Genomic DNA, 57,671 nt, shown 5'->3' on the forward strand with positions numbered 1-57,671 from the left:
GTGCTGGTAGGTGACCGGCTCCTCGCCGAGCTTGCGCCGGATGTAGGGGTGCACGGCGCCGCCCTGGATCGGGCCGGGGCGGATCAGCGCCACCTCGATGACGAGGTCGTAGAAGCGCCGCGGCTGCAGCCGCGGGAGGGTGCCCATCTGCGCGCGGCTCTCGACCTGGAAGACGCCGATGGAGTCGGCCCGGCAGAGCTGGTCGTAGACGCCCTTCTCCTCGCGCGGGATCGTCGAGAGGTCCCACTTCTCGCCGATGTGCTCGGCGACGAGGTCGAAGGTGTACTGCAGGGCGGCGAGCATCCCCAGCCCGAGGAGGTCGAACTTGACCAGTCCCATCCAGGCGCAGTCGTCCTTGTCCCACTGCAGGACGGTGCGCTTCTCCATCCGGGCGGGCTCGATCGGGCAGACCTCGCCGACCGGCCGGTCGGTGAGCACCATGCCGCCGGAGTGGATGCCCAGGTGCCGGGGCGTGCCGAGCACCCGCTTGGTCAGCGCGACGACGTCGTCCGGGATGTCGTGCTCGGGGCTCTCGGTGATCGAGCCCCAGTGCTCGATCTGCTTCGACCAGCCGTCCTGCTGCCCGGCGCTGTAGCCCAGCGCCTTCGCCATGTCGCGGACGGCGAACTTGGGACGGTAGGTGATGACGTTCGCCACCTGCGCCGCGTTCAGCCGCCCGTACTTCTCGTAGACGTGCTGGATGACCTCCTCGCGCCGCTCGGAGTCGAAGTCGACGTCGATGTCGGGCTCCTCGTCGCGGATGCTGGAGAGGAAGCGCTCGAAGGGCAGCCCGTAGAAGATCGAGTCGACCGCGGTGATGCCGAGGACGTAGCAGACCGCCGAGTTGGCGGCCGAGCCGCGCCCCTGGCAGAGGATCCCGCGGCTCTTCGCGAAGTGCACGATCTCATGGACGATCAGGAAGTAGCCCGGGAAGTCCTTGGCCTCGATCACCGCGAGCTCCTTCTCGAGGCGCTCGTGCACGTCCGAGTCGGCGCCCGGGTACTTCGCCGGCACGGCGAGCTGCACGAGGTGGCGCAGCCAGCTCATCGGCGTGTGCCCCTCCGGCACGTCCTGGCGGGGGAGGCGCGGACGCACCCGCCCGAGCTCGAAGGCGATCTCGTCGGCGACCAGCACGGTGTTCTCGACCGAGCCGGGGTAGCGCGAGAAGCGCTCGGCCATCTCGGCGCCCGAGCGCAGGTGCGCACCGCCCGCGGCGGGCAGCCAGCCGTCCATCTCGTCGAGGCTACGCCGGGCGCGGACCGCGGCGAGCGCCGTCTGCAGCGGGCGGTCCTCGGGCCGGGCGTAGTGCACGTTGCCGGTGGCGACGAGGCGCAGCTGCAGCCGCTCGGCGATCCCGGCGAGCCGGTCGTTGTGCAGGGAGGCGAGCGGGTCGCCGTGATCGAAGAGCTCGACCAGGACGTTGCGGGCGCCGAAGAGGGCGACGAGCTCGCGCACCTCCTCCTCGGCCGCCGCCTCGCCGCTCGCGACCAGGGCCTGGCGCACCGCGCCCTTGCGGCAGCCCGTCAGCACGATCCAGTGGCCGTCGGCGGCCCGGGCGAGCTCCTCGAGGTCGTAGCTCGGCTTGCCCTTCTCGGCCCCGGCGAGCTGCGCGGTGGTGATCGCGCGGGCGAGCCGGTGGTAGCCCTCCTCACGGCGGGCGAGGACGAGCAGGTGCGTCCCCTCGGGGTCGGCGACACCGTTCTGCGGGGCGCGGAGCCCGAGCGAGAGCTCGGCGCCGAAGGCGGTGCGCACCCCGTGGTCCTGGGCGGCCTCGGCCATCCGGACGATCCCGTAGAGCCCGTCGTGATCGGTGAGGGCCAGGGTGTCGATGCCGAGGCGGACGGCCTCCTCGATCAGCTCCTCGGGCTTGCTGGCGCCGTCGAGGAAGCTGAAGTGCGAGTGCGCGTGCAGCTCGGCGTACGGCACCTTCTCGTCCGGCGGCCGGACGTCGGCGCCGGGGGTGTAGGCGGGGCGCTTGTGCGACCAGGCGGGGCTGTCGCCGCCGTCGCCGCGGACGGTCGTGCCGTCGCTCCTGGTCGTGCTGGAGAGGCGTCGCTCGAACTCCGACCAGGGGATCGGGGGGTTGTTCCAGCCCATGGGGGCTCCTTCGGTCGTCGTGCGCGGGAGGATCGGATCGTGCCCGGGAGGGTGCGGCGGTGGTCGCGGGCGGGCTCGGCGGCCGGTCAGTCGTAGCGGGCCTCGGCCGCCCACTCCCCGTCGAGGCAGAGCAGCAGCCAGGCGACCCCGTCGGAGTCGACGACCTGGAAGCGGTCGTAGCGGACGGCCGTGCGCGCGTCCCACCACCGCTCGTCGATCGGCCAGGGGCCGGCCCAGCCCGTCACCGGCTGCAGGCGGGCCTGCGAGGAGCCGGGGGCGAAGTAGGCGGGCACGGAGGTGAGCGAGCCGCGGTCGTCGACCGAGACCTGCTCGCCGCGCGGCCCGCGCACCAGGACGGCCGCCGGCTCGGCGAAGACCGTGGGCGGCAGGGGCGGCGGCAGCGCACCGGGCCACGGCAGTCCGCGCGGGCGGGCGTCGCCCGGCTCGCGGTCCCCCCAGGGGATCAAGTGCTGGCGGTCGCGCAGCGAGCGGCCGCCGCCCACCGACGCCGTGACGACCGCCTCGTGCCCGAGCATGCTCTGCACGCGGCTCAGACCGTGGTGCACCCGCTCCTCCGGAGCCGTGCCCCACAGGCCCTGCTCGTGGTTGCCGATCGCGTCGACCGCCTCGGGCTCGACCGACAGCCGGGCGATCGGAGAGCCCAGACCGGCGTCGATCGACCCGTTGCCCTGGAGCTGCCAGCGGACGCGGTCGACGACGTCGCCGGGGGTGAACCAGCGCGGGTGCAGCCAGCTGCGGGAGGACACCTCGCCGCGGTCGCTGACGACCTCGATCCGGATCGCGGTCGCCACCAGCTGCGCCCGGGTGAGCCCGGCGACGAACTCCTCCGCCGGGACGCGGAAGGCGAAGGCGGCCTGGTCGATCCGGTCCAGCGGCGGCTCGAACTCGAGCACCCGGTCGAGCCGCTCGGGCGGGAGCCGCGGGACGACCGTCTCGGTCTCGGCACCCGAGGCGAGCACGTGCGCGCGCGCTCCGTCCGGGCCGAAGCGGGCCGAGACGTCGTCGCGGGGCAGCTGGGCGAAGGCGCCGAGCGTCCGCACGCCCAGCCGGCGCAGCAGCGCGATCAGGTCCTCGCCCTTGCCGGTCGTCCGGGTGTGCGCGCCGACGGCCTCGGTCTCGAGCGCGTCCAGCGGGAGCGGGGCCAGGAAGGCGGCGCTCTCGCCGGCCGGCACGATCGACACCGCGGTGCCGGAGTGCTTGGCGGCGAGCTCGGAGGCGAAGAGTCCGTCGGCGATCCCGGCGCGCGCCCGGGGCACGCCCAGCTCGGTGAGCCGGCGCAGCACCGCCTCGGCGGCCGACTGCTCGCTGCCGTAGTAGCGGCGCGGCCCGCGGGCGCGGATCGCGCAGAGCCCGGGACGGATCAGCTGCACGCCCGGGGTGATCTCCTCCAGCGCCTGGACCAGCGGCTCGAAGGCGCGGTGATCGAGCACGGGGTCGTAGGGGAGCACGGCCAGCCCGGTGCAGCGCGACTGCGCCTCGCGGATCCGCATCCCGCGGCGGACGCCCTCGGCCCGCGCCTCGGGGGAGCAGGCGAACACCCGGCTCCTCTCGGTGAGCGCGAGGGGCGTCCCGGCCTCGAGCGCGGCGTCGGCCGCGGCGGCGAGCAGCGGCCAGTCCGGGCACCAGACGAGGATCGTGCGGCGCAGCTCGAGAGCGCCTGCGGAGCGGCTCACCTCACACCGCCCGCTCGTGCAGGAGGCGCTCGCTCCGCGACCGCTCGGCCGGACGTGCGTGCTCGCCGAGCACGCCGAAGGGTCGCCCGGTGCCGGGCATGCTCATCCGCACGGTGCGCACCCGCGTCCCCGCGCGGCCGACGACGTCGACGAGGGCCTCGCGGGTGCGCAGGTAGCCGTGCCCGGCGCCGAGCCCCTCCCATCGGCTGCTGCGGATGCTCAGGCGCGCCTCGGCCTGTGGCCACTCGCCGAGGACGACGAGCGCCGCTCCGCGCTGCCGCAGCCGAGCGCCCAGACGGGAGACGTCGGCCGAGGAGACCGAGGCGGGCGGCCGGGTCAGCACGACGGTGAGGACGTCGACCAGGGCGGCGGTGACGGTGAGCCAGTGCTCGGCGGGGGAGGGCACGAGCACGAGCCGCTCGAGGTCGATCCCGAGGCCGGCCGCCGCCTCGGCGCCGAACTCGGGCACCCCGACGACCCCGCACCAGGAGCCCTCGGAGGACGGCCCGGCCAGCAGCCCCATCGCGAGGCTCATCGAGCCCTCGACCGAGTAGGCGGCGCCCTGCTTGAGCGAGCCGCCGGGCAGCACCGAGGCGAAGGCCGGCAGCGTGGCCAGGCTCTTCGTCTCGAGCGTCGTCGCCTGCATGTCGCGGATCCGCGACTGCAGCTCCTTCACCGACGCGAGCTGCCGCAGCAGCGGTTCCGCGGTGTCGGCGACCCCTGCGGAGGGGTGCGGGGAAGGGGGGCTCATCTGCCCATGTTCGAACATGTGTTCGAGTATGTCAATCGCCACCGACATCCGCCGCGCCGGGTGCCGGACCGGGGGAGAGGGCCCCGGATCACCTCCCTGTGGAGGAGCCCGGAGCCCCGGCCCTACCCCTCCGCGGAGCCCGGCACGCGCAGCCCGTGACCGAAGCGGAACAGCGGGTCCTCGGTGTCGAACGGCACGTCCGGCCGCCGTGCCGCCGCCGCGGCCATCGACCGCGGAAGGTCCATCGGCAGTGTTCCACGGGCCTCCGACACTCCGAACACCACGTCGAGCACCGCCGCCCCCGACGCGCCGAAGTCGCCCAGCAGCGCCGCCGTCGAATCGACCAGCGGAGTGAGGACCGCCGGGCGGTCCAGGAAGACGTCGACGACCGTCGGCACCTGCGCCGCCACCGCCCGCACGTGCTCGACGACCTCCGCCGGGAAGTCGAGCGAGCCGGCGTGGAACACGTTCTCGAACGCCGTCGCGCGCTGCTCGAAGGGCGCCTGCAGCCGGATCACCGCGAGCTCCGCCTCCGCCGGCGTGCCGACGACGACGCCGTGCTCCGCGGCCACCGCCGGATCGATCCCCTCGACGTAGAGCCGGATCCCGCGCCGCGCGGGCAGGACGCCGTCGTGGGCGAGCACCGTGATCGCCGCGCGCTGGGCCGCCTCGCCCGCCGCGCGGAACTCCGCCGAGCCGACCACGGCCTCCGCCGCCATCGGATCGACGGCGCGCTCGTTGAACAGGCCGAGCACGAACTTCTCCCGCAGCAGCCGCCGCGCGGACACGTCGAGCCGCTCCTCGGCGATCGTCCCGTCCTCGACGAGGGCGACCAGCGTCTCCGGGATCGACTCGCCGCCGAACTGGTCGACGCCCGCCTCTAGCGCCTTCGCCATCCGCTCGGGCACCGTCAGGTGCTCCACACCCCAGGCGCGCGCCACGTGGTGGTCGCCCATGATGTCCGAGTCCGAGAGCAGCCCCCAGTCGGTGCAGACGATCCCGTCGAAGCCGAACCGCTCGCGCAGCAGCCCCGTGATCACCGAGCGGTTGAAGCCGAAGCCGACCTCCTCGTGCTCGGTCCCGACCGGCATCCCGTAGTACGGCATGATCTGGCTCGTGCCCGCCTCGAACGCCTGCACGAAGGGCCGCAGGTGGTACTCGGCGTTGTCGCCCGGGTAGACCTGCTCGCGGCCGTAGGGGAAGTGCGGGTCCTCACCGTCCTTCTGCGGACCGCCGCCGGGGAAGTGCTTGGTCATCGTCGCGACGGAGCGGGCGCCGAGCTCCGCGCCCTGGAATCCGCGGATGTAGGCGGCCCCGAGCCGGCCGGTGAGCTCGGCGTCCTCGCCGAAGGTGCCCACCTGGCGCGCCCAGCGCGACTCGGTCGCCAGATCGATCTGCGGGTGCAGGGCGACGCGCAGGCCCACGGCCAGGTACTCCTGGCGCGCGATGTCGCCGAAGCGCTCGACCAGGTCCTCGTCGCCGATCGCCGCGAGGCCGAGCGGCTCCGGCCACTGCGAGAACGCCTCCGCCTGCGCCCCCGTGCCGGGGTTGTCGGTGAAGGAGTGGCGCGGATCGGTGGACAGCGTCACGGGGATCCCGAGGCGGCTCGAGGACGCCAGCTCCTGGACCCGGTTGTGCCACTCGGCGAGCTCGCGCGCGGTCGCCGTCCCGCCACCGAGCAGATTGAAGTGCGTCATCCGCTTCTCGAGGACCATCGTCGCGGTGGAGGGCAGCCCGAACGCGCCGTCCTCGGCCAGAGCGCCGCCCTCGCCCATCACGACCATCGTCTGGAAGAAGAGGCCCGCCTTCTCCTCGAGCGTCATCTGACCGAGGAGGATCTCGACCCGCTCGCCCACCGGGCGCAGGGGATCGAGGTAGCGGCGGTCGACCTGCTGGTCGAGCGGCTCGCCGACGGGTGATGACGTCGGTGTCATGGGGGCGTCCTTCGAACGGGGGAGCCCTCGTCGGCTCCGCGAGAAGGATACGCCGAAAACCGACCAGCACTAGGGAAATAGGGCGAGCCCGTCGCGAGAGCGCCCCTACCATGGGAGCCATGTCCGACGCCCTGCCCGAAGCCGCCGCCGAGAACCCCTCCTCCCTCCCGGCGCGGCGGCGGACCCTCGTCGTCAAGATGGGCTCGAGCTCGGTGACCAAGCAGTCCGGACCGGACCCCGTGCTCCTCGCCAGCGCCCTCGAGAGCGCGTTCGGCGCCCGGGCGCTCGGCTGGGACGTCGTCCTCGTCTCCTCCGGTGCCGTCTCCTCCGGCCGGGCGCTCTTCGCCCGCGTGCAGGACGCCCCGATCAGCCCGCGCCTCGCGGCCGCCGTCGGCCAGACCGTGCTGATGGGCTTCTACCGCTCGGTGGCCGAGCTCTCGGGCTCGCTCGTCGCTCAGATCCTGATCGGCGAGTCCGACCTCGCGTCGCCGCGGCAGATGGCGCACGTCGCGGAGGCGATCCGGCACGCCCTCGACGCGGGCGTCGTGCCGATCGTCAACGGCAACGACACCATCGACTCCGCCGGCTCCGACAACGACGGCGTCGCCGGCGGGCTCGCGATGCTCCTCGGGGCGGACCTGCTCCTGCTGCTCACCGACGTCCCCGGCGTCTTCGCCGGCAGCATCGCGGAGGGCGTGCACCTCGACGAGCTCGGGATCACCGAGCTGCGCGGCATCGGCGTGCAGAAGGGCGGGACGGGCCGCGGCGGCATCCGCTCGAAGCTCAAGGCCGCCGAGCTCGCCGCGCACAACGGCGTCTCGACCCGCATCGCCGGCGCCCGCACTCCCGACGTCATCCTCGGCGCCATCGACGGCCCCGGGCCCGGCACCCTCGTCCGCGCCGTGCACGCGCACCCCGCGGTGGAGCAGCGCTGGATCTCGGGCGTCGCGACCTCCCGCGGCCGCATCGAGATCAACCTCGAGGCCGAGCGGAGCATCGCCTCCGGCTCGAGCCTGTTCGCCTCCGGCATCAAGCGCGTCTCCGGCGACTTCGTCGGCGGCGACGTGATCGAGGTCCGCGCCCTCAGCGGCGAGCTGCTGGCGCGCGGAGTGTCGCGGGTGTCCTCGCGTCTGCTCACCCTGGTCCGGGCCCTGCGGGTCGACGAGATCGCGCGGGTGTTCGTCGCCGTCCTCGCGCACGCCGCCGACGCCGATCCCACGGCGATCGCCGCCGAGGGGGAGCGCCCGCAGCTGACACGCGCCCTGGAGTACGCGCGCGCCCTCTCCTTCGAGCACGGCAGGGCGGCGGCGATGGAGATCGTCTCGCTCTTCCCCGCCGAGAGCATCGGCGCGCTGGTCGGCCAGGGCGCGGCGGTCGAGGAGCTCGTCGAGCGCTACACCCGGCTCGTCCGCACCCTGGCGATCGTCGGGAACGAGCAGCTGGTCGTCTTCCGCGACTGACGCCGCCGTCGTCGGTTCGCGCGCATCGATGGACGAATCGCGCCACAGAATGCGAATCCCGCCACGCGGCGACACGATTCGTGCCACGACTGCGCGCATCGTGTCACCGATCGTGCCCGCGGCCGTCTCTCGTGCTCTCCTGTCTGCACAGGAACGGCGCCCCCTCCGCGCCCCGACGGATCGGACCAGCATGACTGCAGCAGCAATCGCCACCGCGACCCTCACGAGCCCCGCAACCCGCCACCCGTTCGACGGACCCATCTCGCGCGAGCACTACCAGTCGGACCGGCTCGCCCGCCGCCTCGAGCTGATCGAGGCGACGATCGCCGAGTGCGAGCGCGACCTCCGCGGCTTCCTCGACCCGCGCACCGGCGCCGTCGTCCCGCCCGCCCGCGGCTCGCTCCGCGACCAGCTCCTCAGCAACCTCGCGATCGAGCACGCGCTCGCCGACCGCCTCCGCGGCGCCCTGGGCCTGCACCTCTGACGCAGCCCGATGCGGCACGATGAGGCCATGGTCACCATCACCGTCGCCGGGATCGCCCAGCACTTCCACCCCGCCGAGCGGGGCACCGTCCGCCTCGAGATCCGCCGCGAATCGCGCTCGCGCTCCCAGGCGCTCGCCGAGGTCACCGCCCTGCACGCCCGGGTGCGCGAGGAGGCCCGCGCCGAGCAGGCCTCGGGTGCGGCGACCTGGTGGTCGGCCGACCAGGTGTCCGTCTCGACCGTGCACCGCTACCTCAAGGACTCCGACGTCTCCGAGCCGTTCCACGTCGCTGCGGCGAGCGTGCGGGTGAAGTACCGCGACTTCGACGCCCTCGGCCGCTGGGTCGCCTCCGTCTCAGAGGTCCCCGGCATCGTCGTCGCCGGAGTCGACTGGGACGTCACCGCCGCCCGCCGCGCGAGCGCCGAGCGCGAGGTGCGGGTCGCCGCGGTCCGGGATGCGCGGGAGCGCGCCGCCGCCTACGCCTCCGCTCTCGGGCTGGACGAGCCGCGCGTGCTCACCCTGTTCGAGCCGGGGCTCCGCCCGCACACCCGGATCGAGGGCGGCTCGGCCGTGATGAGCCGCGCCATGGCCTTCAAGGGCCAGGAGGAGCTCGCGCTGAAGCCGGAGGACATCGAGGTGTCGGCCTCCGTCTCCGCCGACTTCGAGGCGAGCTGAGCCGGACGCTCGTGACCCCGGCCGCTCGACGCCGGGAATAGCGCGGGCGCGTCCGACGCTGGAGCAGGCATGGTCTCGCGCATCGGCTTCCTCTCCTTCGGCCACTACCAGTCCGTCGAGGGGTCGCTGACGCACACCGCCCGCGACGTCCTGCTGCAGACCATCGAGCTCGCGGAGGCCGCCGAGGAGATCGGGATCGACGGCGCCTACGTCCGCGTCCACCACTTCGCGCCGCAGCTGGCCTCGCCGTTCCCGCTGCTCGCCGCGATCGCCGCGCGCACGCGCCGCATCGAGATCGGCACCGGCGTCATCGACATGCGCTACGAGAACCCCCTCTACATGGCGGAGGAGGCGGCGGCGACCGATCTCATCTCCGGCGGCCGACTCGAGCTCGGTGTGAGCCGGGGATCGCCCGAGACGGCGCTCCGCGGCTCGGAGGCGTTCGGCTACGTCCCCGCGGAGGGGACGACCGACGCGGACCTCGCGCGCCGCAAGGTGCAGCTCTTCCGCGAGGCGCTCTCCGGCGCCGCCGTGGCCGAGACCGATCCGGCGCGCACCGGGATGTCGAGCCCGCTCGCGATCGAGCCCCGCTCGCCCGGGCTCGAGGACCGCATCTGGTGGGGTGCCGGCAGCTTCGCGACGGCGCGCTGGGCGGCGGAGCAGGGCATGAACCTGCAGTCCTCCACACTCCTGCTCGAGGAGGAGGGCATCCCCTTCGACGAGCTGCAGGCGCGCCAGATCCGCGAGTACCGCGCGGCCTGGGAGGAGGCCGGCTGGGAGCGCTCGCCGCGCGTCTCCGTCTCGCGCAGCGTCCTCCCGATCACGACCGACCTCGACCGCCTCTACTTCGGCGGCCGCGGCGAGCGCGACCAGGTCGCCTCGCTCGAGGGCGTCCGCGCCCGCTTCGGCCGCAGCTACACCGGCGAGCCCGACCGCCTCGCCGAGGAGCTCGCCGCCGACGTCGCCGTCCAGGAGGCGGACACGCTCCTGCTCACCGTCCCCAACCAGTTGGGCGTCGAGTACAACGCCCGCCTGCTGCAGACCGTCGCCGAGTCGATCGCCCCGGCCCTCGGCTGGTCCCCCGCGGGAGTTGTCGCCGCCTGAGGCGGCATGCCGGTCGAGCAGCCCCACGCCGTGCTGGTCGAGTAGCCCCGCAGGGTCGCACCGATGGGAGGGGATCTCGATACGCCCGCTCTGCGGGCTGCTCGATCGGCAGGGAAGCGGGGACGCTCGCTCCGCCGCGCGCGAGCTTCGATGACGGTCAGCGAGAGGACGCTCGAGGGATCGGCCGTCCCGGTGTCTCGCCGGTGCCCTTCCCGCGGTTCAGGGAGGGCAGCGTCAGCAGATCCGGCGCCGGGGTCTCGGCGCGAAGGATGTCCTCGAGCAGGAGGAGTGCTCGATCGGTCAGCTCGTCCGCCGGGTAGAAGGCCCGGTGCAGCTCCTCCGCCTCCTCGATCGAGTCGATCGCATGAGGGCGAGGAGCCGAGCGATGTCGTCGTCATCGCGTCCAGGGCGGCTCGCTCGGAGCTTCATCGCGAGGAGCGCGCGAGTGGAGGCGATCTCGACGACGACGTCGTCGGCTGAGTGGATCACGGTCCATTCGACCGTCTCGCCGTAGTCGGGGAAGAAGATCGACGCGTCCGGGTTCAGCCAGCGGGTGGGCCAACCGCGCCTCGCGCCGACCGTCTCGGAGGCTGCCAGCACGTCCTCGGCAGGAGTCAGGCGCGCATCGACGTCGTCGGTGAGCCGACGGTCACCGAACCAGAACGCGATCGCCGCACCGCCGACGATCCGGATCCCGGCGGGCTGCCGCGATCGGGCCAGGATCGCGACGACCTCCGAGAGTCCGTCGATGATGTCCTCGCGGCTCAACTGGTCCATCAGGCGCTCACCAGCGTCTCGGCCTCGATGAGGACGTTGCGCCGGGCGAACTCCTGTGACACACGCGCCAGGTCCACCCGCGTCCGGACTCCGCCCGTCGGCGGCTGCCACGGTGCTGCGAGGAAACGCGACGGGTCGTCGATCCACTCGGCGTGGGGGAGGCCTTCCTCGTCGAGTCGGTGCGCGCCGATGGCGGCGAGCGCCGCTCCCCAGCCCGGGTCGGCGAAGGGCGGGGGCTCGGCGAGGGTCAGACCGACCCGGAGCGCGCCGTGCACGTCGGCGAGATTGTCGGCGAGCTGGATGAGCTGGCGGTAGGCGGTCCTGATGTCATCGGCGTCCAGAGCCTCGGAGATGATCGCCCCGATCGTCGCTGCGTCCTTCCGGACGGTCGGCACGAGCACGATCGAGTGCTGCGTGCGAGAGAGCAGCCGCTCGAGCAGATCGACCGACGGCTGCCGCCTGTCGTTCTCGATCCGAGAGAGCGTGGCCTCGGCGACGTCGGAGGATGCGGAGAGCTCGCGCTGGGACAGCCGCGCTCCCCAGCGGGCGGAGCGCAGCAGCCGGGCTGCGGTCATCAGGACCTCCTCGGTTGACGGATCAGTCAACCTTAGCTTGTCTGCTGCAGTCGCCTTCTTGCGGATGTGCTGGTCGAGCAGTCCCGAAGAGGCGGATCGAGAGCGGCCGGCGCCGGGCGTATGGTCTGCAGGCTGCTCGATCGGCGCTGGTGGATCTCGATACGCCCGCTGCGCGGGCTACTCGATCAGCATGAAGAGGGGACCTGCTGCGCGAGCCGCTCCACCAGCATGGGGCGCGGGCTGCTCGATCGGCGGCGGTGGATCTCGATACGCCCGCTGCGCGGGCTACTCGATCGACATGAAGGTCGCCCGCTCTGCTGCGAGCGCGACTCGTGCTGGTCGAGCAGCCTCGCAGGGGCGTATCGAGACCCGGCGTCTAGACGGCGGAGAGGGCGAGCCGCACGTCGTCGAGGCCGTCGGCGGAGACGAGCACGGTGATCGCACCGGCGCCGGTCGGCCGCACGACGGCGAGGGCGCGGCCGTCGAAGGTGGTGCGCGCGACGGCGTCGAAGCGCTCGGTCGTGGCCGGCGCGCCGCTGCCGAAACCCGCGAGCACGCCCGCGCCCTCGACGGCGACCGAGACGACCCGGTCCGCCCCGGTGATCAGCACGCCCGCGGCATCCCGCAGCTCGATCGCCACGTACGCGAGGTCGGTGTCGTCCGCACGAAGCTCCGTCCGATCCGCCGATGCAGTCAGGACCACGGGTCCGGACGCCGACACGAGCGAGCTCCGTCCCGTCTCCCTCCCCGCCCGGTACGCGACCGCCGTCAGCTCGCCCGGCCGGTACACCGTCTCGATCGACGCCAGCATCGGCCGCACGACCCCGACCGCCGCACGCCCGACCTCGACGCCGTCGAGCAGCAGCGCCACCTCGTCCGCCTCCGCCGCCACCTCGACGGTGACGGGGGAGCCCTCGAAGCCGGGCCAGGTCCACGAGTCGACCGAGTCGCTCCAGGCCCACGGCGACTGCATCGTCACCGCTTGCCCGTGCCGCTCCGGCCGGACGACCGCGATCGCCGGCTCCGAGCGCAGCCCGAAGACGATCTCGCGGTAGTAGGAGGCGGGCCGTCGCCGCCCGGTGATGTCGAGGTCGCCGCACCACGCCGTCAGGTACGGGTACTCCCGCTCCAGCGCGCCGTTCGCCGCCGGGTCCTCCGCGTAGGAGGTGGCGCCGATGCCGACCTCGCCGAGGTAGTCCCAGCCGGTCCAGGTGAAGTCGCCGACGACGTTCGGGTTCGCCAGCACCTTCGGCCAGAGCTCGCCGATCTGCGAGGGGAACGTCTCGGACCCCACGATCACGCGCTGCGGGAACAGCTCGGCGTCGCTCGCGTAGCGGCCGTCGGCGTAGTTCAGCCCGAGGACGTCGAGCGCCGCGCTCGACTCCGCGGTGCGGCGGGTGACGGCGTCGGAGGAGCCGATCGCCGCCATCATCCCCGCGCCGGCCTCGCCCATCAGCTCGTTCAGCCCCTGCTCCGACGCCAGGATGCTGTCCAGCTCGTCGAGCACCGCCAGGGTCGGATTCACGCCGTTCGTGACCGGCCGCGTCGGGTCGAGCGCGCGCACGTGCTCGGCGAGATCGCGCGCCAGGACGGCCCCGTGCGGGGTGCCGACCTCGACGATCTCGTTGCCGATCGAGTAGAGGATCACGCTGGGGTGGTTGAAGTCCTTCGCGACCATCGACTCGAGGTCGGCCCGCCACCACTGCGCGAAGTCGAGCGAGTGGTCGTGGTGGGTCTTGCCTCGCACCCACATGTCGAAGGCCTCGTCCATCACCAGCATGCCGAGGCGGTCGCAGGCGTCGAGCATCGACGGCGAGGCGGGGTTGTGCGCCATGCGGATCGCGTTGAAGCCGGCGTCCTTGAGCAGCCGGATGCGGCGCTCCTCCGCCCGGGCGATCGAGGCGGCGCCGAGGACGCCGTTGTCGCTGTGGATGCAGGCGCCGCGCAGCAGCACGGGCTCGCCGTTGATTCGCAGGCCCTTCCGCGGGTCGACGGTGACGGTGCGGATGCCGTGCACGGTGACGACGTCGTCGCCGATCCCGATGCTCGTGCGGGCGGTGTGCAGGGCGGGGGAGTCGACGCTCCAGAGCGCCGGGTCCTGCACGTAGAGCCGCTGGCGCACGAGCGCGGTGCGGCCGGGGGCGACGGTGACGGGCGTCGTCGCGCTCTCGACGACCTCCCCGGACGGATCCGCGAACTCGGTCGACACGGTGAGCGTCGAGGTCGTGAGCCCGCGGTTGACGATGCTGGTCGCGACCTCGACGACGGCCTGGTCCTCCTCCACGCGCACGGTCGTGATCCGCACGCCGTCCGGCTCGATGTGGACCGGCTCGTCGACGTGCAGCAGCACCGGCCGGTGCAGCCCCGCCCCCGCGTACCAGCGCGAGTCCTGCCCCGAGCGCACCTCGATCCGCAGCGTGTTCGCCTCGCCGAAGCGGAGGAACGGGGTCAGCTCGACGAAGAAGCGCGCGAAGCCGTCGGCGCGGTTCCCCGCGAACTCGTCGTTGAGGAAGACCATCGCGTGCCGGTACGCGCCCTGCACCTCGAGGCGCACGACCCGGCCGGCCCACTCCGTCGGCACCTCGAAGGTCTTGACGTAGCTGAAGGCGCCCGACGGGTAGTAGGCGGCGCCGCCCCTCGACACCGCCTCCGGCGAGCGCTCGGCGTCACGCAGCGCGTCGTGCGGCAGCGTCACCGCGATGGAGTCGTCGGCTCCGCCCTGCACGGCGGCGAACGGCCCCCGCGGCGCCCGGACGACCCAGTCGGCGGTGAAGGAGGTGATCGTCATGGCGGGTCCGTTCGCTCGAGGTCATCCGGCGCAACACCGGTGATGGGGAAGCCGTGATCACGGTCTAAGAAACTGTTTCATTAGGTTTCTCACTCGGCGAGAGCCTAGGAGCGACGCGGCCGACCGTCAAGGAGCGCGCTTCGTTCTCGACAAGGGAGCGGCGACTCCGACAGGAGTGCGACGCTCCGCAGCAGACGGCCTAGGCTGCCCGGATGATCGGACGCCGCATGCTCTCTCCGAGGAGCTCTCCCTCTTCTCCCGTCGGAAGCGGCTCGTGACTCCGGACGTCATCGTCCTGAACGGCGGATCGAGCTCGGGCAAGACGACGATCGCCCGGAGTCTTCAGGCGCTCCTGCCCGATCCGTGGTTGAGCATCTCGATCGACACCCTGGTGGACGCGCTGCCGCCCGACCTCGACGGAGGCGGGGAGGGCGTCTCCTACGGAGACGACGGCGTAGTGGAGCTCGGCGACGCCTTCCGTCGACTCGAGTCGGCCTGGATGGCAGGTGTCGTCGCGACGGCTCGCGCCGGCGCACGGATCGTCTTCGACGACGTGTTCCTGCAGGCGTCGGAGTCGCAGGAGAGACTGCGCGGCCACCTCCGCGGACTCGACGTCGTCTGGGTGGGCGTCCGCTGCGCCCCCGAGGTCGCGACCGCGCGGGAGCGAGACCGTGGCGACCGCTCCACAGGGATGGCTGCACACCAGGCGGAGTCCGTCCATCGCGGCGTCACCTACGACCTCGAGGTCGACTCCGGCCAGACCTCGGCTGTGGAGTGCGCGCGTCGGATCGTCGAGCACACCACCGCTCTGCAGCTGCGCGGAACGACCGCGACATCGGGAGAGCTCGACCGCCGCTGAGCGGCGCACTTCCCTTGCGTCTCCGATAGACTTCCTGCCATGACCCTGCAGGAGCTGAAGTCCGTCGCCGATGTCGCGCGAGAGCGCGGCGTGAGTACGGCGCGCATCCGTCAGCTCATCGCCGAAGGGCGCATCCGGGCGGAGAAGGTCGGAGGCGTGCATGTCATCAGGGGTGATCAGGACGTCCCCTCGCCGCGAGTCTCTCGTCCGCTCGGCGACCGGATGGCGTGGGGACTCGTCGCCGCGCTCTCGGGCGCTGTGGACCCGGCCCTGACGAGGTCCGAGCGGAGTCGCATCACCCGGATGATCCAGCGACTCGAGAGCGCGGAGGATCCCGTGGCGGTGACGCGCTCGTGGACCGCGGAGCTTCTGCCGCCGGAGTCCCTGGACCTTCCCACGGAACTCGTCGACCAGCTGCGGGGAGAGCGGGAGCTGCTCCCCGTCGGAGCATCGGACCCCCGAGCGGGCCCGCGCGACGTCAGCCGCCTCGAGCTGCTCGTCTCCACCCGGCTGAAGGCTCAGCTCCGAGAGGAGGTCGCCGCAGCCGGCCCGTCATCGACTTCCGTGATCCTGCATCACGTCCCCGATGAGCGGTGGCCGTTCGTCAGCGAGGGATCGGTGCCGATCGGGCTGAGCATCGCCGCGCTCGCGCGACGGACCGACCGGACGACGGCGCTCGCCGCGCGTCGTCTCCTGAGGCGCGCCCTCCCCTCCCACGCGGCGGTCATGGCCGAGGTCGAGGCGGATCGTCGCGAGCGTGATCGGTCACTGCGTCGCGAGACCACTCGCTCCGTCCAGCTCCACCGCGCCGCGCTGGAGCTCCTCGACCGCTCTCCGGACTTCCGTCCTCGGGCGGAAGCGCGGCTCGAGCAGCTGCGAGGAAAGGTCCGAGGGGATGCGCACCAGTGGCTGGACGAGTGGGCGGAACTGCTCCGCAGTCCGCTCTCCACGCAGATCGAGGCCCTGCTCGCGGAGACGGAGCACGCTCACGACCTGCGCTCGGTCTCGCCGCTCGCCGGACTGATCCCCGACGAGGAGCGATCGGCGCTGCTCGAGGCGAGCGCGTGAACAGGGACGAGCTGGAGCACGGGATCCGCGCCGCGACCGAGATCATCCAGGCGGACGAAGTGATCATCATCGGCTCCCAGTCGGTGCTGGGCACGTGGAGTGAGTCGGAGCTGCCTGCCGAGGCGACGGCGTCGAACGAGCTCGACGTTCTTCCGCTGAACGACACGGACAGCGAGGCGCTGGCGACGAGACTCAGCGGAGTCGCCGGCGAGCTCTCGTCGTTCGACGCTGCGCACGGGTTCCACCTGGACGGCGTCGGCCGGAAGACGGCGGTTCTTCCCCACGGGTGGGAGGACCGTCTCCGGCGAGTGCAGAACGACAACACCCTTGGACGGATCGGGTGGTGCCTCGATCCGCACGACCTGTGCGTGGCGAAGCTCGTCGCGAACCGAGACAAGGACCGGTCCTTCGTCTCCGCGCTCGTCCGACACCGTCTCATCGACCCGGAGCTCCTGCTGGAGAGGCTGGTCGACACCGACCTGGACTACCGGACGAGCGACACCGTCTGGAGCACCGCTCACGGTCTTCTCGACCTCTGACCGCATCCTCGCCGCGACAGCCCGACGAGACGCCGCAGCAACGAGAAGAACCCCCCGATCTCCATGAGATCGAGGGGTTCTGCCGGTGTCCGAGGGGGGACTTGAACCCCCACGCCCTATACGGGCACTAGCACCTCAAGCTAGCGCGTCTGCCATTTCCGCCACCCGGACGGGTGTTTCTTCCGGCCTGCGTTTCCGCGGCCGAAGAAGACATTAGCACGGTTCGAGAGCCCTGGATGACACCGCCCGGGAGGGGTGCCCGGAGGGATGCCGCGAGGGGTGCCGCGAGCCCGCCCGCTAGCGTGGGGGCATGACGTCCTCCGACAGCGCCGCCGCCCCCTCCGAGTCGGATCTCGACGAGACCGCGATCATCGCGCGGGACCTCATCCGCTTCGACACCAGCAACTACGGCGACGGGAAGGCCGAGCCCGAGCGCGAGGCGGCCGAGTACGTCGCCGCCCGGCTGCGCGACCTCGGCCTCGAGCCCGAGCTGATCGACTCCGACCCGGGCCGCACCAGCGTCGTCGCCCGGGTCGCGGGGGAGGACCGCGAGCGCGGCGCCCTCGTCGTGCACGGGCACCTCGACGTCGTCCCCGCGATCGCGGACAACTGGAGCGTCGACCCCTTCGGCGGCGTGATCAAGGACGGCATGCTCTGGGGCCGCGGCGCGGTCGACATGAAGAACATGGACGCGATGATCCTCGCCTCCCTCGGCGACATCCTCGGCAGCGGCCGGAAGCCCTCGCGCGACCTCGTCGTCGCCTTCTTCGCCGACGAGGAGGCCGGCGGCGTGCGCGGCTCCGGCCACCTCGTCAAGACCCGGCCCGAGCTGTTCGACGGCGCGACCGAGGCGATCAGCGAGGTCGGCGGCTACTCGATCGAGCTCGGCGGCAAGCGCGCCTACCTCGTGCAGACCGGCGAGAAGGCGCTGCTCTGGCTCACCCTGCGCGCCCGCGGAACGGCCGGGCACGGCTCGCAGATCAACGGCGAGAACGCCGTCACCCGCCTCGCCCAGGCCATCGCGCGCATCGGCAGCGAGGAGTGGCCCACCCGCCTGACCGACACCACGCGCGAGCTGCTCGGCGAAGTCGCCCGCATCCTCGGCCACGACCCGCAGCGCAGCACCCCGGAGGAGCTCGCGCTCGCCACCGGCACCGCCTCGCGCTTCATCGCCGCGACGCTGCGCACCACGGCGAACCCCTCGATGCTCTCGGCCGGCTACAAGGCCAACGTCATCCCCGACACGGCGGAGGCGACCATCGACGTCCGCGTGCTCCCCGGCGAGGAGGACGCCGTGCTCGAGCGGCTGAAGGTCCTCGCGGGCGAGCACGTCGAGATCCTGGTGCAGCACCGCGACATCGGACTCGAGGTGCCCTTCGCCGGGCCGCTCGTGGAGAGCATGGCGGCCTCGCTCCGCCGCTTCGACCCCGAGGCCGAGGTGCTGCCGTACCTCCTGTCCGGGGGTACCGACAACAAGGCCCTCTCGACGATCGGGATCACCGGCTACGGATTCGCGCCGCTGCAGCTGCCGGGCTCGCTCGACTTCCCGGCGCTGTTCCACGGGGTCGATGAGCGGGTTCCGCTCGACGCACTAGTGTTTGGCAGGAAGGTCCTGACCGATCTCCTCCTGCGATCCTGATGGTCAGATCCACGACCACCACCGACCGCCTGCTGGCCGATGACGCCCCAGCCCTCCTCGAAAGTGACGCATGGGCCTGCTCGAAGCGCTGATCCTGGGACTCGTCCAGGGTCTGACGGAATTCCTCCCCATCTCCTCCAGCGCCCACCTCCGGATCGTGAGCGAGCTGCTCCCCGGACTGGACGGCAAGGACACCGGAGCGGCGTTCACCGCCATCACGCAGCTCGGCACCGAGACCGCGGTCATCATCTACTTCTGGCGCGACATCGTGAAGATCGTGTCGAACTGGTGCCGCTCCCTGGTCGGCAAGGTGCCGCGCACCGACGCGAACGCCCGCATGGGCTGGCTGATCATCGTCGGCAGCCTCCCGATCATCGTGCTCGGCCTGCTCTTCCAGGATCAGATCGAGACCACGCTCCGCTCGCTCTGGGTCGTCGCGACCACCCTCATCGTCTTCGGCATCCTGCTCGGCGTGGCCGACGCGGTGGGCGCGAAGAAGCGCCGCCTGCGCGACCTGAACGTCCGGGACGGCCTGATCTTCGGAGGCGCGCAGGCGCTCGCCCTCGTCCCCGGCGTCTCGCGCTCCGGCGGCACGATCACGGCCGGCCTCTTCATGGGCTACGAGCGCAAGGCCGCCGCGCGCTACTCCTTCCTCCTCGCGATCCCCGCCGTCTTCGGCAGCGGGCTGTACCAGCTGTACAAGAGCATCAGCGACCCGGAGATCCTGCCCAACCAGATCCAGGTCGGCGGGCTCGAGACGCTGGTCGCGACGATCGTCGCCTTCGTGGTCGGCTTCGTCGTGATCGCCTTCTTCATGAGCTACATCTCGCGCCGCAGCTTCCTGCCGTTCGTGATCTACCGCATCGTCCTCGGCGTCGTCCTCATGGTCGCGCTGAGCACGGGCGCCCTCGCCGCGTAGATGCGCACCTGGAGCGCCCCCGCCGTCCCGGCTCTGCCCGGTCGCGGTCCCGTGCCCGCCGTGCACGACACGGCGACCGGCGGACTCGTCGAGCTGGCCGCGGAGGACGGCACGGCCCGTCTCTACGTCTGCGGGATCACCCCCTACGACGCGACGCACCTCGGCCACGCGTCGACCTACCTCGCCTTCGACACGGTGCAGCGGCTCTGGCGCGACGCGGGCTACGCGGTGCTCTACGCGCAGAACGTCACCGACGTCGATGACCCGCTGCTGGAGCGCGCCGCGCGCGACGGAGTGGACTGGCGCGACCTCGCCGAGGAGCAGGTCGAGCTCTTCCGCGGCGACATGGCGGCGCTGCGCATCCTGCCGCCCGACCACTACGACGGCGTCACCGAGACCATCGAGCCCATCGCGGCGGCGGCCGACCGCCTCGAGCGCGCCGGCATCGCCTACCGCGTCGCGGCCCCGGACGCCTCGGCCCAGGACGGCGCGGACCTCTACTACGACATCGCCGCGGGCGAGAGCGACGTCTGGCGCCTGGGCAGCGAGAGCCGCCTCGACGCCGCGACGATGGCCGAGCTCTTCGCGCAGCGCGGCGGGGACCCCGACCGCGCGGGCAAGCGCGACCCGCTCGATCCGCTGCTCTGGCGCGCCGAGCGCGACGGCGAGCCCGCGTGGGACGCCGCCGTCGGCCGCGGCCGCCCGGGCTGGCACATCGAGTGCTCCGTGATCGCGCTCGACCGCCTCGGCGCCGAGTTCACGCTGCAGGGCGGCGGGAGCGACCTCGTCTTCCCGCACCACGAGTTCAGCGCGGCGCACGCGGCGTCGCTGTCGGGGCGTCCGCTCGCCGGTGCGTACGCGCACGCGGGCATGGTCGCGTACCAGGGCGAGAAGATGAGCAAGTCGCTCGGCAACCTCGTCCTGGTCTCGCGGCTGCGGGCGCAGGGAGTCGACCCGCGCGCGATCCGCCTGGCGCTGCTGGCGCACCACTACCGCTCCGACTGGGAGTGGCTGCCCGAGGACCTGCCCGCCGCCGAGGCGCGCCTCGCGCGGTGGGAGGCGTCGCTCGCCCGCAGCGGGACGGCGTCGGCCGTCGACGTGCTCGCGCGCTTGCGCGGCGTGCTCGCGGTGGACGCCGACACCCCGGGCGCCCTCGCGGTGCTCGACGAGGCGGCGGCGACCGGGGTCGACGACCCTGCTCTGCTGCGCGACGCGGTCGACGCACTGCTCGGCGTCCGCCTGGGCTGAGCCCGCGCCCGGCGTCCGGGCGACGGCGGATCTCGATACGGCCGCTGCGCGGCCTACTCGATCAGCATGCAGGGCGGCTGCCTGCGCTTTCGGCGCGGGTGGAACCATGCTGGTCGAGTAGCCCGCAGGGCGTATCGAGACCCGGTGTGCAGAGGCGGGTGGATCTCGATACGCCCACTGCGTGGGCTACTCGATCAGCATGCAGGGGGCGTCGCCCGGCGGCGCTACGGGCGCCAGGGCTCCTCGCCGGAGCGGCCGTCGCCGCGGCGGCGGAGGTAGCGCTCGAACTCCTGGGCGATGGCCTCGCCGCTGGCCTCGGGGGAGTCGACGGTGTCGCGCGCCTGCTCGAGCTGGGCGATGTAGGCCGCCATCTCCTCGTCGTCGAGCGCGAGGGCGTCGATGCCGCGCTCCCACTCGCCGGCCTCCTCGACGAGGTCGCCGCGGGGGATCGCCAGACCGACGACCTCCTCGAGCTTCTCGAGCAGCGCCAGCATCGCCTTGGGCGACGGCGCGTTGTGCACGTAGTGCGGGACCGAGGCCCACAGCGACACCGCCGGGATCCCGACCTTCTGCGCCGCCTCGCCGATGACGCTGAGGATGCCGACCGGCCCCTCGTAGGTGGAGCGCTCGAGCTCGAACTGCGCGCGCATCTCGGCGTTCTCGCTCGAGGCGAAGAGCGAGATGGGGCGGGTGTGCGGCACGTCGGCGAGCATCGCGCCGAGGAAGACCACGGCCGAGATGTCGATCGCGAGCATGGCGTCGACGACCTCCGCCGCGAAGCTCTTCCAGCTGCGCGAGGGCTCGGTGCCGATCATCACGTAGAGGGCGCTCTCCGCATCAACGGAGGTGTCGGCCGGGCCGAAGATCTGGGTACCGGGCCAGGAGAGGCTGCGTCGGCCGTCCTCGCCGATGGAGAGCATCGGGCGGGTGTACTGGAAGTCGTAGTACTGCTCCGCGTCGACGGAGAAGAGAGGCACGAACTCGCCGGCGTCCTTCACGAGGCGCACCGCTCCGCTGGCCGCGTCGCCCGCGTCGTTCCAGCCCTCGAAGGCCACGACCAGGACGTTCCCCTTGATCACGTTCATAGGCGAGGTCTCCGTGTTCGGCTCGATGTCCGGGGAGCGCTGCGTGCGCCGGACCCGTTCGTCAAGGATAGGACCCGGCCCCGGCCCCGCCGTCCGGGCCCCCGTCTTTCCGCTGTCCGCGTACGGTCGGCCGGACGAGGCCTGCCGGTACCATGGTCGCTCGTGACTTCCGACACCTCCCCGCCCGAGTCCCGGCCGCAGCCCCCGCTCCCGGACGGCGCTCCGGCGGCGGTCCTCTGGGACATGGACGGCACCCTCGTCGACACGGAGCCGTACTGGATGGCGTCCGAGCACGCCCTCGTCGCGTCGTTCGGCGGCGTCTGGACGCACGAGGACGCGATGAGCCTGGTCGGCTCCGGCCTCCCCGCCTCCGCGCGCATCCTGCAGGGCAAGGGCGTCGACCTGCCCGTCGACGCGATCATCGACCGGATGACCGACGAGGTGATCGCGCAGCTCGCCGAGAGCATCCCGTGGCGCCCGGGCGCGCTCGAGCTGCTCTCCGCCGTCCGCGAGGCCGGAGTGCCGCAGGCGCTCGTCACGATGTCGATCGGCCGGATGGCGCACGCCGTCGTCGACCGCCTCCCGTTCCCTGCCTTCACCACCGTCGTCAGCGGCGACATGGTCGAGCAGAGCAAGCCGCACCCGGAGGCGTACCTCCTCGCGGCGCGCACCCTCGGCGTCGAGGTGCGCGCGTGCGTCGCCATCGAGGACTCGCACGCGGGCCTCGCCTCCGCCGTCGCCTCGGGCGCGGCCGCGATCGGCGTGCCGCACCAGCTCGAGCTCGACCCCGCCGCCCCCTACGCCCTCTGGCCCACCCTCGCGGGCCGTACCGTCGCGGACCTCGCGCTGGTGTCCTCCGAGCACCGCAGCCGCGCGCTCACGACCGAGACGGAGGCCCGCCGATGACCGGTGAGGCACTGCAGCATTCCGGACCCTTCCGCGCGGGCGACCGCGTCCAGCTCACCGGGCCGAAGGGGCGGATGAACACCATCACGCTCGTCCCTGGCAAGGTCTTCCACACCCACCGCGGCGGGATCGAGCACGACACCGTGATCGGCCTGCCCGACGGCTCGGTCGTCGTGAACACGGTCGGCGTCGAGCACCTCGCCCTGCGCCCGCTGCTCGCCGACTTCGTCATGTCGATGCCCCGCGGAGCGGCGATCGTCTACCCGAAGGACGCGGCGCAGATCCTTGCCCTCGCGGACGTCTTCCCCGGCGCCCGCGTCGTCGAGGCCGGCGTCGGCTCCGGGGCGCTCTCGCTCTGGCTGCTGCGCGCCATCGGGCCGACCGGCCGGCTCTCCTCCTTCGAGCGCCGCGACGAGTTCGCCGACGTCGCCCGCGCGAACATCGAGACCTTCCTCGGCTACACCCCCGAGAACTGGACCGTCACCGTGGGCGACCTGGTGGAGGAGCTGCCCGGAGCCGTCGCCCCGGGTGAGGCCGACCGCGTCGTCCTCGACATGCTCGCGCCCTGGGAGTGCCTCGACGTCGCCGCCGACGCGCTGACGCCCGGCGGGGTCCTGCTCTGCTACGTCGCGACCGTCACGCAGCTCTCGCGGGTCGCGGAGGCGATCCGCGCCTCGGGGCTCTTCACCAACCCGGCCTCGAACGAGACCATGGTGCGCGGCTGGCACGTCGAGGGCCTCGCCGTCCGCCCGGACCACCGGATGATCGGCCACACCGGCTTCCTCATCACCGCGCGCCGTCTCGCGCCGGGCGCCGTGCTGCCCGAGCTCAAGCGCCGCCCGTCGAAGACCGACTTCAGCGACGAGGACGTCGAGGCCTGGACCCCCGGTGCGCTGGGGGAGCGGGCCGTCAGCCCGAAGAGCCTGCGCAAGCGCGTGCGGGAGTCCGCCACCAGCGCCGAGCTCTCGCGGGCCCGCGGCTTCGGCGAGGCGGACGGCGACGCCGGAGCGTCGCAGGACTCCGGCGACGACGAGGGCATCGTCTAAGCTGAACCCGGTTTTCCGGCCTCCCGGCCGAGCCGCCGTCCCGATCGTCTCGCACTCGGGCCCCACCACTCCCACTTCGTGAAACGAGGACCCGTGCGCAGGACCACCGCGCTCATCGCCGGCATCGGCATCGTCGCAGCCCTGAGCGGATGCTCCGCGTCCTCGCCGACGGCCGACTGCGACACCCCCTACTCGTCCGGCGCCTCGTCGTCGGCCGTGAAGGCGACCGGCGACTTCGGCGAGCAGCCCGACGTCACGGTGCCCACGCCGCTGAACGCCGACGGCACCCAGGTCAGCACGCTGATCGAGGGCTTGGGCGACCCGCTCGAGAAGGGCCAGCTCGTCACGATCGACTACACGCTGGTCAACGGCGCCGACGGCACGGTCCTCGAGGCCTCGCCGTACGACGGAGCGAGCACCGCCACCTTCACGGTCGGCGGCGCCGGTCTGGTCGGCCTCAACCAGGGCCTGCTCTGCACCCAGGTGGGCTCGCGCGTCGCGATCGCGATCGCTCCCGAGGACGGCTTCGGCGACTCGTCGGCCCAGCTCGGCATCTCGGCCGACGACACCCTCGTGCTCGTCGCCGACATCGAGAAGGCCGCGCTCGCCCGTGCGAACGGCGAGGCGCAGCCCGTCCCCAACGGCTTCCCGGCCGTGACGCTCGACCCCGACGGGATCCCCGGTCTCGCCAAGCCCGCGGGCGACGCGCCGACCACGCTCGAGATCGCCCAGCTCAAGAAGGGCGACGGCGCGGTCGTGGAGGACGGCGACCAGGTCGTCGTCCACTACACCGGCTGGCTCTGGGAGAGCGGCGAGATCTTCGACTCCAGCTGGCAGAAGGGCGCTCCGGCGACCTTCCTCGCGACGGAGGGCCAGGGCGGCGTCATCCCCGGCTTCGCCAAGGCCCTGATCGGCCAGCCGGTCGGCTCGCAGGTCATCGCGATCATCCCGCCCGACGCGGGCTACGGCGACACCCCGCCGCAGAACAGCCCGATCACGGCCGACTCCACGCTGGTCTTCGTCGCGGACGTCCTCGCGGTCGACTGACCGGCTCGGGTGCGCGTGGTGCGGGCGCCTCTTGTTGATCGAGTAGCCCGCTGCGCGGGCGTATCGAGATCCGCCGTCCGTCGATGGTGGGTCTCGATACGCCCCTGCGGGGCTACTCGACCAGCATGAGGGGCGAGGCGCCCGCAGGGTGTTCGTCCCATCGCATGCTGATCGAGTAGCCCGCTGCGCGGGCGTATCGAGATCCGCCGGCCGGCGACGGTGGGTCTCGATTCGGCTCGGTGGGGAGGGATGCGGCCCGGCCCTAGACTGGAGGGCGTGCCCGCCGACGCTTCGACCTCGAGCCGCATCCCGGCCGAGGAGCGTCTGTTCAACCTGGTGCTGGCCCTCGTCGCCGCCGAGAACGGGCTGACCAAGGCCGACGTGCTCTCCACCGTGCAGGGCTACCGGCAGCGCTCCGACCGCGGCGACCGAGCCTCGCTCGAGCGGCAGTTCGAGCGCGACAAGGACGATCTGCGCGAGCTCGGCATCCCGATCGAGACCGTCGACGCCCCCGGGGATCCCGGCAACACGCAGACCGTCCGCTACCGGATCGCGAAGCGCAGCTACGACCTGCCCGCGGACCTCTCCTTCGATCAGGAGGAGATGGCGCTGCTGCGGCTGGCCGGCGCCGTGTGGCGCGAGGGCACGCTCTCCGCCGAGTCGAGGCGGGCGCTGATCAAGCTGCGCTCGCTCGGCGTCGACTCGGTCGACCCGGTGATCGGCATCAGCCCCTCCATCCGGGTGCGCGAGGCCTCCTTCGAGCCGCTGAACGCGGCGCTCGACCGCGGACAGGTCGTCCGCTTCCCCTATCTCAAGCCCGGCGGCGCCGAGCCACGGATCCGCACCGTGCGCCCGCGCGCCCTCGTCAACCACCAGGGCCGCTGGCACCTGCACGGCTGGGACGAGACCGCCGAGGGCACCCGCACCTTCCTCCTCTCGCGCATCGTCGGGCCGGTGACGACCACCGGCCGCACCGCCCCCACCGAGCCGGGCGACCACGCCGCCACGGCCCTCGCCCAGCTCGACGAGGTCCTCGCCCGCAGCACCGCCCTCCTGCACGTCGCGGGCGACTCCGACGCGGCGCTCCGCCTCGGCGTGCGCGCCGAGGCAGCGGGGGAGGGCGCGAACGTGCTGCGCCTGCACTTCACCGACGCCGACGTCCTCGCGGACGAGCTCGCGGGCTACGGTCCCGAGGTCGTCGTCCTCGAGCCGGAGGAGCTGCGGCGGAAGGTCGTCGACCGTCTGCGCCGCACCCTCGCCGACCACGAGGAGGCCGCGCATGGCTAGGCCCCGCTCCCTCCAGGCCCGCGACCGCCTCGCCGTGCTGCTCTCCCTCGTCCCCTACCTCCTGGACCGCGGGCGCGTCAGCGTCGCCGAGGTCGCCGCGCACTTCGAGATCCCCGAGGAGGAGGTCCGCCGCGCCGTGCGCCTGATCGCCGTCTCCGGCATCCCCGGCGAGACCTCGCAGTACCAGTCCAACGACCTCTTCGACATCAGCTGGGACGACTTCGAGGAGAACGACCGCATCGTCCTCACCCAGCAGGTCGCCATCGACGACTCCCCGCGCTTCTCGGCGCGCGAGGCCGCGGCGCTGATCGCCGGGATGCAGTACCTCGCCGCCCTGCCCGAGAACCAGGGCAACGACCGCATCGCCTCGCTGATGGGCAAGCTCGCCCGCGGCGCCTCCTCCGCCCCGACCGCCGTCGCGGTGGCCCGGGGCGTCGGCGCCGACGCGTCGCTGGCCACGATCCGCACCTCGCTCGAGGCGGGGACGCAGCTCGCCTTCGACTACCGCAGCGCCCGCGGCGAGACGGAGTCGAGGCTCGTCGATCCGTTCCTGCTCGAGTCCGTCGACCGCGACTGGTACCTGCGCGGCTGGGACCACCTGCGCGAGGGAGTCCGCACCTTCCGGGTCGACCGGATGCGCTCCCTGACCGACACCGGCGCGCCGATCGTGCGCCGGCGCAACGAGGTCACGCTGCCCGACCGACTGTTCGAGGCCTCGGCGTCGGACCTCCTCGTCGACCTCCGGGTCGCCCCCGGCTCGGTCGCCCTGCTCGGCGATTACGCCGCCGACGCCGAGTTCCCGTCGGTTCCCGCCGGGAACGAGGGCGCGGGAGTCCTCGTCCGCATCCGCGTCGCGCACCTGGCCGGTCTCACGCGGCTGGTCGCCTCGCTGCCGGGCCTCGTGACCGTGGTCGCCCCCGAGGCGGCGCGGACCGCGGTCGTCGAGTGGACGCGCGCCGCCCTGGCGGCCAACGGAGAGGAGACGCCGTGACCTGGTGGTCCTGGATCCTGATCTGGCTGGGCCTCGCGATCGCCGCGCTGGCGGTGCTCGTGCTGTTCGCCCTCTCCTACTGGCGGAAGGGCCGGCTGCTGCTGCGCCAGCTGGAGGAGGTCACCGCGAAGCTCGACGCCCTGCAGGTGCCCGAGCCGGTCGAGACCCCGGCCCGGCCGCCGTCCTCGCTCTTCGCCGACCGGGACGAGGTCCGCCGGGGCCACGAGTCCCGACGCGACGCCCGCCGGGAGAGGACCGAGGATCGCCGGTCCGCCCGGGTCGAACGGGGTAGGCTCCTGGTACACCGCAACCGACAAGTGAAGTGAGACTGCAATGTTCGCTGGACTCCAGGGGTGGCACCTCGTCATCATCCTCGCCGTCATCCTCCTCCTCTTCGGTGCGCCCAAGCTCCCGCAGCTGGCCCGCAGCGTCGGGCAGTCGATGCGCATCTTCAAGAGCGAGGTCAAGACCATGAAGGACGAGGACGGGAACGAGCGCAAGGACGCGACGGACTCGACCACGACCTCCGGCTCGACCGCCACGGGCACCGCCTCGGGCACGACCACCGGCACCGGCACGACGCTGCCGCCCGAGTCCCCGCTCAAGTAATGACCTCCGTGGCAGCGAAGAAGCCACGGACGAAGCGAGCGGGCAAGAACCCCGAGGGACGCATGTCCCTCGGCTCTCACCTGATCGAGCTTCGCAACCGGCTCTTCATCGCGGCGATCGCGATCGCGGTCTGCTGCGTCGCCGGGTGGTTCCTCTCCGACTGGGTGCTCGAGGCTCTCAAGGCCCCGATCGCGGAGGTCGCGGAGGACCAGAACAAGACGGCGGTCCTCAACTTCGAGACCATCACCGGCGCGTTCGACCTGAAGCTCCAGATCGCGATGACCATCGGCGTCGTGATCGCCAGCCCCGTCTGGCTGTTCCAGATCTGGGCGTTCCTCGTTCCCGGCCTCACGGGCAAGGAGGTCCGCTACGGACTCGGCTTCATCCTGACGGCGATCCCGCTCTTCTTCGCGGGCTGCGCCTCGGGCTGGTTCGTCTTCCCGCACATCGTCGAGCTGCTGACGAGCTTCACCGGCTCGGACGCGGCGAGCGTGCTCAGTGCGAAGACGTACTACGACTTCGTGCTCAAGCTCGTGCTGGTCGTCGGCATCGCCTTCGTGCTGCCGGTCTTCCTGGTGCTGCTGAACTTCGTCGGCATCCTGCCCGGCTCCGTGATGATCAAGTCGTGGCGCATCGCGATCATGGTGATCGTGCTGTTCACGGCCATTGCGACCCCGGCGGCGGACCCGATCTCGATGTTCCTGCTGGCCATCCCGATCACGATCCTGTTCTTCGCCGCGTGCGGGATCGCGCTCCTCCACGACAGGCGCGTCGCCAAGCGCCAGATCGTCTTCGACGGCAGTCCCTCCGACCTGCCGGCGTGAGCGAGGCCACTCCCGCGGAGCGCTTCGCCGCGTTCCGCACACGACAGGGCCACGCGAGGGTCGAGGCGTTCCGCTCGACCCTCGCGTTCGACCTGGACCCCTTCCAGTACGAGGCGTGCAGCGCGCTCGACGACGGCCGCAGCGTCCTCGTCGCCGCGCCCACCGGCGCGGGCAAGACCGCCGTCGCCGAGTTCGCCATCCACCTGGCGATGCAGGACCCGAACGCCAAGGTCTTCTACACGACGCCGATGAAGGCGCTGAGCAATCAGAAGTTCCAGGAGTTCGTCGAGGACTACGGAGCGTCCGAGGTCGGCCTGCTGACCGGCGACTCGAACGTCAACGCGCGCGCCCGGGTCGTCGTCATGACGACCGAGGTGCTGCGGAACATGCTCTACGCGGACTCCGATCTGCTCCGCGACCTCGCCTACGTCGTGATGGACGAGGTGCACTACCTGGCCGACCGCTTCCGCGGCGCCGTCTGGGAGGAGGTCATCATCCACCTCCCGCAGTCGGTGCGGCTGGTGTCCCTGAGCGCCACCGTGTCCAACGCGGAGGAGTTCGGCGACTGGCTGCAGACCGTCCGCGGCGAGACCGAGGTCATCGTCTCGGAGGAGCGCCCGGTGCCGCTCGACCAGCACGTCCTCGTGGGCGGCAAGCTGGTCGACCTCTTCGACTCGTCCGGGCGCGCGGCGACCAACCGGGTGAACCCGGAGCTCGCCCGCCTCGCGCAGGGCGGCACGCGCGTCGAGCGCGGCGGCCGCGGCTCCGGTCGCGGACGCGGCGGTGGCGGCGGGCGCTTCCACGAGATGCGGACCGAGGACCTCGTGCCGCGCTCGGAGGTCGTCGAGATCCTGCGCGGCAAGAACCTGCTGCCCGCCATCTTCTTCGTCTTCAGCCGCAACGGCTGCGATCAGGCCGTCCGGCAGGTGCTGCGCTCGGGGGTCTCGCTCACCGAGCGGCACGAGCGCGACGAGATCCGCGCGATCGTCGAGGAGCGCTGCCGCACCATCCGCGACGAGGACCTCGCGGTGCTCGGCTACTGGGAGTGGCTCGACGGCCTGCAGCGCGGAGTCGCCGCGCACCACGCCGGGATGCTGCCCGCGTTCAAGGAGGTCGTCGAGGAGCTCTTCCTCCGCCGCCTGGTGCGCGTGGTCTTCGCCACCGAGACGCTCGCGCTGGGTATCAACATGCCGGCGCGCACGGTCGTGCTGGAGAAGCTCGAGAAGTTCAACGGCGAGTCCCGCGTGCCGATCACGCCGGGCGAGTACACCCAGCTCACCGGCCGCGCCGGGCGCCGCGGGATCGACGTCGAGGGCCACTCGGTCATCCAGTGGCGCGGCGGGATGAACCCGCAGGCCGTCGCCTCGCTCGCCTCGCGCCGCACCTACCCGCTGAACTCGAGCTTCCGCCCCAGCTACAACATGGCGGCGAACCTGATCGACCAGTTCGGCCGGGGGCGCACCCGCGAGATCCTGGAGTCGTCGTTCGCGCAGTTCCAGGCCGACCGCTCCGTCGTCGATCTGGCGCGCCGGGTCCGGCAGCAGGAGACGTCGCTCGAGGGCTACGTCACCGCGATGCAGTGCCACCTCGGCGACTTCGGGCAGTACGCCGCGATCCGCCGCGAGATCGGCGAGCTGGAGCGCCGGGGCGCCGTCCGCGGCGAGTCCGCGTCGCACAGCGAGCGGGAGAAGCGGCAGGCGCAGCTGACCGAGCTCCGCCGGCGGATGAAGGCGCACCCGTGCCATGCCTGCTCCGATCGCGAGCAGCACGCCCGCTGGGCCGAGCGCTGGTGGAAGCTCCGCAAGGAGACCGACGAGATCGAGCGCCAGATCCGTTCGCGGACCGGCGCTGTCGCCCGCGTCTTCGACCGCATCACCGACGTGCTGATGGAGCTCGGCTACTTCCGGCGCGACGAGTCCGGCGAGCTGTCGCTCACCCCCAACGGACGCACGCTCAAGCGGATCTACGGCGAGCGCGACCTCCTCGTCGCCGAGTGCCTGCGCAAGCAGGCGTGGACGGAGCTGGACCCGGCCGGGCTGGCCGCGATGGCGTGCTGCCTGATCTACGAGCCCCGGCGCGAGGAGTGGACGCTCGGTGAGAAGTTCCTGCCGCGCGGCCACTTCCCCGAGGCGCTCGAGAAGACGCAGCTGCTCTGGGCGAAGCTCGACGACGTCGAGCGCGACCACCGGCTGCCGGGCAGCAACCCGATCTCGACGAGTCTCGCGCTGCCGATGAACATGTGGGCGCGCGGCATGCCGCTCGACGCCGTGCTGCGCGAATCCGACATGGCGGCCGGCGACTTCGTCCGCTGGGCCAAGCAGACCATCGACCTGCTCGACCAGCTCTCGCTCGTCGCGGAGGGCAAGGTCGGGCGCGCGGCCCGCTCCGCGCTCGAGCTCGTCCGACACGGCATCGTCGCGTACTCGACGGTCGCATGAGGCCGGAGATCTCGGCGCCCACCGGGCGCACGGCTCCACTGTGGCTGGCGATCCCGCTCGCGGCCCTCGGCGGGGCGGTGCTCGACCGCGGCTTCCCGGACTCCGACGTCTGGCCGCTCGCGATCGTCGGCACCGCCGCGATCCTCTTCGCCCTGGCCGGCCGCGGCTTCTGGAGCGGCACGCTCGTGGGCCTCGTCGGCGGCGCCGTCTTCTGGGGCGTGCACATCGAGTGGCTGACCCTCTACCTCGGTCCGGTGCCCTGGGCGGCGCTGGCCGGTCTGCAGGCGATCTTCTTCGCGCTCTCCTCGGGGCTCACCGCGATGATGCTGACGCGGGGTCAGCGGGTCTGGACCGGTCCCGTCGGCCGGATGATCGGGCTGCCCGCCCTGGTCGCCGCGCTCTGGGTGGGCCGCGAGACGATCACGATCCAGTGGCCGTACGGCGGCTTCGCCTGGGGGCGCCTCGCCCTCTCGCAGTCGATGAGCCCGCTCGCGGACCTCGCCGCCTGGGTCGGCTTCTCGGGGCTGAGCTTCGTCGTCGCGTTCCTCGCGGCCGCGCTCGCGCAGGCCGTCCGGACGACCTCGGTGCCGGCCTCGGGCCGCGTCGCCGTCGTCGCCGGCTTCTCGATCGTCGCGCTCGTCTTCCCGGCCTGGCCCGCGCCGACCGACGGCACGGCCCGGATCGCCGCGGTGCAGGGCGACTCCGACGCCGGGCTGTTCTCGCAGAGCTACCGCGGGCAGATCCTCGAGGACCACACCTCCGCGACGCTGCCGATCATCGACGAGGACGTCGACATGGTGGTCTGGCCCGAGAACGGCGTCGACATCGATCCCACCCGGAACGCGCAGTCTGCCGCCGTGCTCGACTACCTCAGCAGCCGGATGGACGCGCCCTTCATCGTCGGGACGATCACGAACCCGTCCGAGGACGTCTTCTACAACAGCTCGCTGCTCTGGAAGGCGGGGGAGGGCGCGACCCAGGTCTACGACAAGGTGCACCCGGTGCCCTTCGCCGAGTACATGCCGGACCGCGCGTTCTGGCGGATGTTCGCGCCGGACCTGGTGGACCTGGTGAGCCGCGACTACTCGATCGGCACGCGCTCGAACGTCTTCGACATCGACGGGATCCTCGCGGGCATCGCGATCTGCTTCGACATCTCGGACGACTCGCTGACGAACGCGATGGTCGACCGGGGCGCGCAGGTCGTGCTCGCGCAGACGAACAACGCCGACTTCGGGCGGACCGACGAAAGCGTGCAGCAGCTGGCGATCGCGCGGCTGCGGGCGATCGAGACGGGCCGCAGCGTGGTCAACATCTCGACGGTCGGCACCAGCGCGATCATCGCGCCGGACGGGTCGACGATCGACTCCCTGGAGTGGTTCGAGCCGGGGACCATGGTGGACGAGGTCCCGCTCGCGTCCACGGTCACGCCGGCGCTGGTCTGGACCCGGAGCCTCGGCTGGTACTTCCTCGCCGCGAGTCTCCTCGGCCTGGTCTCGTTCGTGCTGAGGACGCGAGAGCCGCGACGCCGGCGCTAGGAGCGCGGACCTCGTCGCCCGTACCGGGAGCGCGAGCCGCGTCCGGGCGCGAAAAAGGGTCCGCCGGCCGGCGAGGACGCCGGCCGAGCAGGACCCTGGGGCGCTACGCGCCGATCTTGTGCTCTCCGCGGCGGGCGCGGAGGTAGGCGAGCCGCTCCTCGAGCAGCTCCTCGAGCTCCGCACGCGTGCGGCGCTCCAGCAGCATGTCCCAGTGGGTGCGCGGAGCCTTCTGCTCGCCACGATCGATGACGACCGGCTTCGAATCCACCAGAAGCACGGCCTCGTGGCCGCAGTTGCGGCACTCCCAGGTCTCAGGTGCTTCGGCGTCGGCCGAGAACACCATGTCGGTGTCGTGGCCGCAATCCGAGCAGTGGTACGTGAACGTCGATCGCGGTGAGAAGACGACGCCTTCCTCGCTCTGCAGGCTCTGTGAGCCGAGCCTCATCCCGCGCAAGCTTCGATCTGCCATTGTGTGGTCTCCTCTCGCTGTGCTCCGACAAGTGTCGACCGCGTACCTGGAGGTGGTCCCGGGGGGCCCGCGTTTGCCAGAGGATCGTCAGGTGAGCGGCCCTTTCCGTGCGCTGTCCGCGGGGTCGGCGCCGTGCTGTGCCCGCTCGTCCACGGCCGCCCGGGCGAGGTCGGTCCGGTCGGTGACGAGGCCGTCGACGCCGAGGGCCAGCAGGGCGCGCATCCGCGTCGGATCGTTGATCGTCCAGAGGTGGATCTCGGCGCCGGTGCTGCGGAGTCGCGCGAGGATGCGCGGGTCGGTGACCTGCAGACCGGCCGCGCGCTCGGGGACCTGCAGCGCGTCGATGCCGCGGAGCGCGCAGCGGACGAGCGGGGCGAAGCGCAGGTGCGCGCCGAGGAGGGCGGCGACGAATCGGGGTGCCGAGGCGGACGTCGCCACTCCGGGGAGCAGGCGAACGGCAGCACGGCGCCGCGACTCCGAGAAGGAGGTGATCAGCACGCGGTCGCGGGCGCCGGTGGCGAGGACGGCCTCGACCACGGGGACGACGGCGCCGCGGGCCTTCACGTCGATGTTGAAGTGTGCGCCGGGGAGCCGGCGGAGCGCCTCGGCGAGGGGGAGGAGCCGCTCACCGGAGAGCGGGAGCTCGATCGCGGCGAGCTCCTCCCAGCGCGTGTCCGCGATGCGGTGGCGGAGGCCGCGGGCGTCGACGACCTCCTCGTCGTGGACGAGCACGGCGACGCCGTCGAGGGAGGCGCGCACGTCGGTCTCGAGGAGGTCAGCGCCGGCTGAGAGGGCCCGCTCGAACGACTCGAGGGTGTTGCCCTCGCCGTGCGGGCCGAAGCCGCGGTGGGCGATGACGCGCGGCCGCCGTCCCGAGAGGAACGGCGGCCGCGGGGTCGACATGAGAAGCGCCTACAGGACGGTGGGCGCCGGGGGCGTCATGCCGGCGGCGTCCTGCGGGCGGTCCGGGCGGGTCGGCGAGTTCTTGCCGAAGGCCTGGCCCATGCCCTTGAGCGCCTCGGTGAGCTCGCTCGGCACGATCCAGAGCTTGTTCGCGCTGCCCTCGGCGATCTTCGGGAGCATCTGCAGGTACTCGTAGGCGAGCAGCTCGTTGTCCGGGCGGCCCTCGTGAATGGCGGAGAAGACGGTGGTGATGGCCTTCGCCTCACCCTCCGCGCGGAGCACGGCGGCCCTCGCGTCACCCTCGGCCGCGAGGATGGCAGCCTGGCGGTGGCCCTCCGCGTTGAGGATCTGCGACTGCTTCGTGCCCTCGGCGGTGAGGATCACCGCGCGGCGGTCGCGCTCGGCGCGCATCTGCTTCTCCATCGAGTCCTGGATGGAGATCGGCGGGTCGATCGCCTTGAGCTCGACGCGTCCGACGCGGATGCCCCACTTGCCGGTGGCCTCGTCGAGGACGATGCGCAGCTGGCCGTTGATGTTGTCGCGGGAGGTCAGCGCCTCCTCGAGGTTGAGCCCGCCGACGACGTTGCGGAGCGTCGTGGTGGTGAGCTGCTCGACGGCGCCGAGGTAGTTGGCGATCTCGTAGGTGGCGGCGCGCGCGTCGGTCACCTGGAAGTAGACGACCGTGTCGATCGAGACGACCAGGTTGTCCTCGGTGATCACCGGCTGCGGCGGGAAGGAGACGACCTGCTCACGGAGGTCCACCGACGGGCGGACCCGGTCGATGAACGGGATCACCAGGTTGAGTCCGGGGAGGAGGGTGCGGTGGTACTTGCCCAGCCGCTCGACCACGCCGGCCGTGGCCTGCGGGACGATGCGGACGGCCTTGAACAGCACCACCAGGGCGAAGAGGACGATGATCGCGATGATCACCGTCGTCACGATTGCTGCGGCGTTCACGACGTGCTCCTTTCGGCGGGGACGACGACAGCGGTCGCTCCCTCGATGGCGGTGACGACGACGCGTTCGCCGACACCGAGCGGGCGGGTGGTGACGAGCGGGGACAGCTTGAGCGTCCACGTCTCGCCGTTGACGAGCTTGACCTGGCTCGGGCCGGGGCCGGCGATGACGACGCTGCCGGCGAGGCCGAGCAGGGCGTCGGCACCGGTCGGGGTCGGATCGCCGCCGCGCTTCAGCAGCCGCAGCAGGGGCGGTCTGACGGTGAAGAGCAGCAGGACGGCGAGGACGGCAGCCACCGGGACCTGCACCCAGAACGGTGCGCCGACGAGGCCGGTCACGAGGCCGCCGATGCTGCCGACCGCGAGCATCAGGAAGGTGAACTCGAGAGTGATCATCTCGACGATCACGAAGATCAGGATGAGGGCGATCCAGAGGATCCAGGCGTACTGAGTCACGGCGTCCATGCGGTGCTCCTTCCCCTTACGAGCACGGATATGAAGGATAGCGAGGGGGCCTGGGAGGGGAGTGGGCGGCGCGGGGCCCGGCGGGGCCGACGGCGCCTTGGTAGGCTCCCTGGTCGGGCCGTGGGCCCGTCACCGTGCCCGATCCGGCTCCCGCGCCGGCGTTCCTGGAGGATCTCCTCGTGTCCAACCCCCTCGCTCCCGGCTCGCTCGACGGCAAGCGCGTCCTCGTCACCGGCTCCTCGCGCGGCATCGGCGCCGACACCGTCCGCTACTTCGCGGAGGCCGGCGCGAGCGTCGTCGTCAACTACCGCTCGAAGGCGCCGCGCGCGACGAAGCTGGTGGACCAGATCACCGCGGCGGGCGGCTCCGCCTTCGCCGTGGGCGCCGACCTCACCGACGCCTCCTCGCGCGCAGACCTCTTCGCCGAGATCGAGCAGAAGCTCGGCGGCCTGGACGTCCTGGTGCTGAACGCCTCGGGCGGCATGGAGAGCAACATGGGCGAGGACTACGCGATGGTCCTCAATCGCGACTCGCAGGTCGCGACCCTCGAGGCGGCGCTGCCGCTGCTGGGCGAGGGCTCGCGCATCGTCTTCGTGACGAGCCACCAGGCCCACTTCATCAGGACCACGCCGACGATGCCGGAGTACGAGCCGGTCGCGCTGTCCAAGCGGGCCGGTGAGGACGCGCTCCGCGAGCGCGTCCCGGCGCTGACCGAGCGCGGCATCGAGTTCGTGGTCGTCTCGGGCGACATGATCGAGGGCACCATCACCGCCACGCTGCTGGAGCGCTCGAACCCGGGCGCGATCAGCTCGCGCCGCGAGTCGGCGGGCAAGCTCTACAACGTGAGCGAGTTCGCGGCCGAGGTCGCCCTCGCCGCGGTCGAGCCGATCCCCGCGGAGAACACCCGCCTCGTCGGCGACACGACCGACTTCGCCTGATCGCCGCCCGCGGGGCGGTGCGCTGAGGCGCTGACGGCCCGTCGCCCACCCCGGGAGAGGAGTCGCAGGGCGGTGCGTGATCGGGTGCAGCACCGCCCTGCCGGACCAGGACGTCCTGGTGCTGTTCGACGCGGTCGGCCGAGTGGATTGGTCTCTTCTCGAGAGGGCGCGGCGGGGTCGCGGTTCAGCTGCGGTCGGCGGGGCGCTCGGGCAGGTAGGGCTCGATGGCGGCGGCGAGCTTGGCGGGGGTCATCGACTGGAGCCAGACGTGGCCCGGGCCGTGCAGCTCGGCGAGGAAGAGCGAGTCGCCGAAGAACTTGTTGCGGACGCCCTTCACGGTGGCGAACTCGAGGCGCATCTCGGCGCGGTACATCGCGAGGTGGCCGGGGTGGATGAGGAGGGACTCGCCGGCGGCGAGGTCGTACTCGGTGATGTCGCCCGCGAGCTGGACCCAGGCGGTGCCGGAGCCGGAGAGCTTCTGGAAGACGACTCCCGCGCCGCCGAAGACACCGGCGCCGAGCTTCTTCTGCAGCGCGACCGACACCTCGACGCCGCTCGTGCTGGCGGTGTACGAGCCGGCCTGGATGAGGAACTGGTCGTCGGGGTCGACGGTGATCTCGCGGATGGTGCCGGGCAGCTGGGCGGCGAACGCGATGCGTCCGCCCCGCGGCGCGGTGTAGCGGGTGAGGAAGAGCTGCGCTCCACCGAGGACGCGCTTGAGGCCGCTGAGGAAGCCGCCCTGCCCGCCGGAGCCGTGGGCGGTGGAGGTGTCCATGTCCATGCCGGGGGTGAGCCAGGCGACGTCGCCTCCCTCGGCGACGATCGACTCCCCGGGGGAGAGGGTGATCTCGAGGACGGGCATGGTGGTTCAGGCGATGACGGTCTGCACGCGGTCACCCTACTCGCGCGAGCGGGGTGGGCGGGGGCCTCCGACGCCCCCGCCCACCGGGGGTCACTCGAAGAGGGAGAGGGTCAGCGCGCCGGTGTAGTCGCCGGCGGCGACGTCGGGCTCGGTGCGGAGGACGAGGTCGGCGGAGGCGGTCCAGGCGCCCTCCTCGGCGACCGCGCCGGAGTCGAGGGCCAGGGCGAGCAGCTCCTGATCGACGAGGCCGACGGCGTCGTCCCCCTCGTCCAGGACCGTGTCGACGGGGTCGCCCTCGGTGACGAGGCCCGAGTCGCCGCCGTCGAGGAGGCGGGGCGTCCAGCCGAGGTGGTCGGCGCCGATCGGCTCCTGGCCGTCGGGGGCGGTGAAGGCGGTCGCGGAGCCGAGGACGTACCAGCCGGCTCCGGTGGGGATCTCGTCGGGGCTCCGGGTGTCCGTGACGGTCACGGTCGGGAGGGTGCCGGTGAACCGGCGGACGAGCTCGGTCGAGCCGTCCTCGGTCAGGGCGGTCGAGTCGGCGGCGACGGTCATCGCGAGCACTCCGGGGGCGGTGGGCTCGGCACACGGCCCAGCCCGAGGGCTACTTCCCGCCTGACAGACAATCAGACGCGCTCGCTGGAATGGATCAGCGACGGACCGGGGCGACACTCCGCCCTTCACCGGCCGCGCTCGCGGCGTCGATGCCCTAACTCGTGCTCGAGGAGCCCACCCCGCCCGTGACAACGGCGGGCCCCGAAGCGACGACCGCGGCGTCGGCCCCTGTTCCGGGTCGGAGGGCGTCACTGCAAGGTCGACATGCCGTCTTGGGCATCGGCATCTGGTCTAAGGTGCAGGACATGTCAGAACACATCGATGTGTTGATCGTCGGCGGCGGACTCAGTGGAATCGGAGCCGCCAGCCACCTCCGGCGAGATCTCCCGGGGAAGAATCTTCTGATCCTCGAATCGCGATCCGACGTCGGGGGAACCTGGGATCTCTTCCGCTATCCCGGCATCCGCTCCGATTCGGACATGTACACCCTCGGATACTCGTTCCGACCATGGACCGACGGGAAGGCGATCGCCGACGGCGAGTCCATCCGTCGGTACGTGCTCGACACGGTGGAGGCTGAAGGACTCTCCGACCGAATCCGCACGAACCACCGAGTGATCGCTGCCGAGTGGTCGACAGCGGAGGCCGCCTGGACCGTCACCGCCGTGCACACCGACCATCACGAGTATCCGACGGGGTCGGGCGCGGAAGGCCTCGATCCGGCCACCACTGTGACCTTCACCTGCTCCTTCCTGTTCGTGTGCTCGGGCTACTACCGGTACGACGAAGGTTTCACTCCGCAGATCCCGGGCATCGAGGACTTCGCGGGCACGGTGGTGCATCCGCAGCACTGGCCCGCCGACCTCGACTACGCCGGCAAGCGGGTGGTCGTGATCGGAAGCGGCGCGACCGCGGTGACACTCGTGCCCTCGATGGCCGCCTCTGCTGCGCACGTCACGATGCTTCAGCGATCGCCGACCTACATCGGCGCCGTGCCCTCGCGCGATGCGCTCGCCGACCGGCTCCGCGGACGGCTGCCGGCCCAGCTCGCCTACAACCTCATCCGGGTGAAGAACATCGCGTACTCGATGTTCACGTACCAGCTGAGTCGGCGTCGTCCCGAGGTGATGAAATCACTTCTGCGCAAGGCCGCCGTGGCGGCGCTGCCTGCCGACTTCGCCGTCGACACCCACCTCGCTCCGAGCTACCAGCCCTGGGATCAGCGCCTCTGCGCGATCCCCGACGGCGACCTCTACGCCGCGATCAGCAGGGGCGCCGCCGACATCGTGACCGACCGCATCGAGCGGGTGACCGACGGTGGAATCGAGCTGGCATCGGGGGGATGTCTCGACGCCGACATCATCGTGACTGCGACCGGGCTCAACCTGCTCGTGATGGGCGGCATCCGACTCACGGTGGACGGCCGATCCGTCGATGTTCCCGACACGATCTCGTACAAGGGGATGATGCTGACCGGCGTTCCCAACTTCGCGCTCACGATCGGGTACACGAACGCGTCCTGGACCCTCAAAGCCGACCTGGTGGCGCGCTACGTCGCCAGAGTCCTACGCAGGATGGATCGACGCGGATACGACATCGTCACACCTCAGGCTCCCGTATCCGTCCGCGAAGGACCGCTCGTCCCGCTCATCGACCTCCAGGCGGGATACATCCTGCGCGGCTCGGCCCAGCTGCCCAGGCAGGGGCAGCGCTCACCGTGGCGACTCCGTCAGAATTATCTGCGCGATTTCCTCCAGCTCCGACGGGGGAGGATCACGGACGATGTGCGTTTCAGCCATCGAGGCGATCCGATCCGGAGCGGCGTCGCGGGGTCCGACGGCCCGGAGCTCGCTCTGCCGGGAAGCGGCTACCTGACCGTCGGCGGCCTCCGTCTGCGGTACCGGGACACCGGTACCGGCCCTCCTCTCCTTCTCCTCCACGGCATCGGCCAGAGTCTCGAGGACTGGAGCGAGCAGCACGATCGGCTCTCGGCCTCGCACCGGGTGGTCAGCCTCGACCTGCCCGGCTTCGCGTACTCGCAGCGGCCGGCGGCACCGTTGACTCTGCAGATGCTGGCAGGCGTGCTGCCCGGCTTCCTCGATGCTCTCGGCGTGGTCGGGCCGGTCGGGATCCTCGGCAATTCGCTCGGTGGCGCCGTGGGGATGATCGTCGCCGTGGCGCATCCGGATCGAGTGTCGGCGATCGTCCTCGCCAACAGTGCGGGATTCGGCACCGAGGTGACCGTGGTCCTGCGGCTGCTGGCCGTCAAGCCGATCGGAACGCGCCTGATGCGGCCCGCCATCAGCAGATCCGCTCGAACGGTGCAGTCGCTCTTCCACGACAGATCCCTCGCCACGCAGGAGCGGATCGCCCGGGCCTTCGCTCTCGCTCAGCGCCCTGACCATGCGAGGACCACGCTGGACATCGTGCACGACCTCGGAACGTTCCGCGGCGTGCGCCCCGAGTGGCGCGAGCGGCTGCTGCGCGAGCTGGCCGAGCTGGACATCCCGCTGTTGATCCTCTGGGGCGACCGTGACCGTGTGCTCCCCTCGCATCAGCTCAGAGCGGCGGTGGCAGCTCTGCCCGATGCCCAGTCGCACGTGTTCGCCGATACCGGGCACATGCCCCAGATCGAGCGGCCGGACGAGTTCGCCGCTCTCGTCGCGGCGTTCCTCGCGCGGTCCGGTGCCGACGTCAGCACATCACGATCCGAAGGAGCACCTGCATGAACACCTACCGATTCGCCGGCGGAACCGCTGTCGTCACGGGCGCGGCGAGCGGCATCGGAGAGGCGCTGGTGCGCGAGCTCGGAGCCCGGGGAAGCAGCGTCGTCCTGCTCGACCGGGATGCCGTCGGTCTCGCGCGGGTCGCCGGGGACCTCCGCGCCAAGCACCCCGGCATCTCGGTGAGCACGGTCATCGCCGATCTCGCCGATCGTGATGCCACCGATGCGGTCGCAGCACAGCTCGCGGCCGATCATCCCGACACCACGCTGCTCGTCAACTGCGCGGGCGTCGCACTGGGCGGGAACTTCGATCAGGTCAGTCTGCAGGACTTCACCTGGCTGTTCGACATCAACTTCCACGCGACGGTGACGCTCACCCACCATCTCCTGCCCGTGCTCCGCCGCAATCGTGGCTCGCATCTCGCGAACGTGTCCAGCGTCTTCGGCCTGTTCGCTCCCGCCGGCCAGGCGGCCTACGTGTCGAGCAAGTTCGCTGTGCGCGGCTTCACGGAAGCGCTGAGGGCGGAGTCCGAGGGCACCGGCATGGGGGTGACCTCCATCCATCCCGGCGGGATCAGGACGGCGATCGCGACGAACGCCCGCGCCGGCGCCGGGCTGTCCGCCGCCGACGCCGCGAAGAAGGTCGATGCCATGAGCCGCGTGCTCACCATCACGCCGGCCTCGGCCGCGACGTCCATCCTCGACGGCATCGAGCGCAGGAAGCCGCGCGTGCTGATCGGGTCCTCCGCGAGGATCCCCGACCTGATCGTCCGCGTTCTCCCGGGGAGCTACATGAAGGTCCTGAACCGGCTCCTGTAGGTCGGGGCCACTCTCGTCCCGGTCGGTGAGGATCGCGCGTCCGGAGCGAGGCCGATCCACCCGCCTCACGGCCCTCTCACAGGAGTCGCACTCCGGTCGAGGAGAGTCAGGACAGCGCACCTGGTGGAAGAGCCTCCGAGGCGAGGAGTGGAGGGCCGCAGCGTCGGGGGGATCGACGGCGCGCCGGTGCTCGTCCCTCCGGTCGGGCCGTCGGCCCGACCGCGGAGCGGCCGGAGGATGAACACGATCTCGATCCTGCTCAGTTCGGACGCATCCTCGAGGTGGTCGCGCCCGTCATCGCGACGGCTGCGGGCCCCGCACCGCGACCGCATTCGGATGAGCAGGGCCGGAGGCGGTGGCTCATCGCTCAGGTGCCAGGCCTCGCTCGTCCAGCCACGTCCTGGTGACGGTGTTCTTCACCTGGCCGCCGAGTCCACCCTGGGGGGCGTCGAAGGCGTGCCACGCGAACGGAACGGGGACGATCGTCGCATCGACGCCGGCCCGGGAGGCCTTCTCCATCGCGCGGTAGTTGTTCTCGGCGGGGATGAAGTCGTCCCGGTCGGGCTGCAGGACGAGGGTCGGCGGGGTGGCGTCGCCGAGGTACGTCAGGGGTTCGATCGCATTCAGGCGGTCCGGGAAGTCGGCCGGCTCGCCGCCGAGGAAGAGCCGAGTGAACTGCTGGGGGTCGATACCGGGAACGGGTGCCACGCCGTAGTCGTAGATGTACTGGACGTCGCTGGCGGGGTAGGCGGCGACGACGGCGTCGGGGACGGGGACGACGCCCTGATCGGCGCAGGTGGAGGCTGCGGCACCGGCGCCGGAGGACCAGCCGAGGAGCAGGGCGAGGTGCCCGCCTGCGGAGTCGCCCAGGACGGTCAGCCGCTCGGAGTCGGCGCCCGCCTCGGCCGAGTGGCGATCGGTCCACGTGAGGGCGCAGGCCAGATCGGCGGGCGCCTCGTCCCATGTCGGCCGCTCTGCGCCGGAGAGGCGATAGTCGACGCTCACGACGTACCAGCCCTCCGCGGCCCAGTGCTGGGCTGTCTGCTCGGACTCCTCCGCTGAGCCCGTCGCCCAGCCGCCGCCGTGGATGTACATCATCACGGGAGCGCCCTCCGCGCCGCCCTCGGGCTCGTATACACGTGCCTCGAGAGGTGCGCCGTCGACCGTGCTGTAGCTGGTGATCTCCGTCGCCGGCTCGGTCGGCGTCGCCAGGGTGAGGGCCTGCACGAGGTTCACGGACCCGCCGTTCGAGGTGGCTGCAGTGACCAGCGAGCCGGTGATGACGGTCGACGCGATCAGGGCGACTGCTGCCGCCCCGGAGGCGATGCCGCGGAGCACGGGACGGCGTCCCGCCCGCCACAGCGGAATGGTCAGCAGCACGGCCACGAGGCTGAGGACCGCCAGGTGCGGGGCCGAGCTCGCCCAGACGTACGTGCCGGCCAGGGTGAGGATGTTCGACGATGCCGGGAAGAGATTCGCCGCGGCGAGGAGGACGACGAGCACGCCCAGGGCGGCCGCGATCACAGCGGCCGCCGTGCGCGATCGGGGGAACCGCGTTCTGCGGGGCGGAGAAGCGGCGGGATGCTGTGGCATGTGCGTGACGTCCTTCGGGATCCGACCGCGGATTCGTCCTAGGTTAGACGGAGTCGATAATTCGACGGTATCCAGCGCGCGCTGTGCAGAGGGTGTGAGTGTGCCGCGACGGCGCCTCGATGACCACCGCGACAGCCGAGCCCGTCGCTCCGATCCCGCAGGGCTTCCGAGGGCTCGCTCGGGAAGTCCAAAGTTGGATCAGGTCCATCGTTGTACTGGTTAGGATCGGACTCATGGTTTCCGCTGCCCCCGCTCAAGGCCGACGCTCGATGCTGAAGGAGCGATCGCGGCGCTCGATCCTCGATGCGGCGTCCGCCCTCGTCGTCGAGCGGAACGGCCCGAAGTTCACCGTCGAGGAGCTCGCGGAGCGCGCCGACGTATCGCGCGCAACGGTCTTCAACTACTTCCCGTCGGTCTCGGACGTCCTCGTCACAGCGAGCGTGGAGCGATTCGACCGGATCCTCGCCACGTTCGACGCGGCGACCACCGCCGAACCGGCGACGGACGGATCGAGGGAGGCCGTCTTCGATGAAGTGGCGCGGCTGCTCGGTGCCGCGGATCTCCCGGATGTGATCGTCTCGGTGGGCGCCGTGCTGGGATGGAACGATCAGGCGTCGTCCAAGCACGAAGTCCTCCTCCGCCAAGTGATCGACCGGACGTCGGCGCACATCGCCGATCATGTCGCTCTGCGGTACCCGGCCTGGAATCGCCTGGAGGTCGAGCTCCTCGTCGGAGCCCTCATGAACGGCGTCATCGTCGCATCCGGGCACTGGCTCCTGGGCTGCGACGGGGAGCTGACCCGGAAGTCGCGCGCCGTCTGGTCCGACATGCTCGACCGGGTCGTGGAGGGTGCCCGCTCCGGGTACGGCCGCCCCGACCGATCAGCAGCCTGATCAGGCCCCGACGGCCGCGGCCCATCAGCTCTCGGCCGCGCCGGGACCGGACGCTACGCGGCTCATCGGCGGCAGCTCGAATCGGAACGGTGTCGCGGGAATGCCCGCTCCGTTCACCAGGGGGACGTTGTAGAAGCCCGTCCATGCGAAGCTGACGACGGATCGCGGCGGGAACGAACCGATGACGACGAGACGGTCGCCCTCGACGCGCAGACCACTGACGGCGATCCTGCGGCCGGAGGGCGAGCGGACGTCGAGAGGGACCTCTCCCTGCCGGAGCCGCAGCCCATCGGCGTCGGCGAATCGCACATCGACGCCCTCCCGGGTGCGCTCCGCCGACACGAATCGGGGAGGGTCGCCCTGGATGCTCTGCCCGTACAGGTGCCGACGGGCCAGGAGCGCGAGGCGCGCGCCGATCGGCCTCTTCCGCTTGGGGTGGACGTCCCACTGCAGGCCCGAGTCGGAGGAGCTCGCCATCCAGGTGCCGGGTACCGTGTCGGCGACAACCTGCTGCTGGCGGCGCAGCTCGGGGTAGGCCTCGCCGGTCGACACCAGCCACTCGCCGAAAGGAGCGAGCTGGACGAAGAGGAACGGGATGTCCTCGCGCCAGAGGTCCCGCCAGGACCGGATCAGGGCGCCGAACACGTCGGCGTAGATCTCGGGATGGGTCGCATCCGACTCACCCTGATACCAGATCACTCCGCGCGTCGTGTACGGGGCCACCCGCTTCAGCATGACCTCGTGAAGACCCGCGGGACGGAACGGGTGGAGGGGGCCGACGACCGGGTACTTCAGTCGTCGGCCGCCCAGGGCGACCAGCGCCTTCTGCACCGGACGGGGGAAGCCGGGGGAGAGGAGCAGGGTCAGCAGCGACGGCATGAGCGGATCGGTCGTGTCGTTCAGGGGATCGGCGCGGTACGCCGCCGAGATGATCTCGAGATCGACGCCCTCGAGCTGGGCGCGGTGCTCGTCGAGCCAGACCCGCCCCTCACCGGCCTCGAGACGCTCCTCGCTCGTCCAGGCGCTCGCCGGCGTGCCTCCCCAGTTGCATCCGACGATCCCGACCGGCACTCCGAGGGACGCGTGGAGGTCGGCGGCGAAGTAGTAGCCGACGGCGGAGAAGTAGGGGAGGTCCTCCGGCGTGCTGGTGCGCCAGGTCCCGAAGCGCGAGTAGTCCTTCTCCTCCAACTGGCCCTCGTACGAGGTCCGAGGGGAGTCGAAGAAGCGGATGTCGGGATCGGGAGGGCCGGCCAGCACCTCGCGCCGGTCGCCGTCGAACGCGAGGAAGTACTCCATGTTCGACTGGCCCCCCGCGATCCACACCTCCCCGATCGCCACTTCGGTGAATTCGATCCGCGTGCGTTCATCGGCGAGGACGAGGCGGAGACCGCGGTCCGCTTCGTGGGGCTGCAACGACGCCGACCACGTCCCGTCCGAGGAGACGGTCGCGCGCACCGCCTCGTCCTCCGCCAGCCGGATCTCCACCGTGCTGCCCGGTCGCCCGGTGCCCCAGATCGCGATCTCCTTCTGCCGCTGGAGCACCATGCGGTCCCCGAACGGCAGTCCGGCCGCGAGCGCGGTCTTCTGCAGAACTGCGTCGTCCACGGTCTCTCCTTTGCGGCTGTCCGTCTCGGCCGCTTCGAGGACACGGACGAGTCGGTAGTTTTTTCGATTATCGGCATGATATGCGAGAAGATGAAATTCTTCGATCGGTCGGCACGGGCCGGCCCGGCGGCTCCGCACTCGAGCGATCCGCCCTCGCACCAGAGGAGTTGCACATGGCATCGACGATCACGACCGCTTCACCCGGATCGCGGATCCTCCGCGTCCGGCTCTCGGCGCACCGGTCGCGGAGTGCGACATGCTGAGCAGCGACCGGATCTTCGAGCTCGTGGTCCCGCTCCTGCGCGGGACCGCGACGAAGAGGCGCCGCGAGAGGCGCGAGTCCTTCCTGACGGAGACGGTCCCTCCTCGCGCGGTCGTGTTCCTCGGTGACAGCATCACCGAGGTCGCCCCGCTCGGGGAGCTCTTCCCTGGGCTCCCGGTCGTGAACCGGGGGATCGGCTGGGACACCAGCGTGGACGTGCTGGATCGGCTGGACGAGGCGGTGGTCGACCCCGCGGTCGTCTCGCTCCTGATCGGCACGAACGACCTGCACACGAGTCGGCGCACGAAGGATCCGCGTGGGATCGTCTCGCGGGTCGGGACCATCGTCGAGCGCGTCCGCGCCACGGCTCCGGACGCGCTCGTCCTGGTGAACGGGGTCCTGCCCCGCACCACGCTCTACGGTCCTCGCCTGCGAGCGCTCAATGCGCAGTACCGGGTCCTCGCCGAACGGACCGGATGCACCTACGTCGACGCTTGGCCCGCGCTCGCGGACGCCGACGGCGCGCTGCGCAAGGAGTTCACCACGGACAACCTCCATCTGTCTCCCGACGGCTACGCGGCCTGGGGCGACGTCCTCCGGCCGCTGCTCCCGGGGCCGACGGCATGACGAACGGGTTCCGGCCCCGCCGCGCGTCGGCGGGGCCGCAGGGGGGCGGTGTCCCGTACGACGTTCGGCAGGCAGTGGTCGACGGTCGGAACGGGGCCGTACCGGTGCGCGACTACCTCCCGGAGACACGATCGACGGATCGACCCCTGCTCTGGGTCCACGGCGGCGGATTCTCCGCCGGCGGGCTGGACGACGGGGAGTCGGATGCGCCTGCGCGAGCCTGGGCCGCCGCGGGTCGGTGGGTCCGCACGGTCGACTACCGCCTCGCGCCCCGGGTGAGCCTCCTCCGCGACCACGCTCTGCGCGAGGGTCCGGGTCGCTTCCCCGCGGGTCTGCACGATGTCGCAGACGTGATCATCGCCTCGACCGCCGCCGCCGGGACGCCGGTCGACGCGGCCGGAGCGAGCGCCGGCGCGAATCTGGTGGCCGCTGCTGCGCTCCTGCTGAGAGACGACGACGGTCCCGTTCCGCGCCGGCTCGCGCTCGCGTACGGCACGTTCCACAGCGGTCCCGTCCCCGGATCCGAGGTGTACGACCGGCTGCGGGGCCCTCTCGCACGATGGGCCTTCAACCCGCGGATGCTCCTCCGCATGAACCGGAACTACGTCGGCGACGACCGGCTGCTCGTGCCCGGTCTCGCCTTCCCCGGCGGAAGCGATCTGCACGGGCTGCCGCCGACTCTGGTCGTCGACGCGGACAACGACCGTCTGCACGCGTCCGGCCGGCTCTTCGCGGCCGAGTTGCGCGAGGCCGGCGTCGACGTCCGGGAGGAGGAGCTCCGGGCGATGCACGGTTTCCTCGGCTTTCCGCGGTCCGCCGCATTCGGAGCGGGTGCCCGGATGATCCGCGAGTGGTTCTCCGAGGAGTGACGACGAGCACCCGGCCCGCTGGAGCGGTTCCTCGCGAACCGAGCGGGCCAGGTGCTCTCGACGTCGGGCGGGCGCAGCGCGCCCGCCCGGATCACGGCGCCAGGCCGTAGCCGTCGAGCCAGTTCACGACGACGGTCGTCTTGAGCTGACCGCCGATCGATCCGGGGTCGCCGTCGAAACCGTGCCACGCGAAGGGGACCCGCGCGATCGTCACGTCGGCTCCTGCCTGCTGCGCCTGCTCGACGAGGCGGTAGTTGCCCTCCGCGGGGATGAAGTCGTCACGCTCCGGCTGGAGGACGAGCGTCGGAGGCACGTCGGCCGAGAGGTAGGTCGCGGGCGACACGGCGCGCAGGCGCTCGGGGAACGCCGTCGGCTCGCCGCCGAGGAAGAACCGGGTGAACTCCCGCGGGTCGACGCCCAGGGGTGCGGCGCCGTTCTCGTAGGTGTAGGTCAGGTCTCCGACGGGGTAGGAGGCGATCACGGCGTCCGGCACCGGTACCTCGGCCTGGGCGCCGCAGGACGACGCGGCCGCCCCTTCCGCGGCGGACCATCCCAGCAGCAGCGAGAGGTGCCCGCCGGCGGAGTCCCCGAGCACGGTGAGCCTCTCGGTGTCGGCCCCGGCGGCGGCGGCGCGCTGGACGGTCCAGCTCAGCGCGCAGGCGACGTCGGCAGGGGCCGTGTCCCACGTCGCGGTGTCGGCGTCCGCGAGCCGGTAGTCGACGCTGATGACGTAGAAGCCCTGAGTCGCGTAGGAGCGGACGATGTTGTCGACGTCCGCGGCTGCTCCCATGTACCACCCGCCTCCGTGGATGAACATCATCACCGGGGCGCCCTCGGCGCCGCCCTCCGGCTCGTAGATCCGCGCCTGCTGCGCCTCGCCGTCGACGGTGACGTAGCTGGTGACGTCGTCGGGGCCCTCGGTCGAGGTCGACATCGTCACGGCCCGAACGAGGTCGATCGATCCTCCCGCGGCGTAGGCGGACTGCACGATCATGCCCGTGATCGTCGTCGAGGCGATGAGGGCGACAGCGGCGAGTCCGACGGCGACGCTCCGCAGCACCCGACGGCGGCCGGCACGCCACAGCGGGATGCAGAGGAGGACGGCCGCCACGCTCGCCAGCACGATCTGCGGCCCGTAGTGCGCCCAGACGTGCGCCGGGGCGAGGGTGAGCAGGGAGCCTCCTCCAGGGATCACATTGCCCAGTGCCAGGTAGGTGATCACTCCGCCGATGATCGCCGCGACGACGGCCGCCGCGGTGCGAGTGCGACGGAGTCGTTCGGGTCGGCGAGTCGGAGCGGTTCCGGAGCTCGGAGAAGAGGAAGAAGCAGCGGGCTGCTCGTGCGTGGTCAAGAGGGTCTCCTGGAAGTGAGGGGGTGCGATGCGATTTAGACTAGGTCTAAATCTGGACGTATTCCACGCTTCTCGGCGACTCTCCAGCATGACGATTGAGTGTTGGAGTTATTCCAATGATGCGTATAGCATCCCGATTATTGGGATAGCGGAGCCGCACGAGCGGATTCTGCTCTGTGCCGCGAGGCACGCCATCCAGACAAGGAGATCCGCGATCATGACGGAAACGACCAGGGCGTCGCAGGTCGACCACCCCGCCTTCATCAGTGCGGGTGAGCCGTCCACGTCCGACACGCCCGCGGTGTACTTCCGCAAGGAGTTCGTGGTCGAGCCCGGACTGCTCAGCGCCACGCTCAAGATCACCGCCCTCGGGATCGTCGTGCCCTCGCTCAACGGGGCTCGTGTCGGCGACGAGGTGCTGGCACCCGGCTGGACGTCGTACGCGAATCGCGTCCTGGTGAGCAGCTACGACGTGAGCGGGTCGGTCCGCACCGGGCCCAACGCCCTCGGCGCCGTCGTCGGCGAGGGCTGGGCGGTGGGACCCCTCACGTGGGAGCTGAACCGCGCGATCTGGGCCGACCGCCCCGCCCTCTGGGTCCGTCTCGAGCTGGCCTACGCCGACCGCATCGAGGTCGTCGGCTCCGACGACTCGTTCCGCGTGGGGAGTGGAGCGGTCCGCGCCAACGGCGTCTACGCGGGCGAGGACTACGACGCCCGCCTCGAGACCGACGGCTGGGACTCACCCGGTTTCGACGATGCGGCGTGGGCGCCCGCACAGTCGTTCGAATGGGACCTCGCCTCGCTCGAGGAGGACGTGCCTCCGCCCATCCGCCGCATCGAGGAGATCGCACCCGTCTCGATCACGACCAGTCCCGCCGGCGCGACCATCGTCGACTTCGGGCAGATCATCTCGGGATGGGTTCGGCTCACTGTGACCGGGGAGGCGGGCAGGACAGTCACCCTCCGCCATGTGGAGCTCCTCACCCCTCAGGGGGAGCCCGAGTTCGAGACGCTCCGGCTCGCGGAAGCCACCGACCGCTACACGCTGCGCGGCGGGGCGGAGGAGTCGTGGCAGCCCGAATTCACCTTCCACGGATTCCGCTACGTGCAGGTCGAGGGCTGGCCCGGGACGCTCACCGAGGACGCGCTGAGAGCTGTCGTCGTCCACAGCGACGTGGCGCGCACAGGCTGGTTCGAGACCTCCGATCCTCTCGTCACCAAGCTCCACCAGAACACGGTCTGGTCGATGCGGGGCAACTTCGTCGGCATCCCCACCGATTGCCCCCAGCGCGACGAGCGGCTGGGCTGGACCGGCGACATCAACGCTTTCGCCCCCACCGCCGCGTACCTCTACGACGTCCGCGGCGTTCTCGGATCGTGGTTGAAGGACCTGGCGATCGAGCAGAAGCAGGCCGGGACGGTCCCCTGGATCGTCCCGACCGTTCTGGCCGCTCCCTCGACGGCGACCGCGCTGTGGAGCGACGTCGCGGTGAGCCTGCCCTGGGTCCTCTTCCAGGAGTACGGCGACCTGGAGATCCTGCGCTCGAGCTACGAGTCGATGACGAGCTTCGTCGTCGAGGTCGAGGGGCAGCTCGACGAGGGCGGTCTCTGGAGCTCCGGCTTCCAGTTCGGGGACTGGCTCGACCCCGACGCGCCGTCCACCAACCCGTCCGACGGCAAGACCGACCGGTACCTGGTCGCCTCGGCCTACCTGGTCAAGACGACTCGTGAGATGGCGGACACCGCGGGGCTGCTCGGCGAGGTGGAGGACGAGAAGCGCTTCCGCGCACTCCACGAGCGGGTGACGACGGCGTTCCGCCGCGAGTACGTCGCGGAGTCGGGGCGACTGGTGAACGAGACAGCCACGGCCTATGCCCTCGCCATCACCTTCGAGATCCTCGACGGAGAGCAGAAGCGGCGTGCCGGTGAGCAGCTCGCCGCGATCGTGGCCAAAGCCGGCTACCGGATCTCGACCGGCTTCGCCGGCACCCCTCTGCTCACCGACGCGCTGACTCTCACGGGTCACCTGAAGGAGGCGTACGCGCTGCTGCAGCAGACCGAGGCGCCGTCGTTCCTCTACCCCCTCACCATGGGAGCTACCACGATCTGGGAGCGCTGGGACGCGGTCCTGCCCGACGGCTCGCTCAATTCCACCGGGATGACCTCGCTCAACCACTACGCCCTCGGCGCCGTCGCGGACTGGCTCCACCGCGTCGTCGGGGGGCTCCAGCGGACCGAGCCCGGCTGGCGGCGCTTCCGGGTCGCACCCCAGCCCGGGGGCGAGCTCACCTGGGCGCGAACGGCGCACGAGACTCCGCACGGACGGGCGGAGATCGTATGGAGGGCGGAGGGCGGCGAGGTCTCCGTCGAGCTGACGGTTCCCCAGGGCACCAGCGCGACGGTCGTGCTGCCGCTGCATCCCGACGGCCTGACCGAGGAGGTCGGTCCCGGATCGCACTCGTGGCGGTACTCGGACCCGACCGGCTACGGCGGACGCCCCCTGCTCACCACGGACACCCCTCTCGGACGCCTCAGGAAGGACGCCCCGCAGGTCTGGGACGCGATCCTCGAGGTCATGCGGATCCACTACCCCGGCATCCCCGTCGCGGCGGCCGGCTCCCAGTTCGACGGCCTCTCGATCGCGGACATGCTGAAGGTCCTGCCCGCCGGCCTGCCCGGCGCGGAGGACGCGCTCCAGGCCGCGCTCGACGCCGGCAACGACGCGTCCCGCTGAGTGCGGGTGCCGCAGGAGCCGCTCCTGCGGCACCCGCACTCCCTCGTCCCGATCGACACCATCCACATCACCTGAACCACCCCACCACCATCGCCGGGATCCCGGTCGCTTCGAAGGAGAAGACATGAACGAGAAGACGAGTCGGCGCGCGCCGGGTCCCTGGCGAGTGGGTGTGATCGCGGGGATGGCCTCGTACATCGACGCCGCCGCCATCGTGAGCTTCAGCACCGCGATGGTGATCTACCAGCAGGCGCTCGGGATCACTCCGGAGCAGATCGGTCTCGCGTCGGGCGCCCTGACGCTCGGCATCGCGGTGGGCGCGGTCACCGGTGGACGCCTCGGGGACCGCTTCGGACGCCGCCCCGTCTTCACGGTCACAATGCTCGCGATCATCGTCGGAGCCGTCGTCCTCGTGCTCGCCGATTCCTTCCCACTGGTGATCATCGGTGCGATCCTCCTCGGTCTCGCGACCGGGGCCGACCTCCCCGTGTCCCTCTCGACGATCTCCGAGGCGGCGGACGACTCGAACCGAGGGAAGATCCTCAGTCTCTCCAACCTGCTGTGGCTGGTCGGATCCATCGTCGCCGGCGGCCTCGGAGTGCTGGCGGCCGGGCTGGGTCGTTTCGGTGGCCAGATGCTCTTCGGCCACATCGCCGTGGTGGCGACCGTCGTCATGGTCGCGCGGCTGGGCGTGCCCGAATCGGACAGCTGGAGGGCTGCTCGAGACGAGCGCCGTGCCGGCGTCTCCACGGTCCGCGCGGCTCGGTCCGGAGTGCGCGAGCTGCTCCGGCAGCCCTATCTGACGCCGTTCCTCGGTCTGGTCGTCTTCTACGCCTTCACGAACCTCGCCGCCAACACGGGCGGCCAGTTCGGCACCTATCTCCTGGTCAACTTCACCGACGTCGACATCGCGACCGCCGCCCTGATCGGTCTCCCCGTCCTCCCGCTGGCGGTGATCGGGATCCTCTGGTTCATGAAGATCGCGGACTCGCCCAAGCGGTTCACCTACTTCACCGCGGGAGGCGTCCTCTGGATCGTCGGACTGCTGATCCCCGTCGTCTTCGGCTACTCCTTCCTCACTTCGTTCATCGCGGGGATCGTGGTCCTCGGCGGCTCCATCTTCGCGTTCGAGGCGATCATGAAGATCTGGACCCAGGAGCAGTTCCCGACACTCCTCCGCACGACGGCGCAGGGCGCGATCATCGCGGTCGCGCGGCTGTTCGCCGCGATCCTCGCCGCCTTCACTCCGTCGATCGCCGGCGCGGGGGGACCCTCCCTGCTCTACGCTCTGCTCGCGCTCTTCGCCGCGATCGGGGTCGTGACCGCCTACGCGGTGTTCAAGACGCGCGACCAGCACAACGAGTTCGACACCGAAGCGGCCGAGCGGCCGCTGCAGCGGACCTGACCCTCTCGGCCCGCTCTTCGACCGCGGAAGTCGGAGGGCGGGCCGGGGTGGGTGCGGCGGCGCGTCCGGCTCGAGGCGCGCCTCTCCCAGCCCCGGCCCAGATCGTGGAGTTAGTCTAAATTTAGACGTCGTCTCATAAGTATCGTGATGCGGCACTCCTTGACCGAAGGGCATCATGAACGCGAGCGGGCTGCGGGGCGCCTCCGAGACCGAGTCGAAGCGGACGTCCGTGACGAGGCTCCGCTCGAGACGACTCCTGCGCTCGCGCCGTCTCCTCGGATGGCGCACAGCCGCGGCGATCGTCGCCTTCGCGCTCGGCGCGCTCGTCGCGGTTCTCGCACTGGGCAACGGGCTCCCGCCCCGGACGAACGTCGTCACGATGACCGCGGCTCTCGTCTGGGCATCCGTCGGACCGCAGCTGGTCCTCGTCTCCGTCGTCGCGGCGATCCTCTGCATACCGATCTGGTGCGCCGGCCATCGCCCCGTGGTCACGGGACTGTCCACCGCGATCGTCGCTGTCGCCCTGGTCCTCTCGACGGCGATCACCGGTGCTCTCGTCGGATCGGCGGGGCCGTCGGGCGGCTCGGTGGATCTGGCCCGTGCGGTGGCGGGGGCGGCGCCCTCGCGCGGCCCGGACGAGATCACCGCCTACGCCACGGTCGAGGGTCGGTCGCTGGAGGCTCGGGTCTTCGAGCCCGCCGCCGCAGCCGATGCGCCGGTGCTGATGCAGATCGCGGGTGGAGAGCTGATGGGCGCGTCGGCGGAGTCCTCCGATGCGACCGCTCGCTGGTATGCGAGCAGGGGCTGGTTCGTCGTGACCGTCGACCATCGCCGGGGCGACTCCTCGGACCCCGCGTGGGACGACGCTCCCGCCGATGTCGGCTGCGCCCTGAGCTGGACCGCTCGTCGCGCCAGTGAGGCCGGAGCCGATCCCCGCCGCTTGGCTGTGCTGGGCGACTCCGCCGGCGGTCATCTCGCGCTGCTGCTCGGTTGGTCCTCGGCCGTCGACTCCGCGACCACGTCGTGCCCCGCGCTCGGATCCGTCCCGGTGCCGGACGCCGTCGCGACCGCCTCTCCGATCGGGGACCTCTCCCACGCGGACGCCCACGGCGCCGTTCCGCTCGGGAGCAGCCCGCAGCAGTTCGTGCGCGACTTCCTCGGTGGCGCACCGGAGGCGATGCGCGACCGGCTGGTCGTCGTCTCGCCCTGGACCTATCTCTCGGCAAAGACGCCCCCGACCCTGATCGTCCAGCCCGAGCGCGACGACGTCGTTCCGGCGGAGGGCAATCGGGGCCTGATCGCCCGAGCGCTGCAGGCCGGCGTCGACGCGACGCTGGCGGAGATCCCGTTCGCCTACCACGGCTTCGGGCAGGACCCCGACTCGTTGGGCGGGCAGATCCGCAACACGATCGTGGAGAACTGGCTGGCGGACAAGGGGCTCCGACCCTGAGGCGTCGGAGCGCCGCGTTTCATCAATCGGCACGGCGTGCAGTCACTTGAAATATCAGCTCTGCTCTGAAAGTCTGAAGAGCTGTCTCCGCGCACGTGGCCGGAGACCGCCGAGCTGTCGACGACGAAGGAGTTGCGCATGATCCGCAGGAGCACGGGGCGGCCTGTCCCGGTCACGGGGCGATCGGCCGAGCGCGATCCGGAGGTGGCGGCGTGACCCCCGAGTCCGGTGACGTGCGCTCCGCCGTCGAGTACGACCTCACCTCCCGTGACGAGAACGGCACCGGGCGGTTCGCCTGGCACCCCTTCACCGGCGGCTGGAGCGTGGAGCGGGCGGGGGCCGCGCCGATGGCCGTGGAAGTCCCTCACGACGCGATGATCTCGGAGACCCGTCGCCCGGACGCTCCGAGCGGTTTCAACGGGGCGTACTTCCCCGGAGGCCGGTACGTCTACCGCAAGCGCTGGATCCTGAGCGGTGTCGAGCGGGAGGAGCGCGTGCTCCTGCGTTTCGAGGGGATCGCCCGCGTCTCCACCATCGCGGTCAACGGCGTTCGCGTCGGCGGTTCCTCCAACGCCTACCGCGAGCTCGAGGTCGACGTCACCGACGTGCTGCGCCACGGCGAGGAGAACGAGATCGAGGTCGTGGCGGACACCAGCGAGCAGCCGAGCAGTCGCTGGTACGTCGGTTCCGGCCTGCACCGCGCGGTCGCCCTGCAGGTGCGCGGACCGATCACCCTCGGCCCGCACGGAGTGCGGATCCGCACCACCGGGATCGCCGACACGGCGACCGTCGACATCGATGTCGCCTTCGCGAACGCCGATCGCGCCGGCGTGCGCGTCGACGTCGAGATCGCCGACGCGGGTGCCGTGGTCGCCCGTGCGCACGCCACGACCGACGGCACCTCGTCCCGCCTCGCTCTCGCGATCCCCGACTCACGGCTCTGGTCGGCGGAGGATCCGCATCTGTACGTCTGCCGAGTCGTGCTGAGCGTCGGCGAGGCGGTCGTCGACGCGCAGGAGCACCGGATCGGGCTGCGCATCATCGCCCTCGATGCGCAGCGCGGGCTCCTGGTCAACGACGAGCCCGTCCTGCTGCGCGGAGCGAACGTGCACCACGACAACGGGGTCATCGGCTCCGTGGCGCTTCCCGCCGCCGAACTCCGCCGAGCCGGGCTCCTGAAGGAGAACGGCTTCAACGCGATCCGCAGCGCGCACAATCCTCTGTCGCGCGCGATGATCGACGCCTGCGACGAGGTCGGCCTCTACGCTATCGACGAGACGACCGACGTCTGGTGGAATCCGAAGACCCCCTTCGACGACTCGCGCCGGTTCATGGAGGACTGGCAGGCGGACCTCGAGGCGCTGACTCTTCGCGACCGGAACCGGGCGAGCGTCATCATGCTCTCGATCAGCAACGAGAACAGTGAGACCATGTCGCGCGCCGGCATCGAGCTCGCCCGTTCGATGCGGGACCTCGTCCACTCCCTGGACGGGACGCGGCCGGTGACCGCGGGTGTCAACCTGACGCTCAACGCACTCGGCAAGAAGGATGCCGCGCCGCCCCGGGAGGGCGAGAGCGCGCAGGCCCCGATGAGCAGCACCGCCTTCAACATCTCGATGCAGTTCGCGGGCCCGATCATGAAGACCGTCGCCGTGACGCCCTTCGCCGATCGCGCGACCAGGGGTGTCTTCGACGTCCTCGACGTCGCGGGATACAACTACGGTGCCAACCGGTGGCGCAAGGACGCCGAGGCGCATCCCTCCCGCATCGTGCTCGGGACCGAGGAGAAGCCGGGCGACATCGCGGCGGTCTGGCCTCTCGTCGAGAGCCTGCCGAACGTGATCGGCGACTTCGTCTGGGCCGGCTGGGACTATCTCGGCGAGGTCGGCATCGGCCACTGGACCTACGGAACACGGCTCGCGTGGCTGATGAAGGCGTATCCGCACCTCACGAGCGGATCCGGCTCTCTCGACATCACCGGGATCCCCGGCGCCGGCGCCCTGCTCTCGCAGGCCGCGTGGGGGACGGAGCAGCGGCCGCAGATCGCGGTCCGCCCGCTCGACGTCTCCGGGAAGCCCGTGGCGAAGGCGGCCTGGCGTGCGAGCGACGCGATCAGCAGCTGGTCGTGGCGGGGTCGGGACGGCGAGCGGGCCCACGTCGAGGTCTACTCCTCCTCAGAGGAGGTCGATCTGCTCCTGAACGGGAGGAGGATCGGCACGCGCAAGGCGGGTGCGGCGCACGGATTCCTCGCGCGCTTCCAGGTCCCGTACCGTCCGGGCGAGCTGGTCGCGGTGGGGCGGAGCACCGGGGCGCGCCCCCTCGAGGGCCGACTGCGATCCGCTCGCGGACCGCTGCGCCTGGTGCTGCGACCCGAACGCACGGACTTCTCCGCCGACGGCGGCGACTTGGCCTACGTGAACGTCGAGATCGCCGACGCCGACGGCGTGGTCGAGTCCCTCGCGGACGATCTCGTCACCCTCGCGGTCGACGGTCCCGCCACGCTCGCCGGCTTCGGCAGCGGAGTGCCCGCGACCGAGGAGTCCTTCGCCGACGATCGGCACCGCACCTACTACGGTCGCGCGCTGGCGGTCCTCCGCGCGACCCGGCAGGCGGGTGTCGTCACGCTGACGGCGACCTCTCGGCGCCACGGCAGCGTCTCGACCGAGCTCGTCTTCTCCTGACGCGCTGGACCGACCGGCATACTCGTCCGATGAACTGGCGTGCGCTGCTCAAGACCGTTCCTGCCGTCGTCCTCGTCGTGGATGTCCTGATCCGGCTGACGGCCGTCGTCACCGTGCCCCGCAACACGCGCCCGAGCTCGGCGATGGCCTGGCTGATGGCGATCTTCGTCGCGCCGATCCCCGGCAGCATCCTCTACGCGGTGCTCGGCAGCACCCGGCTCCCGCAGGATCGTCGCGACAAGCAGCGCGACGTCAACGCCCTCTTCGTCCAGGTGACCGAGGACGTCCCGTCCCTCGACACTGCTTCCTCGACCGACCCGGCGCCCAGCTGGCTGCCGTCCGTGGTGCACCTCAATCGCCGTCTGGGCTCGATGCCGTTGCTGGGGGGCAACGACGTGACACTGCTCCCCGACTACCTCGCCTCCGTCAGGGCGATGGCCGACGCCGTCGGCGCGGCCAAGCGGTTCGTGCACGTGGAGTTCTACATCCTGGCGCGCGACGAGACCACCGGGCCCTTCTTCGACGCCCTCCTGGCCGCGCACAATCGCGGCGTGGACGTCCGCGTCCTCTACGACCACTGGGCGACGATCCGCAATCCGCTCGGACCCGCCACCCGGCGGTGGCTCGAGGAGAACGGGATCCCCTTCCAGGAGATGCTGCCGTTCCGTCCATTCCGCGGCTCGTGGCGCCGCCCCGACCTGCGCAACCACCGGAAGATCGTCGTCGTGGACGGAGGCCTCGCCTTCACCGGCTCGCAGAACATGGTCGACGACAGCTACAACAAGCCGGACAACATCCGCCGCGGGCTGCACTGGAAGGACCTGATGATCCGGCTCGAGGGGCCCTCCGCTCTGGCGCTGGACGCGCTGTTCCTCACCGACTGGTTCTCGGAGACCGGCGACTTCCTCCCGACAGCCGATGAGCTGCCCGCCGAGCGGACCTCCTCCACCGCCGTGGCCTGCCAGATCGTCCCGAGCGGACCGGGCTTCGAAGGGGAGAACAACCTGCGGTTGTTCAACGCCCTGGTCTACGGCGCTCAAGAGCGCCTGATCATCGCCAGCCCGTACTTCGTTCCCGACGACTCGATGCTCTACGCGATCACGACGGCCGCCGAGCGCGGTGTCGACGTG

At 71.4% G+C, this 57,671-nt stretch carries 48 protein-coding genes and 1 tRNA gene (2 of these 49 running past the window's edge); 31 read left to right on the plus strand and 18 right to left on the minus strand.

The genetic code is table 11. The annotated features are described in order from the left end of the window. From HQQ82_RS18750 to HQQ82_RS18765, 4 genes are all read right to left on the minus strand, one after another. Nucleotides 1-2,097: the 5' portion of an error-prone DNA polymerase gene (locus HQQ82_RS18750; RefSeq protein WP_173235727.1), read on the minus strand. 1,317 nt of this gene lie to the left of the window's left edge; 2,097 of the gene's 3,414 nt are visible here — the first part of the coding sequence; its start codon is at nt 2,095-2,097; its stop codon lies beyond the left edge, outside the window. 86 nt (nt 2,098-2,183) lie between these two features. Beyond that, a complete protein-coding gene (locus tag HQQ82_RS18755) occupies nt 2,184-3,791 on the minus strand; it encodes a DNA polymerase Y family protein (protein WP_173235729.1) in 1,608 nt (535 codons plus the stop codon). 1 nt (nt 3,792) lies between these two features. Further along, nucleotides 3,793-4,542, minus strand: a complete 750-nt coding sequence (locus HQQ82_RS18760; RefSeq protein WP_173235731.1) for a hypothetical protein — start codon at nt 4,540-4,542, stop codon at nt 3,793-3,795. A 122-nt stretch (nt 4,543-4,664) separates the two neighbouring features. Then, nucleotides 4,665-6,476 (minus strand): glycoside hydrolase family 3 protein, encoded by a 1,812-nt coding sequence (locus HQQ82_RS18765; protein ID WP_173235733.1) that lies wholly within the window; start codon nt 6,474-6,476, stop codon nt 4,665-4,667. A 119-nt stretch (nt 6,477-6,595) separates the two neighbouring features. Here HQQ82_RS18765 and proB point away from each other — a divergent pair, with 119 nt between their 5' ends. The 4 genes from proB (at nt 6,596) to HQQ82_RS18785 (ending at nt 10,199) form a co-directional block, all read left to right on the plus strand. Further along, the gene (gene proB / locus HQQ82_RS18770; RefSeq protein ID WP_173235735.1) at nt 6,596-7,936 is read left to right on the plus strand and encodes a glutamate 5-kinase; all 1,341 of its coding nucleotides are present in this window, start codon (nt 6,596-6,598) and stop codon (nt 7,934-7,936) included. A gap of 190 nt (nt 7,937-8,126) precedes the next feature. Then, nucleotides 8,127-8,420: a hypothetical protein gene (locus HQQ82_RS18775; RefSeq protein ID WP_173235737.1), complete on the plus strand. Its 294-nt coding sequence runs from the start codon at nt 8,127-8,129 to the stop codon at nt 8,418-8,420. Nucleotides 8,421-8,447: 27 nt separating this feature from the next. After that, complete coding sequence (locus HQQ82_RS18780; protein WP_173235739.1) at nt 8,448-9,095, plus strand: SIMPL domain-containing protein; 648 nt, start codon at nt 8,448-8,450, stop codon at nt 9,093-9,095. A gap of 69 nt (nt 9,096-9,164) precedes the next feature. Beyond that, the gene (locus HQQ82_RS18785) at nt 9,165-10,199 is read left to right on the plus strand and encodes an LLM class flavin-dependent oxidoreductase (RefSeq protein ID WP_173235741.1); all 1,035 of its coding nucleotides are present in this window, start codon (nt 9,165-9,167) and stop codon (nt 10,197-10,199) included. Nucleotides 10,200-10,499: 300 nt separating this feature from the next. On the opposite strand, the gene HQQ82_RS18790 is transcribed toward HQQ82_RS18785, so the two are convergent. The 3 genes from HQQ82_RS18790 to HQQ82_RS18800 form a co-directional block, all read right to left on the minus strand. After that, nucleotides 10,500-10,976: a hypothetical protein gene (locus HQQ82_RS18790; protein ID WP_173235744.1), complete on the minus strand. Its 477-nt coding sequence runs from the start codon at nt 10,974-10,976 to the stop codon at nt 10,500-10,502. Next, the gene (locus HQQ82_RS18795; protein ID WP_173235746.1) at nt 10,976-11,551 is read right to left on the minus strand and encodes a helix-turn-helix domain-containing protein; all 576 of its coding nucleotides are present in this window, start codon (nt 11,549-11,551) and stop codon (nt 10,976-10,978) included. The genes HQQ82_RS18790 and HQQ82_RS18795 overlap by 1 nt, the downstream gene beginning before the upstream one ends. Nucleotides 11,552-11,927: 376 nt before the next feature. After that, on the minus strand, nt 11,928-14,339 hold the full coding sequence (locus HQQ82_RS18800; RefSeq protein ID WP_173235748.1) for a glycoside hydrolase family 2 TIM barrel-domain containing protein: 2,412 nt from the start codon (nt 14,337-14,339) through the stop codon (nt 11,928-11,930). Nucleotides 14,340-14,613: 274 nt separating this feature from the next. Between HQQ82_RS18800 and HQQ82_RS18805 the strand changes: the two genes are divergently transcribed. The 3 genes from HQQ82_RS18805 (at nt 14,614) to HQQ82_RS18815 (ending at nt 16,805) form a co-directional block, all read left to right on the plus strand. Then, nucleotides 14,614-15,198, plus strand: a complete 585-nt coding sequence (locus HQQ82_RS18805) for an AAA family ATPase (RefSeq protein WP_173235750.1) — start codon at nt 14,614-14,616, stop codon at nt 15,196-15,198. Between the two features lie 303 nt (nt 15,199-15,501). Then, nucleotides 15,502-16,266: a hypothetical protein gene (locus HQQ82_RS18810; protein ID WP_173235752.1), complete on the plus strand. Its 765-nt coding sequence runs from the start codon at nt 15,502-15,504 to the stop codon at nt 16,264-16,266. After that, nucleotides 16,263-16,805, plus strand: coding sequence for a DUF6036 family nucleotidyltransferase (locus HQQ82_RS18815; RefSeq protein ID WP_173235754.1), 543 nt, complete (start codon nt 16,263-16,265; stop codon nt 16,803-16,805). The genes HQQ82_RS18810 and HQQ82_RS18815 overlap by 4 nt, the downstream gene beginning before the upstream one ends. An 86-nt stretch (nt 16,806-16,891) precedes the next feature. On the opposite strand, the gene HQQ82_RS18820 is transcribed toward HQQ82_RS18815, so the two are convergent. Next, nucleotides 16,892-16,976, minus strand: a tRNA-Leu gene (locus tag HQQ82_RS18820). 139 nt (nt 16,977-17,115) lie between these two features. Between HQQ82_RS18820 and HQQ82_RS18825 the strand changes: the two genes are divergently transcribed. The 3 genes from HQQ82_RS18825 (at nt 17,116) to mshC (ending at nt 20,611) form a co-directional block, all read left to right on the plus strand. Beyond that, on the plus strand, nt 17,116-18,444 hold the full coding sequence (locus HQQ82_RS18825) for a M20/M25/M40 family metallo-hydrolase (RefSeq protein WP_173235756.1): 1,329 nt from the start codon (nt 17,116-17,118) through the stop codon (nt 18,442-18,444). Nucleotides 18,445-18,514: 70 nt separating this feature from the next. Next, nucleotides 18,515-19,363, plus strand: coding sequence for an undecaprenyl-diphosphate phosphatase (locus HQQ82_RS18830; protein WP_173235758.1), 849 nt, complete (start codon nt 18,515-18,517; stop codon nt 19,361-19,363). Continuing rightward, nucleotides 19,364-20,611: a cysteine--1-D-myo-inosityl 2-amino-2-deoxy-alpha-D-glucopyranoside ligase gene (gene mshC / locus HQQ82_RS18835; RefSeq protein WP_173235760.1), complete on the plus strand. Its 1,248-nt coding sequence runs from the start codon at nt 19,364-19,366 to the stop codon at nt 20,609-20,611. Between the two features lie 224 nt (nt 20,612-20,835). Here mshC and HQQ82_RS18840 read toward each other — a convergent pair whose 3' ends face one another. Continuing rightward, entirely contained in the window at nt 20,836-21,696 is an 861-nt protein-coding gene (locus HQQ82_RS18840) for a proteasome assembly chaperone family protein (protein ID WP_160089641.1), read from the minus strand. 162 nt (nt 21,697-21,858) lie between these two features. On the opposite strand from HQQ82_RS18840, the gene HQQ82_RS18845 reads away from it, so the two are divergent. The 10 genes from HQQ82_RS18845 (at nt 21,859) to lnt (ending at nt 32,382) form a co-directional block, all read left to right on the plus strand. Continuing rightward, nucleotides 21,859-22,602 carry an HAD family hydrolase gene (locus HQQ82_RS18845; RefSeq protein ID WP_367948023.1) on the plus strand — a complete coding sequence of 248 codons (744 nt, stop codon included), beginning with the start codon at nt 21,859-21,861 and terminating at the stop codon, nt 22,600-22,602. After that, nucleotides 22,599-23,648: a tRNA (adenine-N1)-methyltransferase gene (locus HQQ82_RS18850; RefSeq protein ID WP_173235762.1), complete on the plus strand. Its 1,050-nt coding sequence runs from the start codon at nt 22,599-22,601 to the stop codon at nt 23,646-23,648. The genes HQQ82_RS18845 and HQQ82_RS18850 overlap by 4 nt, the downstream gene beginning before the upstream one ends. Before the next feature lie 93 nt (nt 23,649-23,741). Then, complete coding sequence (locus HQQ82_RS18855) at nt 23,742-24,695, plus strand: FKBP-type peptidyl-prolyl cis-trans isomerase (RefSeq protein ID WP_173235764.1); 954 nt, start codon at nt 23,742-23,744, stop codon at nt 24,693-24,695. A gap of 276 nt (nt 24,696-24,971) precedes the next feature. Next, complete coding sequence (locus HQQ82_RS18860; protein WP_367948024.1) at nt 24,972-25,982, plus strand: helix-turn-helix transcriptional regulator; 1,011 nt, start codon at nt 24,972-24,974, stop codon at nt 25,980-25,982. Further along, nucleotides 25,975-26,973 carry a YafY family protein gene (locus HQQ82_RS18865; RefSeq protein ID WP_173235768.1) on the plus strand — a complete coding sequence of 333 codons (999 nt, stop codon included), beginning with the start codon at nt 25,975-25,977 and terminating at the stop codon, nt 26,971-26,973. Before HQQ82_RS18860 ends, HQQ82_RS18865 begins: the two co-directional genes overlap by 8 nt. After that, the gene (locus HQQ82_RS18870; RefSeq protein WP_173235770.1) at nt 26,970-27,299 is read left to right on the plus strand and encodes a hypothetical protein; all 330 of its coding nucleotides are present in this window, start codon (nt 26,970-26,972) and stop codon (nt 27,297-27,299) included. Before HQQ82_RS18865 ends, HQQ82_RS18870 begins: the two co-directional genes overlap by 4 nt. Nucleotides 27,300-27,306: 7 nt before the next feature. Continuing rightward, on the plus strand, nt 27,307-27,582 hold the full coding sequence (tatA, locus tag HQQ82_RS18875) for a Sec-independent protein translocase subunit TatA (RefSeq protein ID WP_173235772.1): 276 nt from the start codon (nt 27,307-27,309) through the stop codon (nt 27,580-27,582). Nucleotides 27,583-27,644: 62 nt separating this feature from the next. After that, a complete protein-coding gene (tatC, locus tag HQQ82_RS18880) occupies nt 27,645-28,406 on the plus strand; it encodes a twin-arginine translocase subunit TatC (RefSeq protein ID WP_173235773.1) in 762 nt (253 codons plus the stop codon). After that, nucleotides 28,403-30,844: a DEAD/DEAH box helicase gene (locus HQQ82_RS18885; protein WP_173235775.1), complete on the plus strand. Its 2,442-nt coding sequence runs from the start codon at nt 28,403-28,405 to the stop codon at nt 30,842-30,844. Before tatC ends, HQQ82_RS18885 begins: the two co-directional genes overlap by 4 nt. Then, nucleotides 30,841-32,382 (plus strand): apolipoprotein N-acyltransferase, encoded by a 1,542-nt coding sequence (lnt, locus tag HQQ82_RS18890; protein ID WP_254071631.1) that lies wholly within the window; start codon nt 30,841-30,843, stop codon nt 32,380-32,382. Before HQQ82_RS18885 ends, lnt begins: the two co-directional genes overlap by 4 nt. Before the next feature lie 103 nt (nt 32,383-32,485). Here lnt and HQQ82_RS18895 read toward each other — a convergent pair whose 3' ends face one another. The 4 genes from HQQ82_RS18895 to HQQ82_RS18910 all read right to left on the minus strand — a co-directional run bounded on the left by HQQ82_RS18895 (nt 32,486) and on the right by HQQ82_RS18910 (nt 35,175). Continuing rightward, nucleotides 32,486-32,851: an RNA polymerase-binding protein RbpA gene (locus HQQ82_RS18895; RefSeq protein WP_132436204.1), complete on the minus strand. Its 366-nt coding sequence runs from the start codon at nt 32,849-32,851 to the stop codon at nt 32,486-32,488. A gap of 87 nt (nt 32,852-32,938) precedes the next feature. Further along, nucleotides 32,939-33,754 carry a glycerophosphodiester phosphodiesterase family protein gene (locus HQQ82_RS18900; RefSeq protein WP_173235777.1) on the minus strand — a complete coding sequence of 272 codons (816 nt, stop codon included), beginning with the start codon at nt 33,752-33,754 and terminating at the stop codon, nt 32,939-32,941. A 9-nt stretch (nt 33,755-33,763) separates the two neighbouring features. After that, entirely contained in the window at nt 33,764-34,711 is a 948-nt protein-coding gene (locus HQQ82_RS18905) for an SPFH domain-containing protein (RefSeq protein WP_173235779.1), read from the minus strand. Then, nucleotides 34,708-35,175, minus strand: coding sequence for an NfeD family protein (locus tag HQQ82_RS18910; RefSeq protein WP_173235781.1), 468 nt, complete (start codon nt 35,173-35,175; stop codon nt 34,708-34,710). Before HQQ82_RS18910 ends, HQQ82_RS18905 begins: the two co-directional genes overlap by 4 nt. A gap of 179 nt (nt 35,176-35,354) precedes the next feature. Between HQQ82_RS18910 and HQQ82_RS18915 the strand changes: the two genes are divergently transcribed. After that, nucleotides 35,355-36,113, plus strand: coding sequence for an SDR family oxidoreductase (locus tag HQQ82_RS18915; RefSeq protein ID WP_173235783.1), 759 nt, complete (start codon nt 35,355-35,357; stop codon nt 36,111-36,113). Between the two features lie 184 nt (nt 36,114-36,297). On the opposite strand, the gene HQQ82_RS18920 is transcribed toward HQQ82_RS18915, so the two are convergent. Together HQQ82_RS18920 and HQQ82_RS18925 are read right to left on the minus strand one after the other, a co-directional pair. Then, nucleotides 36,298-36,975 (minus strand): AIM24 family protein, encoded by a 678-nt coding sequence (locus HQQ82_RS18920; RefSeq protein WP_173235785.1) that lies wholly within the window; start codon nt 36,973-36,975, stop codon nt 36,298-36,300. 90 nt (nt 36,976-37,065) lie between these two features. Next, nucleotides 37,066-37,527, minus strand: coding sequence for a hypothetical protein (locus tag HQQ82_RS18925; protein WP_216848755.1), 462 nt, complete (start codon nt 37,525-37,527; stop codon nt 37,066-37,068). 305 nt (nt 37,528-37,832) lie between these two features. Between HQQ82_RS18925 and HQQ82_RS20175 the strand changes: the two genes are divergently transcribed. Together HQQ82_RS20175 and HQQ82_RS18935 are read left to right on the plus strand one after the other, a co-directional pair. Next, on the plus strand, nt 37,833-40,256 hold the full coding sequence (locus HQQ82_RS20175; protein WP_173235787.1) for an alpha/beta fold hydrolase: 2,424 nt from the start codon (nt 37,833-37,835) through the stop codon (nt 40,254-40,256). Continuing rightward, nucleotides 40,253-41,071 (plus strand): SDR family oxidoreductase, encoded by an 819-nt coding sequence (locus HQQ82_RS18935; RefSeq protein ID WP_173235789.1) that lies wholly within the window; start codon nt 40,253-40,255, stop codon nt 41,069-41,071. The genes HQQ82_RS20175 and HQQ82_RS18935 overlap by 4 nt, the downstream gene beginning before the upstream one ends. Before the next feature lie 360 nt (nt 41,072-41,431). Here the strand turns inward: HQQ82_RS18935 and HQQ82_RS20435 are convergent, their stop codons facing one another. Then, nucleotides 41,432-42,595, minus strand: a complete 1,164-nt coding sequence (locus HQQ82_RS20435; RefSeq protein ID WP_173235791.1) for an alpha/beta hydrolase — start codon at nt 42,593-42,595, stop codon at nt 41,432-41,434. Nucleotides 42,596-42,933: 338 nt separating this feature from the next. Here HQQ82_RS20435 and HQQ82_RS18945 point away from each other — a divergent pair, with 338 nt between their 5' ends. Next, nucleotides 42,934-43,557: a TetR/AcrR family transcriptional regulator gene (locus HQQ82_RS18945; protein ID WP_173235793.1), complete on the plus strand. Its 624-nt coding sequence runs from the start codon at nt 42,934-42,936 to the stop codon at nt 43,555-43,557. A gap of 24 nt (nt 43,558-43,581) precedes the next feature. Here the strand turns inward: HQQ82_RS18945 and HQQ82_RS20700 are convergent, their stop codons facing one another. Continuing rightward, a complete protein-coding gene (locus HQQ82_RS20700; RefSeq protein WP_173235795.1) occupies nt 43,582-45,162 on the minus strand; it encodes a sialate O-acetylesterase in 1,581 nt (526 codons plus the stop codon). A gap of 256 nt (nt 45,163-45,418) precedes the next feature. Between HQQ82_RS20700 and HQQ82_RS18955 the strand changes: the two genes are divergently transcribed. Continuing rightward, nucleotides 45,419-46,051, plus strand: coding sequence for a GDSL-type esterase/lipase family protein (locus tag HQQ82_RS18955; RefSeq protein WP_173235797.1), 633 nt, complete (start codon nt 45,419-45,421; stop codon nt 46,049-46,051). A 104-nt stretch (nt 46,052-46,155) separates the two neighbouring features. Further along, a complete protein-coding gene (locus HQQ82_RS18960; protein WP_173235799.1) occupies nt 46,156-46,920 on the plus strand; it encodes an alpha/beta hydrolase fold domain-containing protein in 765 nt (254 codons plus the stop codon). Nucleotides 46,921-47,011: 91 nt separating this feature from the next. On the opposite strand, the gene HQQ82_RS20190 is transcribed toward HQQ82_RS18960, so the two are convergent. Then, nucleotides 47,012-48,142 carry an alpha/beta hydrolase gene (locus tag HQQ82_RS20190; protein ID WP_173235801.1) on the minus strand — a complete coding sequence of 377 codons (1,131 nt, stop codon included), beginning with the start codon at nt 48,140-48,142 and terminating at the stop codon, nt 47,012-47,014. Between the two features lie 346 nt (nt 48,143-48,488). On the opposite strand from HQQ82_RS20190, the gene HQQ82_RS18970 reads away from it, so the two are divergent. The 5 genes from HQQ82_RS18970 to cls form a co-directional block, all read left to right on the plus strand. Beyond that, nucleotides 48,489-51,005, plus strand: a complete 2,517-nt coding sequence (locus HQQ82_RS18970; RefSeq protein WP_173235803.1) for a glycoside hydrolase family 78 protein — start codon at nt 48,489-48,491, stop codon at nt 51,003-51,005. Nucleotides 51,006-51,129: 124 nt separating this feature from the next. Then, a complete protein-coding gene (locus tag HQQ82_RS18975) occupies nt 51,130-52,410 on the plus strand; it encodes an MFS transporter (protein ID WP_173235805.1) in 1,281 nt (426 codons plus the stop codon). Between the two features lie 229 nt (nt 52,411-52,639). Beyond that, nucleotides 52,640-53,860, plus strand: a complete 1,221-nt coding sequence (locus tag HQQ82_RS20705) for an alpha/beta hydrolase (RefSeq protein ID WP_173235807.1) — start codon at nt 52,640-52,642, stop codon at nt 53,858-53,860. 212 nt (nt 53,861-54,072) lie between these two features. Further along, on the plus strand, nt 54,073-56,541 hold the full coding sequence (locus HQQ82_RS18985; protein WP_173235809.1) for a glycoside hydrolase family 2 TIM barrel-domain containing protein: 2,469 nt from the start codon (nt 54,073-54,075) through the stop codon (nt 56,539-56,541). 29 nt (nt 56,542-56,570) lie between these two features. Continuing rightward, a protein-coding gene (cls, locus tag HQQ82_RS18990; RefSeq protein ID WP_173235811.1) for a cardiolipin synthase crosses the window boundary here: on the plus strand, nt 56,571-57,671 show its 5' portion. The gene runs 372 nt beyond the window's last position; the window shows 1,101 of its 1,473 coding nt (coding positions 1-1,101); it begins with the start codon at nt 56,571-56,573; its stop codon lies beyond the right edge, outside the window.

It is taken from the genome of Rathayibacter sp. VKM Ac-2856 (assembly GCF_013205055.1).
Lineage (GTDB): Bacteria > Actinomycetota > Actinomycetes > Actinomycetales > Microbacteriaceae > Rathayibacter.

Bases quoted from the DNA above. Each gene is read 5' to 3' on its own strand.
- HQQ82_RS18760 (WP_173235731.1), bottom strand. From the start codon at position 4,542: ATGAGCCCCCCTTCCCCGCACCCCTCCGCAGGGGTCGCCGACACCGCG.
- HQQ82_RS18765 (WP_173235733.1), bottom strand. From the start codon at position 6,476: ATGACACCGACGTCATCACCCGTCGGCGAGCCGCTCGACCAGCAGGTC.
- proB (WP_173235735.1), top strand. From the start codon at position 6,596: ATGTCCGACGCCCTGCCCGAAGCCGCCGCCGAGAACCCCTCCTCCCTC.
- HQQ82_RS18775 (WP_173235737.1), top strand. From the start codon at position 8,127: ATGACTGCAGCAGCAATCGCCACCGCGACCCTCACGAGCCCCGCAACC.
- HQQ82_RS18780 (WP_173235739.1), top strand. From the start codon at position 8,448: ATGGTCACCATCACCGTCGCCGGGATCGCCCAGCACTTCCACCCCGCC.
- HQQ82_RS18785 (WP_173235741.1), top strand. From the start codon at position 9,165: ATGGTCTCGCGCATCGGCTTCCTCTCCTTCGGCCACTACCAGTCCGTC.
- HQQ82_RS18790 (WP_173235744.1), bottom strand. From the start codon at position 10,976: ATGGACCAGTTGAGCCGCGAGGACATCATCGACGGACTCTCGGAGGTC.
- HQQ82_RS18795 (WP_173235746.1), bottom strand. From the start codon at position 11,551: ATGACCGCAGCCCGGCTGCTGCGCTCCGCCCGCTGGGGAGCGCGGCTG.
- HQQ82_RS18800 (WP_173235748.1), bottom strand. From the start codon at position 14,339: ATGACGATCACCTCCTTCACCGCCGACTGGGTCGTCCGGGCGCCGCGG.
- HQQ82_RS18810 (WP_173235752.1), top strand. From the start codon at position 15,502: ATGATCCAGCGACTCGAGAGCGCGGAGGATCCCGTGGCGGTGACGCGC.
- HQQ82_RS18825 (WP_173235756.1), top strand. From the start codon at position 17,116: ATGACGTCCTCCGACAGCGCCGCCGCCCCCTCCGAGTCGGATCTCGAC.
- HQQ82_RS18830 (WP_173235758.1), top strand. From the start codon at position 18,515: ATGGGCCTGCTCGAAGCGCTGATCCTGGGACTCGTCCAGGGTCTGACG.
- mshC (WP_173235760.1), top strand. From the start codon at position 19,364: ATGCGCACCTGGAGCGCCCCCGCCGTCCCGGCTCTGCCCGGTCGCGGT.
- HQQ82_RS18840 (WP_160089641.1), bottom strand. From the start codon at position 21,696: ATGAACGTGATCAAGGGGAACGTCCTGGTCGTGGCCTTCGAGGGCTGG.
- HQQ82_RS18850 (WP_173235762.1), top strand. From the start codon at position 22,599: ATGACCGGTGAGGCACTGCAGCATTCCGGACCCTTCCGCGCGGGCGAC.
- HQQ82_RS18865 (WP_173235768.1), top strand. From the start codon at position 25,975: ATGGCTAGGCCCCGCTCCCTCCAGGCCCGCGACCGCCTCGCCGTGCTG.
- tatA (WP_173235772.1), top strand. From the start codon at position 27,307: ATGTTCGCTGGACTCCAGGGGTGGCACCTCGTCATCATCCTCGCCGTC.
- tatC (WP_173235773.1), top strand. From the start codon at position 27,645: ATGTCCCTCGGCTCTCACCTGATCGAGCTTCGCAACCGGCTCTTCATC.
- lnt (WP_254071631.1), top strand. From the start codon at position 30,841: ATGAGGCCGGAGATCTCGGCGCCCACCGGGCGCACGGCTCCACTGTGG.
- HQQ82_RS18895 (WP_132436204.1), bottom strand. From the start codon at position 32,851: ATGGCAGATCGAAGCTTGCGCGGGATGAGGCTCGGCTCACAGAGCCTG.
- HQQ82_RS18900 (WP_173235777.1), bottom strand. From the start codon at position 33,754: ATGTCGACCCCGCGGCCGCCGTTCCTCTCGGGACGGCGGCCGCGCGTC.
- HQQ82_RS18910 (WP_173235781.1), bottom strand. From the start codon at position 35,175: ATGGACGCCGTGACTCAGTACGCCTGGATCCTCTGGATCGCCCTCATC.
- HQQ82_RS18920 (WP_173235785.1), bottom strand. From the start codon at position 36,975: ATGCCCGTCCTCGAGATCACCCTCTCCCCCGGGGAGTCGATCGTCGCC.
- HQQ82_RS18925 (WP_216848755.1), bottom strand. From the start codon at position 37,527: ATGACCGTCGCCGCCGACTCGACCGCCCTGACCGAGGACGGCTCGACC.
- HQQ82_RS20175 (WP_173235787.1), top strand. From the start codon at position 37,833: ATGTCAGAACACATCGATGTGTTGATCGTCGGCGGCGGACTCAGTGGA.
- HQQ82_RS18935 (WP_173235789.1), top strand. From the start codon at position 40,253: ATGAACACCTACCGATTCGCCGGCGGAACCGCTGTCGTCACGGGCGCG.
- HQQ82_RS18945 (WP_173235793.1), top strand. From the start codon at position 42,934: ATGCTGAAGGAGCGATCGCGGCGCTCGATCCTCGATGCGGCGTCCGCC.
- HQQ82_RS18955 (WP_173235797.1), top strand. From the start codon at position 45,419: ATGCTGAGCAGCGACCGGATCTTCGAGCTCGTGGTCCCGCTCCTGCGC.
- HQQ82_RS18970 (WP_173235803.1), top strand. From the start codon at position 48,489: ATGACGGAAACGACCAGGGCGTCGCAGGTCGACCACCCCGCCTTCATC.
- HQQ82_RS18975 (WP_173235805.1), top strand. From the start codon at position 51,130: ATGAACGAGAAGACGAGTCGGCGCGCGCCGGGTCCCTGGCGAGTGGGT.